At 46.0% G+C, this 57671-nt stretch carries 54 protein-coding genes and 2 pseudogenes (1 of these 56 running past the window's edge); 54 read left to right on the top strand and 2 right to left on the bottom strand.

Features of this window, described 5'->3' with window-relative positions; genetic code table 11:
* A protein-coding gene (gene leuS, locus DSOL_RS14820) for a leucine--tRNA ligase (RefSeq protein WP_075365603.1) crosses the window boundary here: on the top strand, positions 1-2212 show its 3' portion. Its footprint begins 257 nt before the window's first position; only the last 2212 of its 2469 coding nucleotides appear in the window; its start codon lies beyond the left edge, outside the window; the stop codon is at positions 2210-2212.
* Between the two features lie 64 nt (positions 2213-2276).
* Here leuS and DSOL_RS27985 read toward each other — a convergent pair whose 3' ends face one another.
* Positions 2277-2666, bottom strand: a complete 390-nt coding sequence (locus DSOL_RS27985) for a hypothetical protein (protein WP_170871518.1) — start codon at positions 2664-2666, stop codon at positions 2277-2279.
* Positions 2667-2873: 207 nt separating this feature from the next.
* On the opposite strand from DSOL_RS27985, the pseudogene DSOL_RS29745 reads away from it, so the two are divergent.
* From DSOL_RS29745 to holA, 4 genes and pseudogenes are all read left to right on the top strand, one after another.
* A pseudogene (locus tag DSOL_RS29745) lies at positions 2874-4200 on the top strand (PhoH family protein).
* Positions 4201-4985: 785 nt separating this feature from the next.
* A complete protein-coding gene (locus DSOL_RS14805) occupies positions 4986-5639 on the top strand; it encodes a ComEA family DNA-binding protein (RefSeq protein ID WP_075365601.1) in 654 nt (217 codons plus the stop codon).
* Complete coding sequence (locus DSOL_RS14800; RefSeq protein ID WP_075365600.1) at positions 5636-8173, top strand: DNA internalization-related competence protein ComEC/Rec2; 2538 nt, start codon at positions 5636-5638, stop codon at positions 8171-8173. The genes DSOL_RS14805 and DSOL_RS14800 overlap by 4 nt, the downstream gene beginning before the upstream one ends.
* A gap of 301 nt (positions 8174-8474) precedes the next feature.
* Positions 8475-9473, top strand: a complete 999-nt coding sequence (gene holA, locus DSOL_RS14795; RefSeq protein ID WP_075365599.1) for a DNA polymerase III subunit delta — start codon at positions 8475-8477, stop codon at positions 9471-9473.
* A 62-nt stretch (positions 9474-9535) separates the two neighbouring features.
* Here holA and rpsT read toward each other — a convergent pair whose 3' ends face one another.
* Positions 9536-9808: a 30S ribosomal protein S20 gene (gene rpsT / locus DSOL_RS14790; RefSeq protein ID WP_075365598.1), complete on the bottom strand. Its 273-nt coding sequence runs from the start codon at positions 9806-9808 to the stop codon at positions 9536-9538.
* A gap of 200 nt (positions 9809-10008) precedes the next feature.
* On the opposite strand from rpsT, the gene DSOL_RS14785 reads away from it, so the two are divergent.
* From DSOL_RS14785 to DSOL_RS14545, 49 genes and pseudogenes are all read left to right on the top strand, one after another.
* Positions 10009-10338 carry a phage holin family protein gene (locus tag DSOL_RS14785; RefSeq protein ID WP_075365597.1) on the top strand — a complete coding sequence of 110 codons (330 nt, stop codon included), beginning with the start codon at positions 10009-10011 and terminating at the stop codon, positions 10336-10338.
* Positions 10339-10475: 137 nt separating this feature from the next.
* The gene (spoIIP, locus tag DSOL_RS14780) at positions 10476-11564 is read left to right on the top strand and encodes a stage II sporulation protein P (RefSeq protein ID WP_075365596.1); all 1089 of its coding nucleotides are present in this window, start codon (positions 10476-10478) and stop codon (positions 11562-11564) included.
* A gap of 87 nt (positions 11565-11651) precedes the next feature.
* Positions 11652-13223 carry a murein biosynthesis integral membrane protein MurJ gene (gene murJ / locus DSOL_RS14775; protein ID WP_075365595.1) on the top strand — a complete coding sequence of 524 codons (1572 nt, stop codon included), beginning with the start codon at positions 11652-11654 and terminating at the stop codon, positions 13221-13223.
* Positions 13224-13586: 363 nt separating this feature from the next.
* Positions 13587-14030, top strand: a complete 444-nt coding sequence (locus DSOL_RS14770; protein ID WP_075365594.1) for a HutP family protein — start codon at positions 13587-13589, stop codon at positions 14028-14030.
* A 254-nt stretch (positions 14031-14284) separates the two neighbouring features.
* On the top strand, positions 14285-14512 hold the full coding sequence (locus DSOL_RS27355; RefSeq protein WP_139314486.1) for a hypothetical protein: 228 nt from the start codon (positions 14285-14287) through the stop codon (positions 14510-14512).
* Positions 14513-14578: 66 nt separating this feature from the next.
* The gene (locus tag DSOL_RS14765) at positions 14579-14896 is read left to right on the top strand and encodes a P-II family nitrogen regulator (RefSeq protein WP_075365593.1); all 318 of its coding nucleotides are present in this window, start codon (positions 14579-14581) and stop codon (positions 14894-14896) included.
* Positions 14897-14898: 2 nt separating this feature from the next.
* Positions 14899-15282 carry a P-II family nitrogen regulator gene (locus tag DSOL_RS14760; RefSeq protein ID WP_075365592.1) on the top strand — a complete coding sequence of 128 codons (384 nt, stop codon included), beginning with the start codon at positions 14899-14901 and terminating at the stop codon, positions 15280-15282.
* Positions 15283-15312: 30 nt separating this feature from the next.
* Positions 15313-16140 carry a nitrogenase iron protein gene (nifH, locus tag DSOL_RS14755; RefSeq protein WP_075365591.1) on the top strand — a complete coding sequence of 276 codons (828 nt, stop codon included), beginning with the start codon at positions 15313-15315 and terminating at the stop codon, positions 16138-16140.
* 38 nt (positions 16141-16178) lie between these two features.
* Positions 16179-17612 (top strand): nitrogenase molybdenum-iron protein alpha chain, encoded by a 1434-nt coding sequence (gene nifD, locus DSOL_RS14750; protein ID WP_083642616.1) that lies wholly within the window; start codon positions 16179-16181, stop codon positions 17610-17612.
* Between the two features lie 14 nt (positions 17613-17626).
* Positions 17627-19054, top strand: a complete 1428-nt coding sequence (gene nifK, locus DSOL_RS14745) for a nitrogenase molybdenum-iron protein subunit beta (protein ID WP_075365611.1) — start codon at positions 17627-17629, stop codon at positions 19052-19054.
* A gap of 17 nt (positions 19055-19071) precedes the next feature.
* The gene (gene nifE / locus DSOL_RS14740) at positions 19072-20439 is read left to right on the top strand and encodes a nitrogenase iron-molybdenum cofactor biosynthesis protein NifE (protein ID WP_075365589.1); all 1368 of its coding nucleotides are present in this window, start codon (positions 19072-19074) and stop codon (positions 20437-20439) included.
* Entirely contained in the window at positions 20432-21721 is a 1290-nt protein-coding gene (gene nifN, locus DSOL_RS14735; protein ID WP_075365588.1) for a nitrogenase iron-molybdenum cofactor biosynthesis protein NifN, read from the top strand. The genes nifE and nifN overlap by 8 nt, the downstream gene beginning before the upstream one ends.
* 12 nt (positions 21722-21733) lie before the next feature.
* Positions 21734-22121 (top strand): annotated as a pseudogene (locus DSOL_RS14730) (NifB/NifX family molybdenum-iron cluster-binding protein).
* Positions 22118-22387, top strand: a complete 270-nt coding sequence (locus tag DSOL_RS14725) for a 4Fe-4S binding protein (protein ID WP_075365586.1) — start codon at positions 22118-22120, stop codon at positions 22385-22387. The pseudogene DSOL_RS14730 and the gene DSOL_RS14725 overlap by 4 nt, the downstream one beginning before the upstream one ends.
* A gap of 80 nt (positions 22388-22467) precedes the next feature.
* Positions 22468-23304, top strand: coding sequence for a radical SAM protein (locus DSOL_RS14720; RefSeq protein ID WP_075365585.1), 837 nt, complete (start codon positions 22468-22470; stop codon positions 23302-23304).
* Between the two features lie 23 nt (positions 23305-23327).
* A complete protein-coding gene (locus tag DSOL_RS14715; RefSeq protein ID WP_075365584.1) occupies positions 23328-24446 on the top strand; it encodes a homocitrate synthase/isopropylmalate synthase family protein in 1119 nt (372 codons plus the stop codon).
* 125 nt (positions 24447-24571) lie between these two features.
* The gene (locus tag DSOL_RS14710; RefSeq protein WP_075365583.1) at positions 24572-25021 is read left to right on the top strand and encodes a GNAT family N-acetyltransferase; all 450 of its coding nucleotides are present in this window, start codon (positions 24572-24574) and stop codon (positions 25019-25021) included.
* A gap of 566 nt (positions 25022-25587) precedes the next feature.
* Positions 25588-27393 (top strand): translation elongation factor 4, encoded by a 1806-nt coding sequence (gene lepA, locus DSOL_RS14705; RefSeq protein WP_075365582.1) that lies wholly within the window; start codon positions 25588-25590, stop codon positions 27391-27393.
* An 82-nt stretch (positions 27394-27475) separates the two neighbouring features.
* Positions 27476-28633, top strand: a complete 1158-nt coding sequence (hemW, locus tag DSOL_RS14700) for a radical SAM family heme chaperone HemW (RefSeq protein ID WP_075365610.1) — start codon at positions 27476-27478, stop codon at positions 28631-28633.
* Between the two features lie 6 nt (positions 28634-28639).
* Positions 28640-28852 carry a hypothetical protein gene (locus DSOL_RS27345; protein WP_139314484.1) on the top strand — a complete coding sequence of 71 codons (213 nt, stop codon included), beginning with the start codon at positions 28640-28642 and terminating at the stop codon, positions 28850-28852.
* Between the two features lie 345 nt (positions 28853-29197).
* On the top strand, positions 29198-30229 hold the full coding sequence (gene hrcA, locus DSOL_RS14695; RefSeq protein WP_075365581.1) for a heat-inducible transcriptional repressor HrcA: 1032 nt from the start codon (positions 29198-29200) through the stop codon (positions 30227-30229).
* A gap of 127 nt (positions 30230-30356) precedes the next feature.
* Positions 30357-30962, top strand: a complete 606-nt coding sequence (gene grpE / locus DSOL_RS14690) for a nucleotide exchange factor GrpE (protein WP_075365580.1) — start codon at positions 30357-30359, stop codon at positions 30960-30962.
* A 26-nt stretch (positions 30963-30988) separates the two neighbouring features.
* Positions 30989-32824: a molecular chaperone DnaK gene (gene dnaK, locus DSOL_RS14685; protein WP_075365579.1), complete on the top strand. Its 1836-nt coding sequence runs from the start codon at positions 30989-30991 to the stop codon at positions 32822-32824.
* Positions 32825-33092: 268 nt separating this feature from the next.
* Positions 33093-34208 (top strand): molecular chaperone DnaJ, encoded by a 1116-nt coding sequence (gene dnaJ, locus DSOL_RS14680; protein ID WP_075365578.1) that lies wholly within the window; start codon positions 33093-33095, stop codon positions 34206-34208.
* 14 nt (positions 34209-34222) lie between these two features.
* Positions 34223-35164, top strand: a complete 942-nt coding sequence (prmA, locus tag DSOL_RS14675) for a 50S ribosomal protein L11 methyltransferase (RefSeq protein ID WP_075365577.1) — start codon at positions 34223-34225, stop codon at positions 35162-35164.
* A complete protein-coding gene (locus DSOL_RS14670; protein ID WP_075365576.1) occupies positions 35151-35888 on the top strand; it encodes a 16S rRNA (uracil(1498)-N(3))-methyltransferase in 738 nt (245 codons plus the stop codon). Before prmA ends, DSOL_RS14670 begins: the two co-directional genes overlap by 14 nt.
* Positions 35889-36363: 475 nt before the next feature.
* Positions 36364-36597, top strand: coding sequence for an AbrB/MazE/SpoVT family DNA-binding domain-containing protein (locus DSOL_RS14660; protein ID WP_075365574.1), 234 nt, complete (start codon positions 36364-36366; stop codon positions 36595-36597).
* Positions 36591-36932, top strand: coding sequence for an endoribonuclease MazF (gene mazF / locus DSOL_RS14655; protein WP_075365573.1), 342 nt, complete (start codon positions 36591-36593; stop codon positions 36930-36932). The genes DSOL_RS14660 and mazF overlap by 7 nt, the downstream gene beginning before the upstream one ends.
* Positions 36933-36968: 36 nt before the next feature.
* Positions 36969-38291 carry a tRNA (N(6)-L-threonylcarbamoyladenosine(37)-C(2))-methylthiotransferase MtaB gene (mtaB, locus tag DSOL_RS14650; protein ID WP_075365572.1) on the top strand — a complete coding sequence of 441 codons (1323 nt, stop codon included), beginning with the start codon at positions 36969-36971 and terminating at the stop codon, positions 38289-38291.
* An 82-nt stretch (positions 38292-38373) separates the two neighbouring features.
* Positions 38374-38724 (top strand): histidine triad nucleotide-binding protein, encoded by a 351-nt coding sequence (locus DSOL_RS14645; RefSeq protein WP_075365571.1) that lies wholly within the window; start codon positions 38374-38376, stop codon positions 38722-38724.
* Positions 38725-38836: 112 nt separating this feature from the next.
* Positions 38837-39013 carry a 30S ribosomal protein S21 gene (rpsU, locus tag DSOL_RS14640; protein ID WP_009620268.1) on the top strand — a complete coding sequence of 59 codons (177 nt, stop codon included), beginning with the start codon at positions 38837-38839 and terminating at the stop codon, positions 39011-39013.
* A 13-nt stretch (positions 39014-39026) separates the two neighbouring features.
* Positions 39027-39479: a GatB/YqeY domain-containing protein gene (locus tag DSOL_RS14635; protein ID WP_075365570.1), complete on the top strand. Its 453-nt coding sequence runs from the start codon at positions 39027-39029 to the stop codon at positions 39477-39479.
* A gap of 327 nt (positions 39480-39806) precedes the next feature.
* Entirely contained in the window at positions 39807-40088 is a 282-nt protein-coding gene (locus DSOL_RS14625; RefSeq protein WP_075365568.1) for a YabP/YqfC family sporulation protein, read from the top strand.
* A complete protein-coding gene (locus DSOL_RS14620) occupies positions 40088-41278 on the top strand; it encodes a sporulation protein YqfD (RefSeq protein WP_075365567.1) in 1191 nt (396 codons plus the stop codon). Before DSOL_RS14625 ends, DSOL_RS14620 begins: the two co-directional genes overlap by 1 nt.
* Positions 41279-41350: 72 nt before the next feature.
* A complete protein-coding gene (locus DSOL_RS14615; RefSeq protein WP_083642613.1) occupies positions 41351-43642 on the top strand; it encodes an HD family phosphohydrolase in 2292 nt (763 codons plus the stop codon).
* An 89-nt stretch (positions 43643-43731) separates the two neighbouring features.
* On the top strand, positions 43732-44202 hold the full coding sequence (gene ybeY, locus DSOL_RS14610) for an rRNA maturation RNase YbeY (protein ID WP_075365608.1): 471 nt from the start codon (positions 43732-43734) through the stop codon (positions 44200-44202).
* Positions 44203-44237: 35 nt separating this feature from the next.
* Positions 44238-44621, top strand: coding sequence for a diacylglycerol kinase family protein (locus tag DSOL_RS14605; RefSeq protein WP_075365566.1), 384 nt, complete (start codon positions 44238-44240; stop codon positions 44619-44621).
* Positions 44622-44714: 93 nt separating this feature from the next.
* Positions 44715-45170, top strand: coding sequence for a cytidine deaminase (locus DSOL_RS14600; RefSeq protein WP_083642610.1), 456 nt, complete (start codon positions 44715-44717; stop codon positions 45168-45170).
* 105 nt (positions 45171-45275) lie between these two features.
* The gene (gene era / locus DSOL_RS14595; RefSeq protein WP_075365565.1) at positions 45276-46187 is read left to right on the top strand and encodes a GTPase Era; all 912 of its coding nucleotides are present in this window, start codon (positions 45276-45278) and stop codon (positions 46185-46187) included.
* The gene (gene deoC, locus DSOL_RS14590) at positions 46184-46840 is read left to right on the top strand and encodes a deoxyribose-phosphate aldolase (RefSeq protein WP_170871516.1); all 657 of its coding nucleotides are present in this window, start codon (positions 46184-46186) and stop codon (positions 46838-46840) included. Before era ends, deoC begins: the two co-directional genes overlap by 4 nt.
* Positions 46841-46878: 38 nt before the next feature.
* The gene (gene recO, locus DSOL_RS14585; protein WP_075365563.1) at positions 46879-47664 is read left to right on the top strand and encodes a DNA repair protein RecO; all 786 of its coding nucleotides are present in this window, start codon (positions 46879-46881) and stop codon (positions 47662-47664) included.
* A complete protein-coding gene (locus DSOL_RS14580; RefSeq protein WP_075365562.1) occupies positions 47657-48118 on the top strand; it encodes a DUF4342 domain-containing protein in 462 nt (153 codons plus the stop codon). Before recO ends, DSOL_RS14580 begins: the two co-directional genes overlap by 8 nt.
* Before the next feature lie 418 nt (positions 48119-48536).
* Positions 48537-49427, top strand: a complete 891-nt coding sequence (gene glyQ / locus DSOL_RS14575) for a glycine--tRNA ligase subunit alpha (RefSeq protein WP_075365561.1) — start codon at positions 48537-48539, stop codon at positions 49425-49427.
* 1 nt (position 49428) lies between these two features.
* Positions 49429-51504 carry a glycine--tRNA ligase subunit beta gene (glyS, locus tag DSOL_RS14570; RefSeq protein WP_075365560.1) on the top strand — a complete coding sequence of 692 codons (2076 nt, stop codon included), beginning with the start codon at positions 49429-49431 and terminating at the stop codon, positions 51502-51504.
* A 186-nt stretch (positions 51505-51690) separates the two neighbouring features.
* Positions 51691-52332 (top strand): transcriptional regulator CcpN, encoded by a 642-nt coding sequence (gene ccpN, locus DSOL_RS14565; protein WP_075365559.1) that lies wholly within the window; start codon positions 51691-51693, stop codon positions 52330-52332.
* A gap of 94 nt (positions 52333-52426) precedes the next feature.
* Positions 52427-53248: a pyruvate, water dikinase regulatory protein gene (locus DSOL_RS14560; RefSeq protein ID WP_075365558.1), complete on the top strand. Its 822-nt coding sequence runs from the start codon at positions 52427-52429 to the stop codon at positions 53246-53248.
* Positions 53241-55883 carry a pyruvate, phosphate dikinase gene (gene ppdK / locus DSOL_RS14555; RefSeq protein WP_075365557.1) on the top strand — a complete coding sequence of 881 codons (2643 nt, stop codon included), beginning with the start codon at positions 53241-53243 and terminating at the stop codon, positions 55881-55883. Before DSOL_RS14560 ends, ppdK begins: the two co-directional genes overlap by 8 nt.
* 161 nt (positions 55884-56044) lie before the next feature.
* A complete protein-coding gene (locus DSOL_RS14550) occupies positions 56045-56857 on the top strand; it encodes an REP-associated tyrosine transposase (RefSeq protein ID WP_075365556.1) in 813 nt (270 codons plus the stop codon).
* Positions 56858-57335: 478 nt separating this feature from the next.
* On the top strand, positions 57336-57671 hold a 336-nt coding region (locus tag DSOL_RS14545), incomplete at its 3' end, for an HD domain-containing protein (RefSeq protein WP_139314482.1).

The following is a 57671-nucleotide window of genomic DNA, read 5'->3' as shown; positions in this document are numbered from 1 at the left end:
AGAAAATGCTGCGATTAAGCACCAAACTCCTCCGGCAGACTGGACTTGGAAAAATATTGCGAACATGCGGCGTCAGCTGCAGGAGATGGGGCTTTCCTATGATTGGGACCGGGAAATGGCGACATGTCACCCGGGATACTATAAATGGACGCAGTGGTTGTTTTTAGAGTTTTACAAACATGGTCTGGTATATAAGAAGAAAGCTGCTGTGAACTGGTGTCCGTCCTGTAGCACGGTACTTGCCAATGAACAAGTCGTGGATGGTGCGTGTGAACGTTGTGATACCCTAGTGACAAAGAAAAACTTAGAGCAGTGGTTTTTTAAAATCACAGATTATGCGGATGTTTTGCTTGAAGATTTAGATAAGTTGCCGGGATGGCCTGAAAAGGTAAAAACCATGCAACGTAATTGGATTGGCCGCTCTGAAGGGGTGGAAGTTCAATTTGCTCTGGAAGAACGCTCGGAGAAGATTTCAGTTTACACTACCCGAGTTGACACTCTTTTTGGGGTGAGCTATGTCGTTTTAGCCCCGGAGCATCCACTTGTCCTTGAACTGGTCGGTGGGACGGAGTATGAAGCAAATGTGATGGCATTTATCACAAAAATGAATGGCCTTAATGAAATTGCACGAACATCCACTGACGCTGAAAAGGAAGGGCTGTTCATCGGGGCGTATTGCCTCAATCCGCTCAGTGGGGAAAAAGTGCCGATTTGGATTGCCAACTACGTTCTTTTAGAATATGGAACGGGGGCTGTCATGGGTGTGCCCGCTCACGACGAACGGGATTTTGAATTTGCAACGAAGTACAACTTAGAAATTAAAACGGTTGTTATGCCTCTAGGAAGCCCCTCGGAAGCGAAAGATCAGCCCCTTAAGGCAGCTTACACGGGAGAAGGGGTTATGGTTCATTCCGGTTCGTTTGACGGTTTAAAGAATGATGAGGGCTGGGAGAGGATTGCCGATGAAGCGGAGCGCCTTGGCGTAGGTCAACGAAAAGTTAATTTTCGGTTGCGTGACTGGCTCATTTCACGTCAACGTTATTGGGGTGCACCCATTCCAATGGTTTATTGTGAATCCTGTGGAACCGTACCGGTTCCGGACGAACAGTTGCCCGTAATGCTCCCGGCGGATGTTGTCTTTAAAGCTGGAGAAAACCCGCTAGCCACCTCGCCGTCGTTTATTGAAACAACCTGCCCGCAGTGTGGTGGGGATGCTCGGCGAGAGACGGATACGATGGATACGTTTGCTTGTTCTTCGTGGTATTTTCTTCGCTATACTGATCCTCGTAACACGGAGCTACCCTTTTCCAAAGCTGCCGTGGATCAATGGATGAATGTGGATCAGTACGTCGGTGGGGTGGAACATGCGATCCTACACCTCCTGTATGCGCGGTTTTTTACCAAGGCTTTACGAGATTTTGGATACATAAAGGTGGATGAACCCTTCCAAAACTTGCTTACGCAAGGGATGGTTTGTATGGATGGATCCAAAATGTCTAAATCCAAAGGGAATATTGTCAGTCCAGAAGTGATCATTGGAAAATATGGAGCAGATACCGCACGATTATTTATCCTGTTCGCTGCCCCCCCAGAGAGAGATTTGGAGTGGAGTGATCAAGGGGTTGAAGGGTGTTATCGTTTCCTCAATCGTGTTTGGCGGTTAGTTGCTGGAATTGCGTCCATTCAACAAGCGGGAGGATGGGGTTACCTCGACACTCTTAGTAAGGAAATGCGCCGCCATACTCACCTAGCCATTCAGAGGGTGACGACAGATATCGGAACTCGCTTTAATTTTAACACGGCGATTAGCACCATCATGGAATGGGTCAATGCCTTGTATATCTACAAGGAACAGCCAACGGCGGATGCTGCAGTCAGCCGGGAGGCGTTGGAGGGAATTCTTATCCTCCTTGCTCCTTTCGCTCCGCACATTACGGAAGAACTTTGGCGGGAAATTGGGCATACAGAGAGCATTCACCAACAGCCTTGGCCTGAGGTTGACGAAACCGCCCTTGTTCAAGATGAAGTGACTGTAATTCTCCAGGTCAATGGGAGAGTTCGTGACCGAATTCAAGTGTCCGCTGAACTATCAGCTGCAGAGTTGGAACCTATGGTACTTTCCCTGCCCAAAGTTAGTGAATGGACGAAAGGGAAAACGATTGTTAAAGTCATTACGGTTCCAGGTAAACTCGTTAACGTGGTTGTAAAGTAAGGGACTTGTGTGACACAGCGCTCGGTGTTACGACGCAGAGCAAACTAGCCGTTCAAGCTCCCGGCTATGGGGTGCGGGGTTCCCGCCAAATGCGCCGTCCTTGGCGCAGTTGGCGGCAGTGCACATCCGCTGGCCAAGGATGGCCGAGTGTCCCTGTAGCCAAGGATGGCGAGAAGGGACCTTGTGCACTGCCCCGTGTCTGGGGTCGGTCGCTTTCACGGAGTTTGCTAATCTGCTTACGTAAATACGTCGCGCTCGTGTCACACTGCGTCCCGGTCTTGGGTCGGAGGACGGAGAGATGGAATGACGGGAGATGGACCGTTTGGGTGGACGGTACACTTCGTGTGCACTGTCTGTATCTTAAATCGGGGATAGTAGAAGAATGGTAGGGACGGTTGTTGACTTGGAACAAAGTCAACAACCGTCCCTTTTTGCGTTCATCGAGACGGCACATTTCGTGTGCGCCATCTTGTATAGGGGTCGTTTATATTTTTAAGGGCAGGGGATTTTTTTAGGGGGGTTCAGCGGGTTGAGAATGCTTAGTTCATTCTGGAATATAGTTTAAGAGAGAGTGGGATCAGTAACGGGCTGTCATGTTGAAGATAATTGGCATGATCTGGAATATAGTATTAGAGAGCGTTAAAGAAGGGGTGTATTATTGTTGCAAAAAGTATATGTACTTGATTCCAGTGTGTTACTGCACGACCCTAATGCACTGTTTCAATTCCGTGATAACGATGTCGTTATTCCCTATGTAGTTTTAGAAGAAATAGAAAGTAAGAAACGACTTTTAGAGAATGTTGGTCGAGCTGCCCGGGAGGCAATCCGTCATCTTGATCGTTTACGAGGCAAGGGTCAACTTTCTCAGGGTGTTCTCTTGCCGGACGGAGGTAAGGTTCGGATTGAGTTAAATCATTATTCTAATGAAATTTTGCCGATAAACTCGGACCTGGCTTTGGCAGACAATCGGATTCTGGCGGTCACATTAAACTTGGCGCGTGAAGAAAAACGCACTGTTATTTTGGTTACCAAAGACATTGCCATGCGCGTCAAAGCGGACGCTTTGGGAATTTTGACTGAAGATTACAGTAATGATAAAGTAGTTCTCCCCCCGATCTTAGATGAGATCGTAATATTGACGCTTGAGGATACGGAGGTTGCCGCACTCTACCAAAATGAATATATTCCCTTAGAGGTTCCCATGCCACCGAACCGCTGCATAAAAGCAGTTATTAGTGATAACAGTGTCCTTCCCCTTGTTTCTTCTAAGGATGGGACGAGATTAGTCTATCAGATGGGGGGGGAATTTCGCTTCCTGGGATATTAGACCTAAGAATCTAGAACAGTCCTGGGCCTTGGAAATGCTCAACAATCCGGAGATTAAGTTGGTCAATTTGATGGGGCCAGCAGGCACAGGAAAGACGTTGCTGGCTTTGGCGAGCGGCTTAGAACAAACAGTTCATGCTGAAACTTATATTAGGATGCTTTGCGCTCGTCCGATTGTCCCTTTTGGTAAGGACATTGGGTTTCTTCCGGGGGAAAAGGATCAGAAAGTTCGCCCATATATGCAACCAATTTATGATAATCTCGAGTATTTGCTTCGTCCACGCCGGGAAAAGGAACGTGAAAGGAGCGGTGATGCTTTGATTGACAGTGCCATTGATCTTTTAGTCAAGAAGAGGCAACTTGAAATTGAAGTGCTCACCTACATCCGGGGCAGAAGTATTCCTCACCAGTTTATGATTATTGATGAGGCTCAGAACCTTTCAGTGCACGAAATTAAGACGATTATTACCCGTGCTGGTGAGGGCACAAAGATTGTGCTTTGCGGAGATCTGGATCAAATTGATCATCCTTATCTGGACAAAGAAAGTAATGGGCTTGCGTATGTTGCTTCGCGCCTGAATGGACAATCTTTTTACGGCCAGGTCCGACTAATTCATGGGGAGCGAAGTGAACTTGCAACGCAGACCGCTCAGTTGTTGTAACTTGTGTGACACAGCGCTCAGTGTTACGACGCAGAGAAGGACTTGTGTAACACAGCGCTCGGTACTACGACGCAGAGCAAACTAACCGTTCAAGCTCCCGTCTTTGGGAGCGGGGTTCCCGCCAAATGCGCCGTCCTTGGCGCAGTTGGCGGCAGTGCACCTCCTTGTGCACTGCCCCGTGTCTGGGGTCGGTCGCTTTAACGGAAGTTTGCTAATCTGCTTACGTAAATACGTCGCGCTCGTGTCACACTGCGTCCTAGGCTTGGGTCGGGGAACGGAAGACGGGAGATGGAGCGTTTGGGGGGATGGCACACTTCGTGTGCACCGTCTACATGCAAATCGGGGACAGTCCTTGACTTGTATTCAACTTTAACTGCCCCGTATTTGGGGTCGGTCGTTTTCATGCAAGTAGGTGCAAGTCGGGGGTGCAAGTCGGGGACGGTTCTCGGACTTGCATCACATATGCTCGCATCCGAACATATGAATTAAATTTCTCACTATATTCAGGAGACAGTGGTCTGTACAATGGTCAGAGAATGTGACGAAGGGATTTGAAAAGAAAAGGAGGCCAAAGTTTGTTGAGTTAAGCAAGGATATTATGCAAGTCAGGAACCGTCCCCAATACTTGCATATCCAGTTACTTGAAACTACCAGATCCGACAGGATAAACAGGATTTCGCAGCAGGAAAAAGAAGGAATAGAGCGAAATCAGAACTAATCACTCTACGATAAGAGATGCAAGCCTGTTTGGATAAGCTTAATAAATAGAAAGGGAGTAACTGCGAATGGAACGTAAGCTGCGCTATGCTTGGTGGCTTGTGCTCGTGGGTCTCGTGATTTTTGCAATTTGGAAACTATTTTTGCCCCATGGAGCTAATGCCTATCTTCAAAAAACGGTTACAAGCCGAGAAATCGTTGTTTACGTTGCCGGAGCAGTAGAGAAACCAGGGCTTGTTCATTTAGCCCCGGATGCCCGCTTAGATGATGCTCTAAAGCAGGTTCATCCTTTACAGGAGGCTAACGTAGATAGTATGAATCCTGCCGAAAAACTTAAGGATGGACAAAAGGTTTCGGTTCCGTATAAGAGCCTCCCTCTTCCCGCGATCTCTACAGGAGTTGGAAGTTCATCAAGTGTCGTGAGTAGTACCGCAAATAATACTGGGTCAACGAAGGGGATCGGTACCGGAACGGTTAGCGTTGAATCGATAAACTCTGGAAGCACTAGTCCAGTAACGGCTGGTGGGAAAATTAATATTAATACCGCTGGAGAGGTGGAACTGGACAAGCTGTCTGGAGTTGGACCGGCATTAGCGGGACACATTATTCAATATCGGACGGAACATGGACCATTTGCACGCCCTGAAGACTTGCAAAATGTTTCCGGAATTGGAGCTAAAACTTATGAGAAGATGGCTTCTCAAGTGACGGTTACCCCATGAAAGATACCTGGATTCGACGATCGGCAGCCCTGTTGATAGGGGGAATGGTTGGCGCATATTTGCCAGAACCAACACGAATCTGGGGTTTAGCGTTTCTTGTTCTGATAGGGGTACGCCTTGTTTTATGGCGGCCCCGTGATTTTTTTGGTAGAGTGTTTCGGCCTGAGATTGTTTTACTGGGTGCAAGTCTCTTATTTGGCTTTGTGTACGGTGCTTTAGCGGACCGAACATTGCCAGAGCCCCTCATCTTGGATCATGTAGAGATTGTGGGTCTTTTACAAGACTGGAATATGTTAGAGGATAAGGCAGTTGGGACACTGCGCGTCGAGAAAGTGGAACCAGGCGCCGACACGCAGAAGAACCTCAGCAATACTCAGGCTGATCTTAGGCAAGAACTTAAGGGTCAGACTTATCGCCTGACTGTTTATGCTAATAAATTGGGGGAGATTCCTGGAGAGTGGAAACGGGTTCAATCCGGGGATCATGTGAGTTTTCAAGCGCGCTTGGAAAGACCAAAGCTGGTGGGTACTCCGGGTGCGTTTGACCTGCGCCTTTATTATGGGGTTAGAGGGTTAAGCGGCACTTTGAATGCGAAAGGGGATGCTGTGCTCACTTCTGTGGGGGAACCCAGTCTAACCTGGAAGATTCGCCAGCAAGTCCGAAGTCAGCTAGAGGGGTGGGATCCGAAGGAAACTGGAGTTTTAGAGGGGATCTTCTTCGGAGATTCTAGCCGTATTCCGGAGCAGGTCCAAGAGCGCTACAAGGTCACGGGCGTGCTACACGTCTTTGCGGCTTCGGGGTCAAATGTTGCCTTTGTACTTGCACTTTCCTGGATGCTTCTAAGTTTATTATCTCAGCGAATTCGAATTAGTGGAACGATTTTAGTATTGCTACTCTATGCTGCGCTTTGTGGAGGTAATGCCCCGATTATCAGAGCGACTGTTTTGGGAATTGCGGTTTTACTGGGGCGTTTGGGGCGGGGACAAGTGGCCACGTTGCGTTGGTTGTTTTTTGCTGCGGCAGGCCTATTTATCCAGAACCCTTTAATCATTCAGGATCTTGGTTTTCAACTTTCTTTTGCAGCCGCCTGGGGCATTGTTGTACTTACCCCCCGGATTCTCAAGAGAGCGTTGTTTGAACGCATCCCCACCCTATTTCGTTTCGCTGTTGCTGGCACTTTAGCGGCGCAAGTGGCTACACTTCCGCTTTTGATCTCTGCGTTTCATCGGTTGTCGTTGATTGGATTTTTTGCAAATGTCTTTATCCTTTTTATCTTGGGTAGTGTGCTCGAAGTGGGTCTTATCGGGGTAGTCCTTTCTTTTTCAGGGTTCCTGTCTGCTCCTTTGTTTCAGGTTAGCTTATGGCTTTTAGCTGGAACAAATGGGATGTTAAAGGTGTTGGCTGAATTACCTTACGCTGATGTTTGGGTTTTAAACCCAGGACCCCTCTTTTGGCTGATTTGGTACGGGGGTATAGGTACTGTTCTGTGGGGAAAAGAGCGCGTGCTTTTTATAGTCAAAGTGAGGATGCTCCATTTTGGTAGTGGGTCAAAAATAATGGCTGGGAAGATCGTTGAACAATGTCCTGCGGGAATTCGTCGCACTGCACAAGGGTTAATGGTGGAGATCTCCAGTAGTAGTTCAATGTTTAGACATGGATTATTGGCTCGCTTGGGTGGTGCTCTACTTATTTTTCTTTTGCTATGGAGTCCATGGAATTCCCAGAACGATCTGGAAGTAGTGATGATTGATGTGGGGCAAGGGGATGCAATTTTAATCCAAACGCCCAAGAAACATGCTATTTTACTAGATGCGGGTCCGCGCAGTGAACGTTTTGATGTTGGAGAGCGTATTGTTCTGCCTTACTTATTGGAAAGAGGAATTCGGCATTTGGATGCTCTGCTGATTACCCATGAGCATCAGGATCATATCGGGGGAGTCCGTGCGGTGCTCGCTAATATTCCCACAGATTGGGTTGGGGTCCCTGCTGTGGGAGCTCGACTGGAAAATGAAGAATGGAAGGACGGGCTTCCTTTTGAACTAACTCAGTATTCAGAGGGTTTGAGCATGCTTCAGGCAGGAGATCGGATCGATCTAGACTCAGGAGCCTGGCTGGAGGTGCTGGGGCCGCATCAGGTTCTTACTGGGACGCATTCGGACCAGAACAATAACTCTTTAGTTCTCAAGCTTCATTACCTAGGGCAAAGCGTCATGCTAACAGCGGATATGGAGCAAGAAGAAATGGAGGAGATCGCTGAGACGGGCGTAGATTTAGAAACTGACCTTTTTAAGGAACCCCACCATGGGAGTCGATTTTCACTGGATAGACCCTGGCTGGATGGGATACATCCCCAAGCAGTATGGATTTCAGTGGGGAAAAATACGTTTGGTCATCCTTCGCCGGAAGTATTGGGGTATTGGGAAGAACGTCACATCCCGGTTTTTAGGACGGACGAAAACGGAACACTGAATTTTTTGATCGGAGAACGCGGGATGGAAATCGTCACGGGTCGGCAATCTATTCCTCGTTATTAGAAATCACTATAATTATTACCATTAATTATTATCTGAATGTATAAAAAGGAAATATTGGGTAACAATAGCAAGGAACATCTCTTTTCTCCTCCTCTTTCTTTTGCCCCTTCACGATCCAAGGACCGTGGGGGGTCTTTTTATTTGTGGGATCTCTCATAATGAAAAGGGGGAATGTACGGGAAAGTATCATCTATGAATACGTATGAGGCAGTTACGGGGAAATCAGTAGTGTGATAGAATAAGAAATAGTGTCTTCTGTTCAGTTTTAGTTCATCGAACGAATACTAGGAGGTGGATTGAGATGCGTGAAATCGAACGAATTAAGGAAAGCGTAGCGAAGGGAAAAATTCCAGCCGTTTATTTGTGGTATGGGGAGGACCGCTTCTTAATTCAAGAGGCTTTGAAAGTCCTTAAGTCGTTCTATTTCATGACGGATCCTTCTGGAAGTGGAATAGAAGTGGTTTCCGCTAAGGAGTTGTCTCCCGCCACCATTGTAGAGCGAGCCAATACCATGTCTTTCTTCGCCAACCGCCTCGTGGTCGTTGAAGAGGTGACCTATTTTCAGGACGGGCAAACGGCAGATTTAGAACCGTTTCTTGACTACTTTTCCAACCCCAACCCCTCGACGTGTCTCCTATTTATGGCCGAAAGCGTACATAAGGGAAGAAAGTTTTATAAGATGCTCGCTAAAGGTGGGGAGATCTTAGAATTTTGTGCTCCGAAACGACCGCAGGAATGGATAGCTTGGGTTCAGTTGGAGTTAAAAGCTCGGGGAAAATCTATGGACACTCAGGCAGCCTACCAATTTATCGAATGGGTAGGACATCATACCGGTGTTTTAAGCCAAGAATTAGATAAACTCGTGATTTTCACAGAGGGGCGCCAAACGATAACAACTGATGACATTAAGACGATCTCCACCCGTACGATTGAGGCAAGCGTCTTTGATCTTTTGGATGCGGTGGCTAATCGATCCTCCGCAAAGGCCTTAGGAACTTTGCACGAGGTTTTGTTGGAAGAGCATCCCTTGAAGGTCTTGACGCTGCTCGTCCGTCAAGTCCGGCTTCTTCTGGGCTGTAATGCCCTGCGCAGGCGTGGTGGAAATGTGGTCGAGGCCCCGTCCTTGTTAGGAATCTCACCCTTTGAAGCGCAGAAAATCTGGCAACAATCTGTAAAGTTATCTACTGAACAATTATCTAAGGCGTTGTCTGAGTGCTTAAAGACTGATTTGGCATTAAAAACCAGTGGCGGGGATCCGGGACTCTTGTTGGAAATGATGATTATTAGGTTTTGTGGATGAATTGATAAAAAGGAACAAAAAAAAAGAAAGCGGAATTCGCTTTCTTTTTTTGTATTCATTTTTTACCCAACTTGGGCAAAATGCTTACTGAATCTTTTAGTAAGCCGGGACTTTTTGCGAGCTGCTAAGTTCTTATGAATCAAACCCTTGGAGGAGGCTTTATCCAAAGCACGAGTAGCCTTTTTCAAAGCGAGTGCTGCAGTCTCTGAATCCGTTGTGACTGATTCTTCAAAACGGCGAATCGTCGTTCGTAAGAAAGATTTCGCAGCAGCATTCTTAATCATGCGAGCTTTTCCCAACTCAACTCTTTTAATGGCGGATTTAATGTTTGGCACTAATAGTCACCTCCTTTGGTAATGGTATTCCTCGATTGTACACAAACTATATTTTAACATTAGGATTCGTAATTATCAAGGGAATTCAGAACGAAAATGATATATTAATAAATTTCGTTGATATTGTTTAAACTAAGACTGTAGTTTAAGGACGCTCTAGAAATAAAGTGATCCTCAATAAAATGATTGGAGGTCTTACAATGTTAGGAATGATCGTGCGGTTTATCGTTTCAGCTGTGGTTCTGCTTCTGGTTAGTTATATCGTTCCGGGACTTCGGGTGGCTGGTTTTACTGGAGCGTTGATCGCCGCCGTGGTGATCGCTTTACTTGGTTATGTTATAGAAAGGGCGTTTGGAAACAAAATTACTCGCATGGGACGGGGTTCGATCGGATTTATCACGGCCGCTGTCGTGATTTATTTAAGCCAGTTTATCGTTCCTGGTTCTATTTCAGTTTCCATTATTGGTGCTTTGTTGGCATCCCTGGTCATTGGAATTGTCGATAGTTTTGTTCCAACGACGCTTCGTTAGCCTATTAGATAAGAGCCAGAATTGATTAGGAGTCCTTAAGCTTCTAAAAATATTTTAGATTAAAAACGAATTTGTTAAGTTCTACCTTGGACTTGTCCCTCATACTTCTTCAATAAAGAGGAAGGGGGATAAGTCCTTTGCTACGGGAAGATTTTTATCAACGCCAAAAAAAACATTTGCGGATGTGGAGATTGAAAGAATCGTTTCGAGGATTTCTTCTTGGCCTAGTCAGTATTCTCATTGTCTTGGGCTTAGCTTACGCTCTCCAAAGCGGAAGTTCTCGTCAACTTGTGGGGCTTCTGGCTCAACAGTCGTTCCCATTTGAGTCCATTTTGATGGAAGGGGTTCCAGGATACTCTCAGCCAGAGCGTCCTCGCTTGGATTTAACAAGGAACCAAGGAGCGGCGGTTGGTATGTTTTTATTAACGGGTGTGAATGTTGCAGACCCTCGAACGTTCTTTCTAAGCTACTTTTCCCCTCCTCCACAAGGTCCGGTATGGTTAGGTTGGGCTTATAATCCCAATGATCCGGAGTTTGAAGGTCCAATTCTTGAGCCAATCGAAAGTGGCACGCCAAAACCTTCAGGGAATACGGTTGTGGCTCCTCCGTCGGTACCAGTTCCCGGGGCAAAAGGGATTCTAGTGGGAATTTATAATACGCATAATAGTGAGAGCTATGCAGGGGATGGAGGTCCTGAACGGCGACAGGGAGAAAATGGAGATGTCGTTACGGTCGGGGAAACATTAAAAAAAGCCCTTGAACAAAATGGCATCGGTGCAGTCCACTCGTTGCAAATACATGATGCTGTGGATTTCATGAAAGCGTATGGGTCTTCTGTAAATACAGCAACCCAAATGACCAAAGATTATCCCAATCTGAAGGTTTTAATAGATGTTCATAGAGATGGGTTTCCACCTGGGGTGCCAAAGTCGACGATTACGGTAAAGGGACAAAAGGTCAGCCAGGTGTTGGTGGTTATCGGCAAGAAGAATCCGCACTGGCAAAAGAACGAGGCTTTAGCCAAAGAACTTATGGCATTAGGGGAAAAGAAATATCCAGGGCTTTTTTCAACGAATATTAGTTATGCAGCCGATGCGCGGTATAACCAACACCTGTCTGATGGCGGGTTGTTGTTGGAGTTTGGTAGCCAAGTAAATACGCTCGCTGAGGCCAATGGCTCGGCAGAAGCTGTGGCAGAGATTTTGGCCGAATGGTTGAAACGATGAGTGAGGTTGCTCTAGCTTTTATCGTCTCGCAAAAAATGCTATAATGCGGAAGGTAGATTAGGACGATGGGGAGAAGGGATTAGCTCGATGTCATCAACCAACCGCACTCTTGTGAAAGCGGCCGGATTTTTAATGGCGGCCCAATTGGCATCACGTATATTAGGCTTTTTGCGAGAATCACTGATGGCTGGTTTCTTTGGTCAGGGTAGTACCACGGATGCCTATAATACAGCATTCGTTCTTCCAGATTTATTATATTGGTTACTCGTGGGTGGGGTTTTAAGCGCTGCTTTTATACCTGTCCTTTCCGAATATATTGCTAAAGGAAAAGAGGAGGAGGGTTGGCGTGTCGTCAGCTCGGTTGTAAATTTAATCTTCCTCACGCTTGGTTTGTTGATCTTTGTGGGACTGATTTTTACTCCCCAGTTTCTCCGTTTGATGGTTCCAGGGTTTGTTAAGACCGGAAATATAGGCCTCGCGACCAACTTGACTCGAATTCTTTTGATCCAACCGCTGTTTATGGCCTTAAGTGGTTTGACGATGGGTGTCCTGAATTCTTATAAGATTTTCTGGCCTTCTGCTTTAGGGACAGTGCTCTATAATGCGTCGGTTATCTTTTTTGGGACGATTTTAGCAAATCCGGCAAAACCTAATAGTATTTCTGGATTTGCTTTTGGGGTTGTTGTGGGAGCGTTTGTAAGCTTTGCAGTGCAAATCCCTTCTTTGAGGAAAGTGGGGGTGCGTTACTACCCGATTATTGACTGGCACAATCCCGGTGTTCGCCGGATCGGGGCTCTTGCTGTGCCCATTATCATCAGTTATTCCTTAAATCAAATTCAGGTCGTGGTCAATAATAACTTCGGGTCATCTTTGCTTCCGGGGAGCATCACTGCCGTATGGTATTCTTATCGACTTTTCCAATTGCCGGTGGGAATTTTCGCATTAGCTATTGCAGTAGCTACTTTTCCTACGATGACAGAACAAGCGGCTTTGAAGCACTGGGATAAACTTCGCCAAACGATATCACAGGCCGTTCGCATGGTAATTTTTATCACTCTGCCGATTTCGGTCGGTATGATCGTTTTGCGCTACCCTCTTATACGCGTCTTGTTTCAACATGGGCATTTTACCGCCCAAGATACCTTGACCACGGCGATACCTTTGTTTTATTTTGCTCTTGGGATTTCTTCGCAGTCCGTAATTCAAATTCTTCCTAGGGCTTTTTATGCACTTCAGGATACTTGGACTCCAGTTATTCTGGGGATTATTTCCATGGCCATCAATATTTTGGCTATGGTTTTATTAGTTCATCCTCTCGCTCACGGGGGATTGGCTTTTGCTACGACCATTGCTGCTTTCGCGAATATGCTGTTATTGTTTTACGTGTTGCGCGGGCGTTTAGGACGAATTGACGGCTGGGCCATGTTTTGGACAAGCGTAAAATCCTTAGTTGCGTCCCTTTTCATGGCGTTTGTGATTTGGGTGTGGAGTGGATGGTTGACCCCGTTGATTGGTATCCGCACGATGGCTTCGGTGATTATACTAGTTACTGGAACAGTAATTGGAGTTTTGGTATTTGCTGGGATGGCAAAACTTTTGAGAATGGAAGAGTTTACGCAGACGATGGGTTTGGTGCAACGAAAGATTGGAACGCGGTAGTGGTCCCGCCATGGATATTATTTAGTAGCTGAAATGTAATGGGCTTGATATCGAGCAAAATGATGTTCGATTTATATAAAGCGAAATAATACTGTATTATGATCGATAGGGGCGATTTTACATAGTGACAAATGACAAATTGTAAGGTACTATAGTCAATAATACTTAGTTGAACATTTGGGTGTCAAACATCGGGTGTTAAACATTCGGCAACGAAGCCGTCAAGATATCTTTTCGATATCTGGCGGCTTTTTCTGTACCAATCAGAAAGTATAAATTTCAGGTGGCATAAGTGCAACTAAGGCGACCGCCTTCGCGCTAGCCAAGTTTTCTTTATTTGTTATTTGAAAGGGAGGGGACGCTTTGCAAGATCCTAAAACGGTTAAAAAAGGGCGACCTTCCTTGGAACGGTCCGCAATACGTCTAGCCTTGACAGAGACAAGAGAAGATGAGGATAAGCTTAAGAGATTCCTTCTCGAAGCGTATGATATGCGTAGTGGTGTGACGGAACTCGGAGGAACTGAAACAAATCTTCAACATACCGGAAAATTAACGAATTCGGTCATTGCAACAGCCTTTAACACTGGTGTCATCCCAAAAGAGGCTCGGAAGATTCACGCATTGATACATGCGACCTTGGAAGCCAGCAACAGTATTTTTATTCATAACAATAGTAATGCCAGTTATGTTCTGAAGATTGGTTTAACGACAGACACAGAATGGATTGCTGTAGCAATTTATGGACGTTCTTCCCTTCATCCCCTATTAGAACATGCTCGGGTAGGATTGGGATTTATGCATCTTTGATTAGAGCAAGATTAAGAGTGTCAAAGTGATTAGTGTGGTTTAGTGTTTAGAGTGATAGAGTGCAAAGTGATATAGATTTCTTTGAGAAAAGTATAATTTCATAACCGGGCACCAAATCTATGGATGATTTGGAGCGGAAAAGTGTTTTAGAGAGCCCTTAATTAATCAAAATTAAGGGCTCTCTCTCTTTTTCTTTAATACCAGTCAGAAGTGTAACCTTAGCAAGGTTTTCCTTATAACGATTGAGGGAGGTGATGCGATGGCGTTTTATTCAAGCCCATGTGAAATTACTTTTTGGATCGTCCCTTCTCGCCATCACGGCGCCTTGCCATCCTTGGCGGCGCTCTAACCTCGAACGTCCTGTTCGAGTCATGGCTACAGGGACACTAGGCCATCACGACGCTTTGCCATCACGACACCTAGCCATCCATGGCGGTGTTCTAACCTCGAACATCCTTGTTCGAGTCTTGGCAGCGCTCTAATCTCAAACGTCCTGTTTGAGTCATGGCCAGCGTATATTGACCCAAAATTGAAGGAGGATGAACTATATGAAAATGATTAGAGCAATTGTAAGGCCAGATAAAACGGAGATCGTGGCTGAGGCCTTAGCACAAGCAGGAATGCCATCGCTGACAAAAATGCATGTCTTTGGTCGCGGTAGGACAAAGGGTATTCGGATCGGTGACGTAGTTTATGATGAGTTTCCTAAGACACTGCTTCTTTTGGTTATTGAAGATGAAAAGCTGGATGAAGCTATTTCGGTAATTCTCGAAAGTGCCAAAACTGGAACTATGGGCGATGGCAAGATCTTTGTGACCGAAGTCGAAGAAGCGTACACCGTGAGTAAAGGGACAAAGGGGTTGTAGAAATGAAGGAAATAATGACTTTTATTCGACGCCACAAAGTACCTGACACAAAGAAGGCTTTTGAGGACGCAGGTTATCCTGCTCTGACGATTCAAAGTGTTGAGGGTCGCGGGAAACAAGGCGGAATCGGAGGATGGGCCGCTGAAGTTGACCCGGAATTGAATGCCGTCATGAGTGTAGAACTAGCTGATGATACTAAATTTAATTGGATACCTAAACGGTTGTTAACGATTGTGGTGCAGGATGATCAAGTTGAAGAAGTGGTCGATGTGATTATTAAAGCTAATCAGACCGGGCACATGGGCGATGGTAAAATCTTTGTAATACCCTTAAAAGAGGTTGTTCGCGTTCGCACCGGGGAAACCGGAAAAGAAGCTGTTATTTAGATTTATTTGATATAGAGGAGATGTATTGACATGAGGCAAATCGCAATTTATGGCAAAGGCGGTATTGGAAAATCAACGACAACCCAAAATACGGTCGTAGCTCTGGCTGAAATGGGGAGAAAAGTTACTATTGTAGGCTGTGACCCTAAAGCAGACTCCACTCGCTTGATTCTGCACAGTAAGGCGCAAACGACCGTCATGGACTTGGCCCGCGAAAGAGGGACCGTTGAAGATTTAGAGCTGGATGAGGTTCTGGTCGAAGGGTATTTGAACGTTCGTTGTGCAGAGTCTGGGGGTCCAGAACCGGGGGTCGGGTGTGCTGGTAGAGGGGTTATTACAGCTATCAACTTTTTAGAAGAAAACGGGGCGTATACAGCAGATACGGATTATGTCTTCTACGATGTTTTAGGTGATGTGGTTTGCGGTGGGTTTGCAATGCCGATTCGTGAAAATAAAGCTAAGGAAATTTATATTGTAACTTCTGGTGAAATGATGGCTATGTATGCAGCCAACAATATTTCAAAAGGAATTTTAAAGTACGCGCAAACTGGGACTGTTCGTCTAGGGGGCTTGATCTGTAACAGTCGTCAAACAGATAAAGAAAACGAATTAATCGAGGCCTTGGCCAAATCCTTAAATACTCAAATGATTCACTTTATGCCTCGGGATAATGAGGTGCAACGCGCTGAAGTGCGTAAAATGACCGTTATTGAATATAACTCAACCCATAAACAGGCAGATGAGTATCGAGCCTTGGCCAAAAAAATTGAGAATAACACCATGATGACCATCCCGACTCCGCTTTCCATGGATGCCTTGGAAGATTTAATGATGGAATTCGGGATTCTGGATATGTAATGTCGATCAGCCATTGAGATATGAGGGAGGACAGCGTTATGAGCACAAAAGAGATAGTAGATTTCCGGAAACAAGTCGTGGAAGACGTTTTGGAGATTTATCCAGAAAAGGCCAAAAAGAATCGGAGACAACATATTGCGGTCAAAGATAGTGAGTGTGCAAGTTGCGCAGTTAAATCCAATGCGAAAACAGTCCCTGGTATCATGACCGCACGGGGATGTGCCTACGCAGGGGCTAAAGGGGTTGTTTGGGGTCCGGTCAAGGATGTCGTGCATATTTCCCATGGACCCGTCGGGTGTGGTTATTATTCTTGGGGTAATCGCCGGAATTTAGCAGAAGGCGAAATCGGCGTTGACAACTTTGTACCTTTTTTATTCACCTCGGACTTCCAGGAAAGCGATATCATTTACGGTGGGGACAAAAAGCTGGAGAAAATCATCCACGAGGTTGTTGATCTTTTCCCGAATGCCAAAGGAGTTTCTGTTCTTTCGGAGTGCCCTGTCGGACTGATTGGAGATGACATTGAAAGTGTCGCTCGCCGCATGAGTGAAAAACTTGAACTTCCAGTCATTCCGGTTCGATGTGAAGGGTTTAGGGGAATAAGCCAGTCCCTTGGCCATCATATTGCTAATGATGCTATTCGGGATCATCTTTTAGGTAAAGGTCCAGCTAGAGAAATTGGACCGTACGATATCGGAATTATCGGCGATTATAATATTGGCGGAGATGCTTGGGCCAGTAAAAAAATTCTGGAAGAAATGGGTTTAAAGGTTGTCAATATTTGGACGGGCGACTCCACGATGGAAATGTTGCAGAACGGACATCTTGTCAAGATTAATTTAATCCACTGTTTCAGAAGTATGAATTACATTGCTAAACATATGGAAGAAACTTATGGAACCCCCTGGATGGAATTCAACTTTTTCGGACCGACTAAAATTAAGGAGTCAATTCTTAAAATAGCAGCTCAATTTGATGAAAGCATCATGGAGAAAGCCTTAAAAGTGATCGAGAAATATGAACCACAGATGCAAAAAGTGATCGAGAAATATCGTCCACGTTTAGATGGAAAAACCGTTATGCTTTATGTAGGAGGCCTTCGCCCGAGGCATATTGTGGGAGCTTATGAAGATTTGGGCATGGAGGTTATCGGAACGGGTTACGAATTTGCTCACAATGAGGATTACGAGAAAACCATTCCTGCCTTAAAAGAGGGAACGTTGATTTATGACGATGTGACAGCTTTAGAGCTCGAAGAGTTCGTAAAGAAGCTAAAACCTGATTTAGTGGGATCGGGGATCAAAGAAAAGTATGTCTTTGAGAAAATGGGTCTTCCCTTCCGTCAAATGCATTCTTGGGACTATTCGGGCCCTTACCACGGATACGAAGGATTCCCGATTTTTGCTAAGGATATGGATATGGCCATTAACAGCCCGACTTGGAAATCAATCAAAGCCCCTTGGACAAAATAAATTGGGCAGAAAGGATGTCGCACATGGATACTTGTACTAAGGTAACAAAAGAGTGGCTAAATACTCAAGAATACCGAGATAAGAATTTTGCCCGTGAAAAGTTGGTCATCAATCCTGCCAAAGCTTGCCAACCCCTTGGCGCCTTGTTTTGTGCCTTAGGAATTGAAGGAAGCCTCCCGTTTGTTCATGGTTCTCAAGGATGCGCTGCCTATTTTCGCAGTACCTTATCCCGCCATTACAGGGAACCTGTCGCAGCAGTATCTGATTCTATGACTGAGGATTCTGCGGTATTCGGCGGACAGTCTAATCTTATTGAAGGTTTGAAGAATGCTAATGCACTTTATAGCCCCAAAGTGATCGCTATGTTCACGAGCTGTATGGCTGAAGTCATTGGGGACGATATCAAGGCTTATTTAGGTAATGCAAAAGAACAAGAGGCGATTCCCCAAGATCTTCCGGTTGCCTTGGCTAACACCCCGAGCTTTAAGGGGTCTCATATAACAGGGTATGACACTATGCTCAAAGGTCTCATCGAGTGTTTAGCCACGCCTAGACAGGCGGATAAAATCAACGACCGACTTTATGTTGTCCCGGGTTTTGACACTTATACCGCGAATCTTCGTGAATATAAACGACTTCTTAAAGTTATGGATACGCCTTATACCCTTTTACCTGACCAGAGTGATGTTCTGGATGCTCCTAATTTGGGCACCTACGAATTGTACCCTGGGGGGACACCCATTACAGAAATGAACGATGCTCTAAACGCTGCAAGTTTCTTATGCCTACAGACTTACTCGACTCCGACAACCCGTAAATATCTGGCCAGTAAGGAAGTTCCGGTCGAAGCGATTTCCATGCCCATCGGGATTGCGGGCACGGACAAATTCATAGAATCCGTTGCCAAATTCACGGGGAAAGAGGTACCAGAGGAAATTACCCTTGAACGGGGACGTTCCATCGATGCCATGACGGATGCCCATCAATATATTCATGGCAAGAAATTTGCACTGTTTGGTGACCCGGATGTTCTGATAGGAGTCGTCTCATTTCTGCTTGAAATGGGAGGAGAACCAGTTCATATCGTTTGCACAAATTCCACCCCGTTATTTAAGAAAGCCATGGAAAGTTTGCTGGCGTCAAATCCTTATGGTCAAGGAGCCACACTTTATGCCGGCAAAGACCTTTGGCACCTGAGATCCCTCTTGGTTACGGAACCAGTGGATATGTTAATCGGCGACTCCCATGGTAAGTGGGCTGCACGTGACGCCAACATTCCGCTTGTCAGAGTAGGGTTCCCCATCACGGATCGGGTGAATCTCCACCGTTATCCAATCATTGGCTATTCCGGTGTTATTAATTTAATCACCATGATCGTGAATACGTTTTTGGAGGAGAAAGATAGGACTTCCACAGACACATACTTTGAAATGATGCGTTAAAGAATGGAGGGGTCTTTGTGTTCACCAATCTTACAAAGCTGGATCTCAAAGATAAACAGTGCATGTCAGATGCCGGTTCGCCTAAATTATGCATGAAGGCCCTGCCCGGCGAAGGCGCAGAGCGAAGTTGCGCTTATGACGGGGCACGAGTTGTGCTCATGCCCATTACGGACGCTGCTCACCTTGTTCATGGACCGATTGCCTGTGCTGGAAACTCTTGGGATAACCGAGGAGCTCGCTCCTCCGGTTCCCAGCTGTTCCGACGGGGACTGACCACAGACATCATGGAAAATGATGTAATCTATGGCGGAGAGAACAAGCTGAAAGAGTCGATCATGGAAATTGCTGTCAGACATAATCCAAAAGCAATTTTTGTCTACGCAACCTGTGTCTCCTCACTTATAGGAGATGACGTCGACAAGGTTTGCAAAGAAGCGGAAGCAGAACTGACGATTCGGGTGATTCCCGTCAATTGCCCAGGATTTTTGGGGGACAAAAATATTGGCAATCGTATTGCAGGGGAAGTCTTATTTGAGCGGGTTATAGGTACCGGGGAGGGTTCTGACGAGAAAATTCCCCTAGCCATTAACCTAATCGGGGAGTATAACATCGCCGGAGATCTTTGGGGTGTTATACCAGACTTAAAAAACCTAGGGATCACACTTCAAACGGCCATTACCGGGGATGCCAAATTCGATGACTTGCGTTCAGCCCACAGGGCAAGCCTTAATGTGCTTATCTGTTCCAAAAGTCTAACCAATTTAGTCAGGAAAATGGAAATACGCTATGGGATACCTTTTATGGAGGGGTCGTTTTACGGGATTCATGACACCTCTGAAACGTTGATCAATATCGCCAAAGCACTGGGTGATCCTGATTTGTTGGAGAGAACCTTAGTCTATGTTCAAATGAAGGAAGACGAGACACGAAAAATCATTGCAGGATACAAAAAGTTACTTGAGAATAAACAGGCCATCTTGTTTACGGGCGGTGTTAAAACCTGGTCTATGGTGTCTACCTTGGCTGAATTAGGGATCAATATTTTAGCTGGAGGAACTCAAAACTCCACACCGGAGGATTTCCAGCGCATGAAAGAACTGATGGATCCTTCAGCCCAAATCATCGAAGACACAAGTTCCGCAGGCTTTCTCAAGATTATTGCGGAGAAAAAACCGGATCTTATCGTCGCCGGAGGAAAAACGAAATATCTAGCCCATAAAACAAGAACACCCTTTTTAGATATTAACCACGGTCGTAAACTACCTTATGCCGGTTATCAGGGGATGGTTACGTTTGCAGAGACTTTAACGCGTACGCTGCTTAGTCCTGTTTGGGGGCTTTTAAGACGGGAATTTCCCCCGAAGGAGGGTGAACAAGATGACTAAAACGAGACATTATGAGGGAAACCCGCAGAAAAATAGCCCTGCTCTAGGGGCGACTCTTGCCTACCTCGGCGTCAATGGACTTTTAGCCTTACTCCATGGTTCTCAGGGGTGTTCCTCGTTCATTCGGTTACAGCTTTCCAGGCACTATAAGGAACCAATTCCCCTTAATTCAACAGCGTTATTAGAAGACTCGGTCATTTTTGGCGGCTGGGAACATCTTAAAAAAGGAATTGCTGTGGCAGCTGATAAATATAAGCCGCAAATCATAGGAGTGATGAGTACAGGTTTAACCGAAACCTTTGGAGACGACATGGTGAGCGCACTGTCCAGCCTTCGCTCAGAAAGACCGGATTTAAACGATATGCCTGTTGTATTGGCAAGTACGCCGGACTATATCGGTTCAATGCAAGAAGGTTATCAGCGGACGGTAGAGGCTCTGCTTACGACGTTGGCCGGCCATTCAACCAATACATTTGAACAAGCTTATTCTGAGGAAGCCCCTTCTGTCGTGTTGCTGCCTGGTTGTCATTTAACCCCAGGCGATGTAGATGAGCTAAAAGAGATCGTTATGGAATTCGGATTTAGGCCTATTACAATTCCTGATCTTTCAATTTCTCTGGATGGGCATGCCGAGCTGGAAGCTGCCCCGGTAGTTCAGGGAGGAACGTTACTCGAAGATTTTCAGCGTTTGGCAAAATGCAGTGCTTGTTTATCGTTTGGACTAAGTATGGAAAAAGCGGGAGAAATACTCAAGCAAACGCATGAAATCCCTCATTTCAACTTTCCTTCCTTAACAGGGCTCGCAGCAACAGATACGTTCATTTTAACTCTGGCTAAGATATCGGGTAAGTCGATACCGGAGAAGCTGCTCCGGCAAAGAAGTCGATTGCTGGATACGCTAGCCGACTTTCACGACCAACTTGGCGGTCTAAAGATTGCCATAGCCTTGGAGATGGATCTGCTGTATAGTCTAGCCTCCTGCTTAGTTGAGGTGGGTGCTGAGCTTTCTGTAGCCTTGGCGGCATCCCAAGCTGGTATCCACAAACTGTCCCTACCTATCCCTATCGAAGTGGGTGATCTGGAAACACTTGAGGAACGAGCAGGTAAGAGTACGTTAATTATTGCCAATTCGAACGGTCGCCAAGCTGCAGGGTTGCTAAAACTCCCGCATTTAAGAGCAGGATTGCCAGTCTTTGACCGTGCAGGCTATCCACAAAAACACTGGATTGGCTATGAAGGTACTCAACAATTTTTCTTTGATACATTAAATTCAGTAGGTTAGGAGTGAACAGGTATGCTTGTAGCCTTTGCCAGTGGCGACGGAAAAACGATTGACTCACATTTTGCCTCCGCCCCTGCGTTTGAAATGTATAAGTTTACTGGGGATAAGCAAGGCATTATCCATACATCTCTTGCTGCGGAAGATATTGGTGAGTCCGTTGATAAAGTTGATGCCCGGATAAATTTGCTCAAAGAGTGCGCCATCGTCTATTGCACCCAGATTGGCGGTCCCGCGGCAGCACGTTTAGTTCAAAGTGGCATTCATCCTTTGAAAGTACCTGAAGGTACGCTTATCATCGATGAACTTAATAAACTGAACAAACTGCTGCTTTCCAAAAAAACTCCCGCCATGGTTAAAAAAGAAATTGGGTGACGTAGTGAGGAGGGAGGATGGAAAATGAGTGAAGGACTGATTTACAAAACATTTGGTGGATTACCTTGGACTCCTTTATTTGTTGAAGAGATTGACACTAGCAAGTGCCTTGGATGTGGGCGATGTGTGAAATTATGTGTGCAAAAGTGCTTAGGTCTGGAAAGTTTCGAGGATGATGAGGGGACAGAACGTCACATAGCAAAAATTGCCAATAAAGATCAATGTATCGGTTGCCAGTCTTGCGGCAGCATCTGCGTGCGTCACTGTTATACGTTTAAGGAAAAATCAGCATAAGGCGAGGTGCGAGGTGCGAAGTTCGAAACACGAGGTTCGAATGGATAAACGAATAAAATGAACGATTGGAGGGATTTAAGATGCATAAAGAATGTACGCAAGGAAATATGAATACTCCAAACCTGAATCTTGGCCATCCCTGTTTTTCGACAAAAGGGCATGGTAATACCGGACGGATACACTTGGCTGTAGCGCCCGGGTGTAACATTTCTTGTAATTATTGTGTGCGCAAATTCGATTGTGCCAATGAATCCCGTCCGGGAGTAACGAGTAAGGTGCAAACGGTAGAAGAGGCGCTTCAAACAGTGATGAAGGCTAAATCATCCTCAATTGGATCCAAACTAACCGTTGTAGGAATTGCGGGTCCTGGAGAACCTTTGGCAAACAGTGCAACGTTTGAAACCCTGAGAGGGGTAAAAAGGAACTTTCCAGAGATGATCCTTTGTTTAAGCAGCAATGGCCTACTGTTGCCAGAGAAAATGGATGAATTAGTGGATATTGGGGTCTCTCACGTTACAGTTACCCTTAATACCCTCGATGAGCAAGTTGGTGCCAAAATTTACAGTTACGTTCGCTGGGAAGGGAAAACTTTGATCGGTCCTGATGCGGCAAGGGTCTTGATTAACAATCAACTAGAGGGGATTGAGTTGGCTTCCAAGGCCGGAATGACGGTAAAGGTTAATACTGTGCTTATTCCTAATATCAACGACCAGCTTTTATATAGCTTGGGGTTAGAAATTAAAAAAAGGGGTGCACACATTCACAACATAATGCCTTTGATTCCCCAAGGAAAACTCGCTCATATCAAGGCTCCGACTAAAGAACTGCTAACAAATAGCCGTAGCAATATTGGCGGAATTCTTCCCCAAATGCAACACTGTCAACAATGCCGTGCAGATGCTATTGGCTTGGTCTAATGTTGGAAAAGGAGTTAGTTGAGATGGAGCAACGGGTTTTGTTATGTGATACAACCTTAAGAGATGGTGAGCAAGCTCCTGGTGTAGCATTTGGCTTACCAGAAAAGGAAATGATCGCTAGGGCTTTGGCGGAAGCAGGGATTGATGAGCTGGAAGTGGGAGTGCCTGCTATGGGTGAAGGAGAAATCAAAACAATTTCACAGTTGGCCGCTCTACATTTACCAGTTCGTCTCATTACTTGGAATCGCGCCGTTCTATCCGATCTCCAGGCTAGTTACCTAACAGGGATCGAGGGAGTTGCCATTTCTATTCCCACCTCGGACCAACAAATCAAGAACAAATTGAGAAAAGACCGTGCCTGGGTTCTTGATCAAATGGGACAATGTATCCTTAATGCTAAAAAAGAAGTTGGCTATATTGTTCTTGGTCTTGAAGATGCCAGTAGAGCAGATTCTACCTTTCTCGCAGAGGTATTAGCCGAGGCTCAGAAGTTAGGAGTTGACCGGATACGTTTTGCAGATACTCTGGGAATCCTTGAACCTCTTAAAGTTTTCTTTACTCTGCAAGACTTAGTGAAGATATCTGGTATCCCCTTGGAATTTCATGCCCATAATGATTTAGGAATGGCAACGGCTAATTCTCTCGCAGCGGTTCAAGCGGGCTTTAAAGCCTTAAGTGTAACGGTCGGAGGATTAGGCGAAAGGGCCGGTAATGCTCCGCTCGAAGAGGTAGCTGTTGCGCTCAAATATACTCTTAATCAGGAGGTGCGACTTGACTTGAAACGTTTAAATTCAATTGGCTTAATGGTAAGCTTGGCAACGAATCGTAAAATCCCTCGTGCAAAACCTATTATAGGTGGAGACGTTTTTACCCATACTTCCTCTATTCACATTGACGGAATTAAGAAAGATCTTGCGAACTATCAAACCTATCCACCCGAAAGTGTAGGAAGGAAGCATTCAACGTCCTTTGGCAAATACTCCGGTCGTAAGACGATTTTGCGGCTAATGAAAGCAAAAGGAATTGAATTTGATCAAGACAGGATCGATGAACTTATATTAAAAATATTACGTCAAACCCATCTGCTTAAAAGGCCCCTGGAGGAAGAAGATATCATGGGAATCGTGGTTAGCGCATGTTAGATCAAAAAAAGAAACGCCAAAAACCTTCTTTAAGCATTTGCTCTGCTTGTAAGAAGGTTTTTGGCGTTTAGGCTTGAAAATTATTTAGAACGTTCGTTACGGGTGGTAGGAGGGTGACAGGTCAGATGTTGAATTATTGTATTAGAAGGGCTAACTACCCTGACATTAGCTGTATGATTAGGCTGCTTAGAATTTTGTTTTCCATAGAAACTGATTTTGAAGTCGATGAGTCAACTCAACAAAGTGGTCTGGAAATGATGCTATGCAATTACACTGAACGGTGCATAATGGTAGCGGAGTTAAATCAGCAAATTGTAGGAATGTGCACGGCACAGATTTTGGTTTCCACTGCCGAGGGCGGAATGGTTGCATTAATCGAAGATTTGGTAGTCGAAGACGCCTATAGAGGGCAAGGCATAGGAAAAGCATTGTTATTATCCATTGAAAGTTGGGCGATTGCACGAGGCGTAAGGCGCTTACAATTATTAGCTGATCGGAACAACACACTGGCATTGGATTTCTACAAAAAGATGAATTGGAAGCATACCCAGCTAATATGTTTGCACAAAAAGTAGCTGGACTTGTGTGACACAGCGCTCGGTGTTACGACGCAGAGCAAACTAACCGTTCAAGCTCCCGGCTTTGGGGCGCGGGGTTCCCGCCAAATGCGCCCTCCTTGGCGCAGTTGGCAGCAGTGCACCTCCGCCGGCCATGGATGGCCAAGTGTCCCTGTAGCCAAGGATGGCGAGAAGGGACCTTGTGCACTGCCCCGTGTCTGGGGTCGGTCGCTTTAACGGAAGTTTGCTAAGCTGCTGACGGAAGCGAAGGGACGGTTCTCATGCTTCCCTGGTTTGGGTCGGAGAACGGGGACAAGGATCGTTTGGGGAGGACGGCACATTTCATGTGCACCGTCTGCGTGCAAGTGGGAGACGGTTCTTGACTTTAATACTGACTTGTGCGCGAGAAGAATCGTCCCTTCCTGCGTTCCAATATTTATATAAAAGGTAAACTATCAGGAAGCTAATTTCACGATTCTTGCGAAGTTCACTCTAAATCTGATATAATTACTGATTAGAATGTCATGTTTTCTAAGTTAACAGAATTAGTTATTCTTTGAATTACAGAAATGAGGGGGAAGACCTTGGCACAGGCTTCGCAACGTATCCGAAATTTTTCTATTATTGCGCATATCGATCACGGGAAATCAACATTAGCTGATCGACTGATCGAATATACCGGGGCCTTGAGCAAAAGAGAAATGGAAGAACAAGTGCTTGATTCCATGGATCTGGAGCGCGAGCGCGGGATTACCATTAAACTACAGGCTGTGCGATTAAGTTATAAGGCTAAAGACGGAGAAGTTTATGAACTGAACCTGATAGATACGCCGGGTCATGTGGACTTTACGTATGAAGTATCCCGTAGTTTAGCTGCTTGTGAAGGGGCATTGCTTGTTGTCGATGCGGTTCAAGGGATTGAGGCACAGACCTTGGCCAATGTTTATCTTGCATTGGAAAATAACCTTGAGATTATTCCAGTGATCAATAAAATAGATCTTCCCAGTGCGGAGCCAGAGCGTGTTCAGCAAGAAATTGAAGATGTGATTGGCTTGGATGCTAGTGAAGCTATTCTTGCTTCTGCTAAGTCGGGAATCGGAATTGAGGAGATTCTCGAAAGGATTGTGACGACGGTTCCGGCTCCAAAAGGAGAAGACCAAGCACCCTTAAAGGCGTTGATTTTCGACTCCAAATTTGATGCGTATAAAGGTGCCATTTCCTACGTCCGGATTGTAGAGGGAAGTGTTTCTAAAGGGACGAAGATGAAAATGATGTCCTCCGGAAAGGTCTTCGAAGTGACGGAAGTGGGCGTGTTTGCTCCGGCCATGAGTATTGTCGAGGAACTTAAAGCAGGTCAAGTTGGATTTATTGCTGCTAGTATTAAGAATGTTAAAGACACTCAGGTCGGGGATACGATCACGGATGCGGAAAGTCCTGCCGCTGAACCCCTCCCTGGGTACAGAAAGTCTACGCCGATGGTGTTTTGCGGACTTTACCCTGTCGAAGCTAGCGATTATAATCGGTTGCGCGATTCTTTAGAAAAACTCCACCTTAATGATGCAAGTTTAGTTTTTGAACCAGAAACCTCTGTTGCACTGGGGTTTGGTTATCGTTGCGGCTTCCTAGGATTACTCCACATGGAAATTATTCAGGAACGATTGGAACGGGAATATGACTTAAATTTGATTACCACAGCGCCGAGCGTAATTTATAAAGTTCACACTTTAAAGGGCGAAGTCAACGACATTGATAATCCTTCAAATCTTCCGCCCATTGATCAAATCGCTAGTATAGAAGAGCCGATGGTTAAGGCAACAATTCTGGTTCCTTCAGAGTATGTTGGGACGATTATGGAACTTAATCAGGAGAAGCGCGGAACATATTTTAACATGGACTATGTGTCTAAGAATCGGGTTAAATTGATCTATGAACTCCCCCTCAGTGAAATCGTCTTCGATTACTTCGATCAGTTGAAATCCCGGACTAAAGGGTATGCGTCTTTGGATTATGAACTTTCCGGTTATAAAGAAACGGATTTGGTCAAGATAGATGTGCTATTAAATGGAGAAATGGTGGATGCGCTTTCGTTCATCGTACATCGAGCTAAATCCTATAATCGGGGTAAAAAACTTGTGGAAAAACTTCAAGGAATTATTCCACGGCAAATGTTTGAGATCCCGATTCAGTCCGTGATTGGAAATAGAGTTATTGCCCGTGAGACCGTTCGGGCTATGCGGAAAGACGTTTTGTCCAAATGTTATGGGGGAGATATTTCCCGCAAACGCAAACTTCTCGAGAAGCAAAAAGCAGGGAAAAAGCGCATGAAGCAAGTAGGTAACGTGGAAATACCGCAGGATGCTTTTATGGCAGTATTGAAGATTGAGGATTAGGGGCACGATGATGGATAAAGGCATGATGTTGGACAGAGGCACAACGATGGACAGAGGCGCGATGCATCGTGCCCCCAAACGTATGCCTTCCTTATATATACACGTCCCCTTTTGTGTCAAGAAATGTGACTATTGTGCGTTTTATTCCCTACCCCTTATTAATTCACATCAGGATCCTATGGTCGGGTATTTTAAGGGCCTAGAACTTGAAATGGTGAAACGACAAAAAGATGCCCCTGAAGGGGTGTCTTCTCTTTTTATCGGGGGTGGAACACCGACGGCGTTAAGGGATAGTGACTTAGAATGCTTGTTGGAAATGATTCAGCGGTATTTTCGCTTGAACCCAGGGGCGGAGAACACAGTGGAAGGAAATCCCGGAACTCTGACAGCATCAAAATTGGATAGTTTGCGGCGCTACGGTATTAACCGTTTTTCTCTCGGGGTTCAGACCTTCGATGACAGGTTGTTAAGGGCTGTGGGACGAATGCATACCGCCAGTCAAGCCCGTGAAGCCATTGGGCGATTGAGAACGGCTGGATTTAATAATATAAATCTGGATTTGATGTTTGGACTTCCGGCACAAGATATGCGAGCCTGGCAGGCGTCCTTAGAGGAAGCCCTTTCTTACTCGCCTGAGCATTTGTCCCTCTATGGATTAATGCTCGAAGATGGCACCCCGCTCTATGCGCGGTATAGAGGTAAAGCTAAAGATAGGACGCAGGTTGATCTTCTACCAGATGACGATCTGCAAGCTGAGATGCATGATTGGGCTGTAGAGCGATTGAAACAAGCGGGGTATAGGCATTATGAAACTTCGAATTTTGCACGCCCAGGCTTTGAATGTCGGCATAATTTAGGGTATTGGCGGGGAGAGGATTATTTGGGGTTAGGACCGGGTGGGGTGTCTTGCTTAAACCGCGTGCGTTGGAAAAATTTCGAAGATGTGCGGGTATATCAAAACCGCCTGCAAAATTTGCAAGATCCTTTTGAGGAAGAGGGACTAGAGGTCTTGTCTCTACAGGAGTGTATGGCTGAGCGTATGATTTTGGGATTGCGCCTTGAGGAAGGCGTGAATCTTACCTCGTTTCGAAATGATTTTGGTCGGGATCTTAGGGATATTTATAGAGATGTTTTGGAACGCTATAACCATCGGGATGTATTTGTGATTCAGGGTGAATATCTTCGTTTGAATCCGACTTATTCGTTTATAGCAAACTCTATTTTACAAGAGTTTGTTTAGAGGGACTTGTGTGACACAGCGCTCGGTGTTACGACGCAGAGCAAACTAAGCGTTCAAGCTCCCGGCTATGGGGTGCGGGGTTCCCGCCAACTGCGCCCTTCTTGGCGCAGTTGGCGGCAGTGCACATCCGCTGGCCAAGGATGGCCGAATGTCCCTGTAGCCAAGGATGGCGAGAAGGGACCTTGTGCACTGCCCCGTGTCTGGGGTCGGTCGCTTTAACGGAAGTTTGCTAATCTGCTTCGTGTCACACTGCGTCCCGGTTTTGGGTCGGGGGACGGAGGGACGGAAGGACGGGAGATAGACGTTGGGGAGGACGGCAGATTTCATGTGCACCGTCTCAATGCAAGTTAAGTATAAGTCTGAGTTTTTTCAATAAAAACTCCTTAAATAATTTATCTGAAATGATTCTTGACAAAGCAAAAGTTGAGTGGTAATGTGAAGACATCAAATGTTAGCACTCATCGATAGAGAGTGCTAACAACAAGAAACCAAGGCTTAAAAGTAATTAAGGTTATCATTATCGCACAATGAAAATGAAGAAACATAGGAAAGGCGGTAAGCATAATGCAAATGGATGACCGCAAACGCAAAATACTTCGGGCGATTGTTCAGGATTATATTGCTACCGCTGAACCGATTGGTTCACGAACGATTGCCCGTAAATTTGATCTTGGCGTATCTTCTGCGACGATTCGCAATGAGATGGCTGATTTAGAGGATTTAGGGTTTATTGAGCAACCGTATACTTCCGCGGGGCGAATTCCTTCGGATGCAGGATATCGTTATTTTGTAGATTGTTTGATGGATCCTCAAGCTCTTAATGAAGAGGAAAAGGAAGCCATCGAACGAGAAAATACGAAAAGAATCCATGAAATTCAGGAAGTGATTTCTCATACGAGCAGATTATTGTCCGAACTTACGAACTTAACGAGTATTGTACTCGGTCCTCATAAAGGGAAAAGCACGTTTGGAAAAATGCATTTTCTGCCGTATCAACCGGGCCAAGTTATTATGGTGATTGTGAAGGAAAACGGTGCGGTGGAAAACCATATTATCGATGTTGGGGAGGATATCACGGCTGAAGAACTTCAACAGGTTGCTGGGGTATTTAACCAGAAAATGCGAGGGCATACTTTAGGTCAAGTCAAACGCAGCTTACTTCATGAAATCTATAGTGAACTTTCACGGCAGAGACATTTGATCGATAATACCTTGGATATGTTAAGCGCAATTTTGGACGACCATGAGGAAGAGGAACGCATCTATCTTGGCGGAACTCTCAATATGCTGAATCAACCTGAATTTCGGGATTTAAGTAAGGTTAAGACTTTGTTCAAAGTGTTTGAAGAAAATGACTCCATGAAAAAGCTACTCCATCCTCACCAAGAGGGGTTAAATGTCACGATCGGTGGAGAAAATACGTTGAAGGAATTTCAGGATTGTAGTGTGATTTCTGCGACCTACAAGGTCAACGGGCTAACGATCGGTGCTGTGGGAGTACTTGGCCCGACCCGTATGGATTATGCCAAAGCTATTGCGATTGTCGACTTTATGACCCGGAGTTTGACGGAAGTTTTGACGCGACGAAGGCGGTGACGTGGGGATAGTGTGATGTTGCTCTGCTCTCAACGGCGCTTAACGCTTGATTAAACGCGGTGACTGAGCCTTTTAGGTTCATTCAATATATATCATAAATTCATTGATGTACGAGAGGTGATTGTGAATGGCACGAATGGGAGAAGAAACTCTCAGAGGCCAAAAGCCAAGGATGGACAAGGATTACAGTAAGGTTCCAGAGAGTGACCCTGTAGAGTCGAACCTAGAAGAAGAAAGCTTGGATAATAAGGAAATGACACCAGAAGAAAAAAATTTGACTCTTGAAGCGGAGCTTGCTCAGGCCAAGGCAAAGGCAGAAGAGCATTACGATCATCTGCTACGCCTACAGGCTGAATTCGATAATTATCGAAAACGAACATTAAAGGAAAAAACAGAAATTATTAAATATGCGTCAGAACGCCTTGTGGGAGAGTTACTTCCCGTTTTGGACAATTTTGAACGAGCAGCTAGTGCAGCCCAAATCAATCCGGATTTTACATCCTTTTCCCAAGGAGTGGAGATGATTCTCCGACAACTGCAAACTGCACTTAGTAAGGAAGGTTTGAAGGCAATGGATGCTGTTGGGCAGCCTTTTGACCCCAACCTCCATGATGCGGTTTTGCGGGTAGATTCTGAAGAACATCCTGAGAATACAGTTGTTGAAGAACTGCAAAAAGGATATTTTCTGAAAGAGAAAGTTTTACGCCCTAGTATGGTTAAAGTATCGAACTAATTGTTATTTAAAGGAGGAAAATTATAATGGGTAAAATTATTGGTATTGACTTAGGTACAACAAATTCTTGCGTAGCAGTTATGGAAGGCGGGGAAGCGGTTGTAATCCCTAATGCAGAGGGAAACCGTACCACTCCATCAGTCGTTGGTTTTTCGAAAACTGGGGAGCGCCTAGTTGGACAGGTGGCCAAGCGTCAATCGGTTTCTAATCCGGATAAAACGGTGAGCTCCATTAAACGTCATATGGGTTCTGACTTCAAAGTGAAAATTGACGACAAGACTTATAGCCCGCAAGAAATCTCTGCTATGGTTCTTCAAAAACTTAAAACTGATGCTGAAGCTTATATCGGCCAAACGGTTACCCAAGCGGTTATTACAGTACCAGCCTATTTCACGGATGCCCAGCGTCAAGCCACGAAAGATGCTGGAGCTATTGCTGGTCTCGAAGTTTTGCGGATTATCAACGAGCCTACAGCCGCTGCGCTCGCTTACGGCCTTGACAAAGAAAAAGACCAAACTGTATTAGTCTTTGACTTAGGGGGCGGTACGTTCGACGTATCCGTTCTCGAACTAAGCCAAGGTATGGTAGAAGTGAAAGCCACGAGTGGGAATAATCACTTAGGCGGCGACGATTTTGACCAACGTCTCATCGACTATATGGTGGCGGAATACAAGAAAAGTCATGGCGCTGATCTCTCCAAAGACCGAGTTGCCCTCCAACGTTTGAAAGAAGCTGCTGAAAAAGCAAAGATCGAGCTTTCAGGGGTCACGAATTCAAATGTCAATCTCCCGTTCATCACTATGACGGAAGAAGGACCACAACATTTAGACATGAATATTTCTCGCGCCAAATTTGAAGAAGTTATTGGAGATCTCGTGGAATCGACACTTGGCCCCACACGTCAAGCAATTGAAGATGCGAAACTTTCTTGGAATCAAATTGATCAGGTCATTTTAGTGGGCGGATCTACCCGTATTCCATCTGTCGTAGAAGCTATTAAGAAATTAAGCGGAAAAGAACCCCACAAAGGGGTTAACCCGGATGAAGTGGTTGCCATGGGTGCAGCTATCCAAGGGGGTGTGCTCAGCGGAGAAGTAAAAGATATGATCTTGCTGGATGTTACCCCACTATCTTTAGGTATTGAAACCCTTGGTGGAGTGTTCACTCGAATTATTGAACGGAATTCAACGATTCCGACCACTAAATCACAAACCTTCTCAACGGCTGCGGATAACCAAACTTCTGTCGACATCCACGTGCTCCAAGGAGAACGTGAAATGGCAAGTTATAACAAGACCTTGGGACGATTCCAACTTACAGGTATTCCTCCAGCACCACGTGGAATTCCTCAAATCGAAGTGAAATTCGATATTGATGCTAACGGTATTGTCCACGTTTCAGCGAAAGATGTGGCTACTGGGAATGAACAAAAAGTGACGATTACTTCTTCTACAGGTCTTTCTAAAGATGACATTGAAAAAATGAAGCAAGACGCCGAAGCCCACGCCGAGGAAGACAAGAAACACCGAGAGCTGATTGATGCCAAAAACCAAGCGGATTCCTTGGCCTATCAAACGGAAAAGACCTTAAAGGACTTCGAAGGTAAGGGCGATGCTGCCGAAGTTGAGAGTGTCAAAAAAGCCATGGAAGATCTGAAGGCTGCGGCTACTACGGAAAATCTTGAGGATATTAATGCTAAGACCGAGGCTCTGAACAAGGTGCTTCATCCCTTTATCGAAAAAATGTATCAGCAACAAGCGGCTCAAGAACAGAACGCTGGGGCACAACCTGGTGCAGAAGGGGCCAAAAAGGACGACGATGTGGTGGATGCTGAGTTCACTGAGGTTGATAAGGACAAGTAAGAGATAGTGGTTTGAATGGTATGGTTTGGGTTAAGATAATTTGAGATAATAGTTTGGGGGTGCAAAGGTGGTAAAACCTTTGTGCCCGCATTTTTTGGGTTTTTCATACAGTAGTAAGCTACTGCCAGGAATTAGAATTCCTTTAATTTGGATATTCCCTTGTGCTTAATGGCGAAGGATCATATAATACTATAGAACTTTAGTCGTTATAACCGTCGGCTCGATTACGGACGGATACGGAAGGTCAGCAGGAGTGTGGAGGGAAAAAATGAAACGCGATTACTATGAGGTGCTCGGGGTTGAGCGGTCAACTGGTGAACAGGAGATAAAAAAGGCGTATCGGAAGTTGGCCCGTCAATACCACCCTGATGTAAACCCAGGGGATAAGGGAGCGGAAGAAAAGTTCAAGGAAGTTTCGGAAGCCTATGATGTTTTGAGCGATCCAGAGAAAAAGGCGCGTTATGACCAATTTGGACATGCAGGGGTAGATCCCAACCAAGGCGGTGGATTTGGTGATGCTGGGGGCTTCGGTGACATTTTTGATATGTTTTTTGGTGGAGGCGGCGGGCAACGGCGTGGTGGACCGCAACGGGGTTCTGATTTACGCTATGCTATGTCCTTAACCTTTGAAGAAGCAGTTTTTGGCGTTGAAAAAGAAATTCAGATTCCGCGAGACGAAACCTGTACGGATTGTCAGGGCTCTGGGGCAGCTCCTGGAACACACCCGACGACGTGTTCTCAATGTCAGGGCAGTGGGCAAGTTAAAGTGCTGCAACGCACACCTTTTGGACAAATTCAAACGGCTCGCACCTGTCCAACATGTCAAGGGGAAGGGCGCACGATCAGCAGTCCTTGCTCAACGTGCCATGGAAAAGGTAAAGTTCGCAAGGTCAAAACAATTAAGGTTAATATTCCCCAAGGTTCTGAGGATGGTTTAAACTTAAGGCTCAGTGGAGATGGCGAAGCTGGAGCTAAAGGGGGTCCTTCCGGAGACCTTTATATTGTGTTACAGGTCAAACGGCATAAGTTCTTTGAACGTGAGGGGAATGACGTTTATTGCGAGATTCCGATCACCTTCATCCAGGCAACCCTAGGTGCCGAAGTTGATGTTCCGACCTTAGATGGGGTGGTCAAGATGAAAGTTCCCGAAGGAACTCAAACGGCCACGATCTTTAGGCTTAAAGGGCACGGCGTACCGCATCGTCGAGGGAGTGGTCGAGGAGACCAGCATGTGCGGGTTATTTTGACAACGCCGACCAAACTAAACGAGAAACAGAAACAACTCTTGCGTGAATTTGGGGAAGCAACTCCTGACCATCAACAAATGGGTAAAAAATCACTGTTTGAAAAGTTCAAAGAAAATCTTCGCGATGCGATGGGGTAAAAGGAGTATAAACAATGGATTGGCGTGAAGTGGCGGTAACAGTTTCATCTGAAGGAGAAGAAACTGTTGCCGATCTTTTTTATCAGTTAGGCTGTCCTGGTGTCAGTGTGGAAGATCCAGCACTATTGCGCGACTACACGGAATCGGGGCAGTGGGATTACCATGATTTTGGGGAAGTGAAACTCACGGGAACGTCTGTAGTTAAGGGTTACTTTCCGGAAGATGATGAGTTGACCGACAAACTGGCGAAGCTTGAGTTGGAAATCCGTGACCTGCTCCAGCGTTTTCCGAATTGGATTGTTCAAACTAAAGGAGTTTCCTTGAAGGAAGAAGATTGGGCAACAGCGTGGAAGGCCTATTTTAAACCGATTCGTATTGGCCGACATTTTCTGATTAAGCCGACCTGGGAGCAGGCCGACCTTTTAGCTGAAGATATCCTCCTAGAACTCGACCCCGGCATGGCCTTTGGTACGGGAACCCATCCCACCACTACGCTGTGTTTAAGAACGCTTGAAGATATTATAAAACCCGGACAAACCGTGTTCGACTTGGGGACAGGCTCTGGTATTCTGGCAATTGCAGCTGCTAAACTTGGGGCGGAAGTGGAGGCGGTGGATCTTGATTCCGTCGCGGTAAGGGTGGCCCAAGAAAATGTTGACCTGAATCATGTGGGCGATCAGGTCCGGGTCTTGCGCGGGGATTTAGGGACAGTGCTCAAGGGACAGGCGGATGTCGTGATTGCCAATATTATTGCGGATGTTATTTTGATGCTCCTCCCTGATTTGAAGCGCATACTGCGCCCAGAGGGTGAATTCCTCGCCTCAGGAATTATTGAACATCGAGCGGAAGACGTAGAAGCAGGATTGAAGGAAGCTGGATTCGAAATTGTGGAACGGGTCTTAGATGAAGGTTGGATTTTATTTCGATCGAGGTGGGCTAAACGTGAATCGGTTTAAAATCACAGAGCTCGGCAAAGAAGTCTTTTGGTTACAGGATTCAGAACGTGATCACCTTGTCCGTGTGCTCCGCCTTTCGCCCGGAGATTTAATTGTCGGGTTTGATAATACCGGGCGGGAATACACGGGTGCCATCCTTAAGATCGAGGACAAAAGCGTAACTTGTCGAATACTGAGTACGGATCATCCGGACGTCGAAGCACATACTGTTGTGTATATAGTGGCGGGGCTCTCCAAAGGGGAAAAAATGGAATGGGTGATCCAGAAGGGGACGGAACTAGGCATGAGGGGCCTTATTCCGTTGCGAGCAAAACGGTCTGTGATGCAGCTTGAGGGCAGTAAAGCTCAGGAGCGGGTCGTCCGCTGGCAAAAAATCTCCGCAGAAGCTGCGAAACAATCCCATCGGGTCCAGGAACCCCAAATATTTGAGGTCTGCGCTTGGAAGGATCTTGCGAAGCAGTTGCCCCAAGATACTCAGTGGCTTATTCCCTATGAAGAAGAAAAGACGCAACGTTTAGCTACCGTACTTGATACGATGGAACCTGAACGCCCTATTGCCATGCTGATTGGCCCTGAGGGAGGCTTTGACCAGACTGAAGTGACATGGGCCCAAGAAAAGCTTGGGGCTCATAGTGTCTCGCTCGGACCCCGAATTCTTCGCACGGAAACCGCTGCTCTGGCCACGCTCACTATGGTCTTGGCCCATTATGGGGATTTAGGGTAGGGGGACTTGCGTGACACAGCGCTCGGTGTTACGAACTAACCGTTCAAGCTCCCGGCTATGGGGTGCACTGCCCCGTGTCTGGGGTCGGTCGCTTTAACGGAAGTTCGCTATTCTGCTTACGTAAATACGTCGCGTTCGTGTCACACTGCGTCCCGTGCTTGGGTCGGAGGACGGGAGGACGGGAAATGGACCGTTTGGGTGGACGGCACACTTCGTGTGCACCGTCTGCGTGCAAGTTGGGTTGGGAAGCGAAGGGACGGTTCTCTTGCTTCCCGGGCTCGGGTAGGAGAGACGGGAGGGCGGGAAATGGACCGTATGGCAGTGGACGGCACACTTCGTGTGCATCGTCTGAATGCTAGTTGGGGACGGTTTTTGACTTGCATCATTCAAAAACATTTAGGGAAAAGATTACAAAATTAATGGCTAAGAAATGCTTCTGGGTATATACTATGTATATACGAGAGGGGGTTTTCTGATGGTCTCGATTATAACGAAATGGGGAAATGGTTTAGGTCTTCATATTCCCCTATACGTGGCAAAGGAAATTGGCGTTAAAAACGGTACTCCAGTCGATATAACAATTGTTGATGGATCAATTGTAGTGAAACCCAGAACTTATTCTTTAAAAGAACTTTTAGCCCAGGTAACTCCGGAAAATCTCCATCGAGAGATTCACACAGGAGAGCGGACGGGGAATGAAGAGTGGTGAATAATTATTTCCCAGACAAGGGAGATGTTGTCTGGCTTCAATTCAATCCGCAGGCCGGGCATGAGCAAGCCGGAAAACGACCCGCATTAGTATTATCTCCAAAAGAATACAATCAAAAAACAGGATTGGCTTTATTCTGTCCGATAACAAGTAAAGTTAAGGGTTATCCATTCGAAGTAAAATTACCGAAAGAACTTCCTGTGGAGGGTGTCATTCTGGCAGATCAAATTAAAAATCTTGATTGGATAAGTCGGTCAGCACAATTTGCGTGTAAAATCCCAGTGGAAATAATGCAGGAAGTTACACTAAAAATTGAAACGCTATTTAAGGATTGACGCTGTTAGTTGTTTTGAAAAAGGGTGGAGTTTATAATGTCTTGCCAAGTTGAACAGGCCAAAGTACCTTCGACCGTTTGCTTTGTCACGCTGGGCTGTAAAGTGAATCAAACCGAAAGCGAAGCGATGGCTCAACTATTTCGAGAGGCGAAGTATCAGGTCGTTGGGTCCTCCGAAGAAGCGGATGTTGTTGTCGTAAATACTTGTACTGTGACGAATACGGGAGATAGCAAATCTCGCCAAGTTATTCGCCGGATGATCAAGGCACACTCGGAGAGTGTTGTCGTGGTCATGGGTTGTTATGCGCAAACGGCACCGGGAGAAGTCCTTGATATTGAAGGGGTTGATCTGGTACTGGGAACCCAAGATCGTATGAAGATCTTGGAGTGGATAGAGCGGGTCAAAACTGAGCGCAATCCTCAGAACGCAGTGCACGAGATTTGGGAAGCGGAGGAATTTGAAGAGCTTCCACAACTCCATGAAGAAGATAGGACGAGAGCGTTTCTGAAGATTCAGGAAGGATGCAACCAATTTTGCACTTACTGCATTATTCCGTATGCTCGGGGTCCTTTGCGAAGCCGTCTTCCGGAGAACGCTATGGCCGAGGCTCGTCGGTTGGTCGAAGCCGGATACCCTGAAATCGTTTTGACTGGAATTCATACCGGGTTTTATGGACAGGATTTAGGGCAAGAATGGAACTTGGCCCGTTTAGTGCGGGAATTGGTAAAATTGCCTGCGCTGCGCCGTCTGCGTCTGAGTTCGATTGAACCGATGGAATATACGCCTGAGTTGATCGAGAGCATCGTTTCTTCGGATAAGGTCTGTCCCCATTTACATATTCCGTTACAGAGCGGAAGCGATAAGGTCTTGGCCCGCATGAAACGTCCCTATAATTTGAAGGAATACCGAGAGCTGTTGGAAAGGCTATACCAGCGGATTCCAAATCTTGCAGTCACGACGGATGTCATTGCAGGTTTTCCGGGGGAAACGGAAGAAGATCATGCTTCAACTTTAGATTTTGTGAAGTTCTGCGGTTTTTCCGGAATTCATGTGTTTCCATATTCCAAACGAAATGGAACTCCTGCAGCTGGTTATTCTGATCAAGTTTTGCAGAAACTAAAGGAACAGCGAGTAAAAGATCTTTTGGAGGTAGCTCGCGTAAGCCAGGATGCTTTTGTGCGTCGATTTATAGGTAAACCCGTGGAAGTGCTTATCGAAAGGATAGATCCACAAGGGCGTGCTATTGGGCATACGCCAAATTATATTCAGGTTCAAATACCTTCCCATGAGGGGAAAAACTGGACTTCTCGGCAGCTAGAAACGGTTATTTTGGAAGAGACCCATATTAAGAGAACGTAAATGGTCGAGAACTGCAAAATTTGACGTCGATTGAGAAGCACAAATAGTCGGTTCGTTCAATAAGATAAGGGAGGAAATGAAAATGCATACGTCGGATTGTATCTTTTGCCAAATTGCCCAGCGGAAAATTCCTAGCGAAATTGCGTATGAAGATGATGAGGTCATCGCTTTTAAAGATAATCAACCGTTAGCTCCTGTACATTTACTCGTTATTCCGAAGCGCCATTTGCGCAGTCTCAATGATGTCACGTCGGAACAGGAACCCTTAATCGCGCATCTTTTCGGGGTAATTCGTCGCTTAGCGGGTGAGTTTGGAGTGGCGGAGTCGGGTTATAGGGTGGTCACAAATACTGGTACAGACGGGGGCCAAGTCGTCGGACATCTTCATTTTCATTTGCTTGGAGGACAGGCGCTTAACGCTACGATTGGATGATTTGCGTGAAACTAAGTCGAGCGATCAACAAAGTGAACTTGACGCCACCAACTTCATCCATTATAATAATAAAGTATATTTATGATGATCCAGTGGAGGGAGGGATAAGACAATGAGTGAAGTCAAAGTTGGTAAAAACGAATCCCTTGATGCCGCACTCCGCCGGTTCAAGCGTACTTGTCAAAAGGCAGGGGTTAGTGCAGAAGCTCGTAAGCACGAGGCATATGAGAAACCAAGTGTGAAGAGAAAGAAAAAGTCTGAAGCTGCACGTAAACGCAAGTTCAAGTAAGGAGTGTCTCGAATTGACCCTGAAAGATCGCCTCGTTGAGGATATGAAGGTTGCCATGAAGGCCAAAGAGGAGGGGAAGGTAAGACTTTCCGTCATCCGAATGGTCAGGGCTGCTATAAAAAATGCTGAGATTGATAAGAAAATTGAATTTAACGATGATCAAGTTATCGAAGTATTGGCACGCGAAATGAAACAGCGTCGGGATGCGCTTGAAGAGTTTAAAAAAGCGGATCGCCCCGAAACGGTAAAGGCTCTGGAAGGGGAAATGGTCATTCTAATGGATTACCTTCCTCAACAGCTTTCCGAAGGGGAAATTCGCCAACTCGTTCAAGAGATCATCGCCACAGTTGGGGCTCAGGGCCCTAAAGATCTCGGGAAAGTCATGGGGGCGTTATCCCCTAAGACAAAAGGCCGTGCAGATGGCAAACTTGTCAATCTGATTGTGCGGGAAATGCTCGGGGCATAAAGGAAACTTAATGGTATTAGTTAAAAGGACCCAGTTACTTATGTAACTGGGTCCTTTTGTAGGTGCGCCCGTTTCCACTTGGAAGCACAAGCTAACAGACAGGGCTTCGTCCGTGAGGAGGGCTCAAGCCAAGCAATCTTTATGTTTTGGTAAGCGGACTGTAAACTGGGTTCCTTTTCCAGACTCACATACCAAACCAACTTTACCATGAGAAGCAAACGGTAAAGAACTGGATTCAAGATGGCGCGAATAACAATTAGATAAAAGGCTTGGACTATTCTGGCTCTTCCCTTCATAAATATCAAACAGAAGGGAGGGGCTTTTATCATGTTTAAAAAGATTCAAACAAGTGTCGGCGATATTTTGGATTTTCCGCCAGATGTGGCTGGAGAAGGTCCCAAAATTACGATAACTGGACGGCTGCAAATTCTGGTCGAAAATTATGTGAGCATTGTTAATTTCTCAGATAAAGAAATTCGGTTGGAGACGGCTGAAGGGGACGTTTGTTTTGCAGGAAAGGGCCTTGTGCTCAAGGTTCTCTTACCCACGGAACTAAGAATTGAAGGAGAAATATCGTCCTTGTCTTTTGAAGGAGGGGAGATTAAGTAATGTTTGAATGGTTGCGGGTGTTTTGGCAGGGGCGGATTTTTTTCCTTGCTCGTGGAGATCAGTTGCCGCGCTTTCTTAATCAGGCCTTAAAGGACGGGGTAGTACTTTATCATACCCAAAAATCAGAACGTGGAATGCGGGCGCAGATTAAGCTTGCGGATTTTCGGTGTTTGCGAAGGGCGGCAAGGCAAACCCATACACGAGTCCATATTGTGGCCAAATATGGCTGGCCGTTTGTTGCAGCACGCTGGTGGCGTAGAAAAGGCCTTTTGACAGGGTTTGTCATAATTGCTATGGCCTTGACCGTATTATCCCAACTTGTCCTTTCAATTTCCGTATCCGGAAATCGTAACGTAATATCCTCTGACGTTTTGGAACGGGCAGAGAAACTAGGGCTTAAAACTTGGGCCTACTCCAAAAACTTGGATTTGAACCAGATTGCCAAAGCACTTCAGGAACAATTACCGGACGCGGCTTGGATTGGTATAGAACGTAATGGAACAGACATTAAGATTAAGATCTCAGAGAAAATCCGTCCGTCCATCCCTAAAGAAGCGGGTAATCTCGTCGCTAGTCATGCTGGACTCATCAAGGAGATTATGGTGATACAGGGAAACCCTCAGGTTCATGAAGGGGAAACTGTCCGGGCTGGGCAAGTGTTGATCACTCAAGCCTTGAACCCCAGTCTTCCAAGTAAAACTACTGCTCCGAATTCAGCTGTTAATAATGCTGTGGCTAGAGGATTTGTTCGTGGGCGTGTGTGGTATAGCGCAGAAAAACAAATCCTCTTGGTTGAAGATAAAGTTGAGGAAAGTGGAAGAGTTGCTACGGGATGGGGTATAAAATTTGGCTCCCGCGTCATAATGGTAACAACGCAGAATTCTCCGTTTGAGCAAACCAATAAAGAAGTAACAAGTCCATTTTTGCAACCCTGGAGGAATTGGAGTTTCCCTGTCGAAGTTATAAGAGTAAACTATAAAGAGCTTCATAATGTGCACCTCGAACGTTCAGTTGTCGAAGCACGTCAACTAGCTGAACAGGCGGCTCGGACTGAAGTTCAGAGTAAAATCACACCCATGGTTCAGATTGTGGAAGAAAACGTCAAGGTTCTTCCAAGTAATTCGGGTGCCGAGCGGGTTAGAGTTGAGGTGGAAACCTACGAGGATTTGGCAGTATACGCTAATCCTTAATTAAGCGAAGACGATGATTTTGACTGGTGAAGTGTGGGAATAGGTAGGGCACTGAAAAGTAAGGATGAAGGTATGAAGATCAGAAAAATTACTGAACTATGGTGGAGGCTATCCAGTCGCATGGATTGGCTCAGACATCACACCACTTGGCTGCGTGCCGTCGTTGGGGTGGTGTATTTTCTATTGTTTACAATTCTTTTATCATCAAGTCTGTTTGTTTCCAAATTACATCTGGAAGTAGGGGAACCTAGTCCCCAACTTATTACAGCGCCTTGGAATAAGGATATTGAGGATTCGGAGAAATATACTCAAGACCAGGATGCTGCGGCAAAAGCCGTTCAGCCGGTGTATAAACCGGATGACGAATATTTAAGTGTTCTAATCAAGGATCTAGGAAAAGCGTTCAGTGCCTTGCGAGAGGCTGCAGCGACCACGGGGGATGACAGTGCACGTGCCATGAAGTTGAAACAAACGCAGCCATTTACTGCGTTATCACAGGGAACGTTAACGTCACTACTCAAGACCTCTCCAGACGTTTTGAATGCGGAGGAAAAGATCGGTGGCGACATTATCTTAGCTAGAGCGCGTAATGTGGTTTCAGGGGCTCGGACTGACGCGGATGTGGCACCACTGCGCGAAAAAGAGAAAACAGATATTAATGAGTCGGTTCTGCATGATGATCTTAAGGCCTTCTACGTGGCTTTTGTGGACCAAGAAGTGACGCGGCCTACTCTGATTATTGACGAAGACACCACGGCAAAATTGCGTACTGCTGCACGCGCACTGGTGAAACGGGATATACTCCAATACAAGGCAAACCAGAAAATTGTGGGTGCCGGTGAGATTGTTGATGAAAAGGTTTACAGAGTTTTGGTTGCTTATGGGCTTATCAATAGCCGCAATACTTGGAAGGCGGTGTCCGGAATTGCCCTGATCGTCGTCATTGGTCTCGGGACGATCTTAGGGTATTTGTTTCAATATAAACGGGATATTTTACGCTTAACCAACCGGCTTGTTTTGATTGGGCTGACGATGATCTTGGTTCTAGTTATCGGACGTGGGGTGATTGCCTTAAATCTTGGTGGAATGGACTTTGACTCCTTGTCAGGCATGCTCATTCCGGTGGCTTGGGCCACTATGACGGTTGCGATTTTAGTTAATGTGGATGTTGCTTTACTCGTTTCAATGATTCTGGCAATTTTTGTATCTGTTATGGTGGACCCTACTCTTTCTACGTCTTTCGGCCTACAAACAGGCTTAGTAGCTCTTTTTGGTGGGGTCATCGGGGTGTACAGTGTGTCTCATTTAAGCCAGAGATCTGATTTGGCTCGTGCCGGGTTATTTGTTTCAGCAGTCAATGTCTTGATGATCAGTGCGATCGGCTTATCTACCGGTATGCGCTTAATGGTCTGGTTGGTTGGTTTGGTACTGGGAATAGTCAACGGAGTAGCATCTTCGTTCTTAACAGTAGGGGCCTTGCACTGGTTTGAGTCGGGATTTCGCATTACTTCTTCCGTTCGGCTTTTGGAACTGTCCAACCCCAATCGCCCGTTGCTGAAGCGTTTATTAATGGAGGCACCAGGTACTTACCACCATAGCATCTTGGTCGGTAATCTGGCAGAAGCCGCCGCAGAGGCCGTTCAGGCGGATGCAACCTTGGTTCGAGTTGCCGCTATGTATCATGATATTGGAAAATTAAAACGCCCCTACTTTTTTATTGAGAATCAGTTTACTCAAGATAACCCTCATGATAAGATTGCCCCGACTCTTAGCTCACTGATTATTACCTCTCACATCAAAGATGGTTTAGAACTGGCCAAGGAAAACAAACTTCCACAGCAGATCCAAGATATTATTATGCAGCATCATGGTGATGGCTTAGTCAGCTTTTTTTATCATAAGGCACGTGAGGAAAAAGATGAGGTCCCTGAAGAAGCCTTCCATTATGAAGGGCCAAGACCTCAGACCAAAGAGGCCGCACTTGTTACGTTGGCTGACAATGTGGAAGCAGCGGTTCGGTCCATGAAACAACCCACACCGGGACGTGTCGAAGGACTGGTTCGCAAAATCATCAAGGACAAGTTAAACGATGGGCAGTTAGATCAATGTGATCTGACATTTCAAGATTTAGATCGGATCGCGATGGCTTTTGTCCGTGTCCTGAGTGGGATTTTCCATTCGCGTGTTGAGTATCCGGAGATGCCGGTAATGCGTGAAACCGGAGATGGTATAACACCTAAGAAACCTTTAGGGGAGACCATTAAACAGGATAGCAATGAAAATATCATCGGAGCAGAAAACGAAAAGGACCCAGAGAACCATGTGGTAAAACATTTGGAGAACAACGATAAGGTTGAAACTTAACTCGCTATTTATGTTCGAGATTCTTAATTTGAAGGGAGGAAAGGGTGGCCCTATTCTGTTTAAACAAGAATGGGTTTACCCGCAAGTACGTGATCCTTGACGTTTCTTGGGAAGAAGATACTATTTTACTTGAACGGCGTGAGCCGCTCGCTGTTTTATTGGAGCAGGCAATTAAAGAGGCCATTCACCTGTCAGGTGGACCGGAAGAAGCAGAAGTGAGCCTGATGCTGGTTGATGACCAGCGCATTCATGAGTTAAATCGAGACTATCGAGGGGTGGATCACTCGACGGATGTTCTTTCGTTTGCTTTACAAGATGAAACGGATGAACCCGATTCGGAGTTTGAAGACGAAATGCTCGGAGATATCGTTATTTCCGTTGAAAGGGCAAGGGAGCAAGCAGGTGACTATGGACATTCCTTTGAACGGGAGATTGTTTACCTTGCTGTTCATGGGACGCTCCATTTATTAGGCTACGATCATGAAGAGGAAAGCGATAAACAAGAGATGCGCAGTAAAGAAGAAGAGGTGATGGCTATATTGGGGTTAGAGAGAATATAGCTTCGAACACTCTCGCGTAATTAACGGAGGAAAGCATGGGGAGATATCAGAAACCTGGGTTTTGGCGCAGTTTAACTCAAGCTTGGCGGGGGATGCTTTACACCTGGAAAACGCAGGGGCATTTACAGTTCCATGTTTTTGCTGGAATTATAGTGTTGTTCTTTGCCTGGTGGAGCGAGGTCTCGCGTTTTGAATGGTTGATTCTTATTTTGGCGATTGGAAGTGTTATAGGAGCGGAAGTTATGAATACCGCCCTCGAGATTGTAGTGGACATGGTGCAGCCGAATTTTCATCCTCTGGCGGGAATGGCTAAGGATGTAGCTGCAGGCGCTGTTTTGGTAACTGCAATTCAAGCTGTTGTTATAGGATTGGTTGTCTTTTTTCCACGGCTGTATCGTTTCGCTTACCAGATCTTCTAATCTTCTAGGCAGGAAAGCCCCAGGGCCTTACGTTTTCGCTATCCAAGTAGGCTAATTAGTCGATAGGAATAGCTTTACAAAGGAGTTTTGTGTTTGAAACAGGATGAAGCTCAGGCGTTAGAAATAATCGAGCCAGTACATGAGTCGGAAAACGAGGTGGAGGTCCAGCAAGAACTGATCCATCTGGCTAAGGCGGCATACCAACAGGCTTACGTTCCGTATTCCCATTACCCGGTTGGAGCTGCCGTGCTTTTTTCATCTGGAAAGATCTACAGCGGGTGTAACGTCGAGAATGCGAGTTATGGTTTGACGGTATGCGCCGAGAGAAATGCAATTTTTCAGGCTGTGGCTCAAGGGGAACGGAAACTGAAGGGAATTGCCATTGCAGTACCGACAGATGAGTTTCCTTCACCCTGTGGTGCATGTCGGCAAGTGATTCGTGAGTTTGCCGTGGACTGCCCTGTGATTTTAATTAATGGGCAGGGGGAAACTCGGGTGACCAATTTGAAAACGTTGTTACCGGATGCGTTTGGGCCCGAATATCTATAAACCGAATAGAGGAACAAGCGTTGAATAGACGCCATAAGTTAGGGTTATGGTAATGTTATGAAGATTAAAATACTAAAGTTTTAGGATAGGGAAGTGACTTCAGCGTTGGTTTCGAAAAAAACAAATGAATTTCGTTCAGGTTTTGTCTCTGTAATCGGAAGGCCGAATGCCGGAAAATCGACGTTGCTTAACCATTTATTAGGCCAAAAGGTACTTATTATGTCCGATAAGCCTCAGACGACCCGTAATCGCATTCAATGTATCTTGACGGAGGAACGGGGACAAATTATCTTCTTGGATACCCCTGGAATACATAAGCCTAAACATAAGTTAGGGGAATATATGGTTGGGGCTGCTAAGGAATCCATGCGCGAAGTTGACATGATCCTTTATATGGTGGATCTGTCCTCTGAATATGGCCCTGGCGAAGAGTTTATTATCGAGATGCTTAAACAGACCAAAACCCCGTGTGTGTTGGTCTTGAATAAGGTTGATCTTTTGAGTAAGGAACAGTTGATGCGTAAAATTCAGCAGTTTTCTTCTCTGGCCGATTTTAAAGCCATTGTCCCCATTTCTGCTAAAACTGGGGAGAATACGGATGAATTGTTAAACGTTATTTTTGGTCACCTCTCCAAGGGACCTATGTATTATCCTGAAGATGAAGTGACTGATCAACCAGAACGGTTTATTATGGCGGAACTGGTGCGCGAAAAGGTTCTCCAGTTGACGCGTGATGAGGTTCCGCATTCGATTGCTGTGGTGATTGAAGAGGTCGAAGAGAAAAAGACGTTGGTTAAAGTTCGGGCTCTGATCGTGGTTGAACGCGAATCTCAGAAAGGGATCATCATCGGTGCGGGTGGCAAGCAACTTAAGGAGATTGGCAGCTTGGCGCGGCAGGATATTGAAGCTTTGCTAGGTAGTCCTGTGTTTTTGGAACTTTGGGTTAAGGTTAAGAAGGACTGGCGAAACCGAGTAGATAGTTTACGTAATTACGGGTATGGAAAGGAAAAGGGGTGAGTGAGATGAATCTTGCAGGAATGACGGATCACACGTTACTAAAACCTCAAGCAACTGAAAAAGATATTGTGGCACTTTGTCATCAGGCTCAAGAGCATAAATTTGCAACTGTTTGCGTCAATCCAACTTATGTGCAAATGGCGGCTAAAATTTTGCACGGGACAGGAATTGGGGTTGCTGCTGTAGTGGGTTTTCCGTTAGGGGAGACGTTTACGGAAGCTAAGGTTATGGAAGTTTTCATGGTTAAGGCTCATGGCGGTAAAGAAGTAGATATGGTTATAAATATTGGATGGGCGAAATCAGGAGAATGGGATGCCGTTGAGCGAGATATTGTTCGCGTGGTTGAAGCAGCTCATGGGTGTGGGTTAATTATTAAGGTTATTATTGAGACCTGTTTGCTGACGGAATCCGAGAAGAAAACGGTGGCGGAGATTGTTAAACGCTCGGGAGCGGATTATATTAAAACCTCGACTGGCTTTGCTGGAGGCGGAGCTACTGTTGAGGATGTGCGCAATCTTAAAGCGTGGGTTGGAGAAAATGTTAAGGTTAAGGCTTCGGGCGGAATAAGGACTAGGGAGTTTGCTCTTGAGCTCGTTGAGGCCGGGGCGGAGAGACTGGGGACGAGTGCGGTCCTTTCTGACACAAATGTATAGCGAAATTATAGATTACATAGAATAGAAAGGGTGAGTGCGTGGCCGTTTACCATGCGGACGCGTTAGTGATCCGTAGCCGGGAATTTGGGGAGTCGGATCGTGTGCTCACTCTTTTTTCCAGTGAGATGGGGAAGCTTCAAGCTGTGGCAAAAGGGGTGCGCAAGCCCAAAAGCCGCCAAAGGGCTGGGGCTCAGTTGTTTACCTATGGGGATTTTCTTATTTATAAGGGAAAGACTTTGGATACGGTTAGTCAGTGCAGCGCTAAAGAAAGTTTTCCGCACTTATGGAACGATCTTGATCGATCGTTCGCCGCTACGGGTATTGTGGAACTTTTAGACATTTCGACGATTCCGGAACAGCCTAATCGGGAACTTTTTGCCCTTACTTTGACTTGTTTATTTCTTCTGGAACAGTTTCAAGCTTCACTTGTCCTCGTAACGTACGCTTTGCGTTTGATGACGCTGTTGGGATATCGACCGCGTTTAGGGGAATGTGCAGAGTGTGGAGTTAGTATAAGTGGAGATCGCTTATTTTTTAGTTCGGATGCTGGTGGTACACTTTGTGGGAATTGTCGGGAGACCTATTCCGGACGCTGGATTCGGGCTGGTAGTGTGGCATTCATGCGTCAACTGATTCGAGCTGATATTACTAAAATCGACCGTCTCCGTTGGAATGCTTGGATGAAAGAAGAGATTCTGGAGACTCTGCGGCTTTTCTTGGAACATAAATTTGAGCGACCGCTTAAATCTTGGAGAATGGGAAGTATAACTAGTGATGATGTTGGGCGACACATTGACGGAAAGGAAGGGAAAAAATTTGAGTGAAGCGCTGTGGACAGAACTTGAAAAGTTGGATGTATTACGCGAACGCATGGGTATAGGTTATGAAGAAGCCCGTACGGCCTTAAATTTGGCACATGGTGATGTCGTGAGAGCTTTGGACGATTTGGAAAAGGCTCAAGATGGGAAAGAGCAGTCTTGGGACTTTACTGAGCGAGGTCGGGGAATTTGGAACAATGTTAAAGCTGGCCTGGTAGACTTTAACCACACTAAGATAAGTCTTAAAAAGCATGACAATACGATTTTGAGTGTTTCAGCTCCTTTGGGATTGGCACTGGCGTATACGATATGGAGGAAGCCGGGTTTGCGGATGCTAGCTCTTGCTGGGGCTGTTGGGGCAGCCATCAATCATTTTGAGTTAGAAGTAGCTAATGAAGTGTCTCCGTATGATGACGATGCCTTTAATTTCGCTGCAGATGGACCCGAGAAAAATATTTAGGGAACGCGATGAATGGGACCTTTCGTTTGACACAACTTCTTCCTCAGCATATAATGAATTCAAATCAATACCTTTATAATGCAATGATGGGAAAGAAGTTCGTAAGCCCTCTCTTTTAGCGAGTTCGGATGGGTGGAAGCCGAATAGGAGAAGCGAATGGGGCAGCTCGGAGCATTAGAAACGAAGGGGACCTTAATGGGTCAAACAGGGTGGAACCGCGGGAACAAGCTCTCGTCCCTGTAGCTTAAATGCTACGGGGGTGAGCGCTTTTTTGTTTTCTTAAATCTTTTCCGTGTTAAGGACTGGAAAAGTTTTCTTTGATCAATGAAAATGTGTTTCCGGGCAGACGATATCCTTAAGTAAAAGGCATATGCGTTACTAAGAAAATGCTCAAGAATAAAAACATAGGAGGCTAACAATGAAGTTTCAAGACATAATCCTTACCCTCAACAAGTTTTGGGGAGAACAGGGGTGCATTATCGCCCAACCTTATGATGTGGAAAAAGGAGCCGGAACGATGAATCCCTCGACCTTTCTGCGCGCTCTTGGGCCGGAGCCGTGGAATGTAGCCTATGTTGAACCGTCGCGTCGACCGACGGATGGACGGTATGGGGAAAACCCCAATCGTTTACAGCACTATTTCCAATACCAAGTCATTCTCAAGCCCTCGCCAGACAATGTTCAGGAACTTTACCTGCAGAGTTTGGAACGTATGGGAATTAATCCGAAAGAGCATGATATTCGCTTCGTGGAAGACAACTGGGAATCGCCAACGATGGGTGCGTGGGGGCTGGGCTGGGAAGTGTGGTTAGACGGGATGGAAGTGACCCAGTTTACGTATTTTCAACAGTGCGGGGGGATTGACTGCAAACCCGTCTGTGCTGAGATTACCTATGGACTGGAGCGACTGGCCACTTATATTCAAACTAAAGATAGCGTGTATGACATTGAGTGGGTCGGCGATGTCACGTATGGGGATATTTATCTGCAAAATGAAATTGATTACTCGCATTATAACTTTGAAGTTGCTGATATTGAAGCGTTGCAAATCTGGTTCGACATGTATGAGCGTGAAGCGAAGCGGGTCGTGGAAAAGGGACTGGTACTCCCGGCCTATGATTACGTGCTGAAATGCTCTCATACGTTTAACCTTCTTGATGCTCGGGGAGCCATTAGTGTCACAGAACGTACAAGTTATATTGCCCGGGTGCGTGTGCTCGCCCGTCTTTGTGCCCAGGCTTTCGTGGAGCAGCGGGAGAGATTAGGCTTCCCCTTGTTAAAGAAAAATTCAGTGAAAGAGGTGGAGTAAGATGGCGAACGATTTTTTGCTTGAAATTGGTACTGAAGAAATCCCTGCTAAATTCTCCCCCGCGGCGATGGCCCAGTTGGAGGAACAAGCGCGCAAACGGTTTGCCGAACTGCGCTTAAACTTTACGGATTTAAGGATTTTCGCAACCCCTCGTCGTCTCGCACTTTTGGTGACGGGGCTTGAGGAAAAGCAACAAGATTTATTGATGGAAGTCAAAGGTCCGGCAGTGAAAGCAGCCTATGACGCGAACGGGGTCCCAACGAAAGCTGCCCAAGGTTTTGCCAAAGGGCAGGGAGTGGTAGTGGAATCCCTTTTTGTGCAAGAGGTCAACAGAGTGCCGTATGTGTTTGCTCGTATATCGGAAACTGGGGTAGAGACTCCGACTTTACTGCCCCAGTTCGCAACGGATCTCATCAATGCCTTGCATTTTCCTAAGCCTATGCGTTGGGGAGACTTAGACTTCCGTTTTGCTCGCCCGATTCGTTGGATTGTGGCGCTTTACGGAACAGAGGTCGTACCGTTTAAGTTCGTCGGGCTAGAGTCTGGACGGGCTTCACGTGGGCACCGCACACTGACGACAGAACCCGTTTTGTTTAGCCAACCGTCTGATTATCGCGAAGCCTTGCGTAAAGCTTACGTCATCGTTGATCCAGAGGAAAGAAAGGATGAAATCGAAGCTCAAATCAAAGTCCTTGCCGAGAAGGTCGGTGGAGAGGTACCTAAAGATGAGGAGCTCTTGGACGAAGTTATCCATATCGTGGAATATCCGACAGCATTATTGGGTGAAGTAGCCTCACAATATATGCACTTGCCAGAGGCGGTGATGACAACCCCGATGCGAGAGCACCAACGCTACTTTCCAGTTCGGACTAAAGACGGAAAACTGTTGCCCTATTTTATCACCGTGCGTAACGGAAATGCTTTTGCTCTAGACACAGTGAAAGCCGGAAACGAAAAAGTGTTAAAAGCTCGTTTAGAAGATGCAGCTTTTTATTATCGAGAGGATCAAAAAGTCCCTCTAGCAGAGTTGGTTTCCAAGTTAGGTAAAATTGTGTATCACGAGAAATTGGGTACGGTAGAACAGCGGGTCGAGCGCCTACGCACTCTGTCGCGATTTATTGCGGAGAGGCTGGGATTCGGAAGAGCTCAACAAGAAGAGATTGATCGAACCGCCTTTTTGGCGAAAGCGGATCTTGTAACCTTGATGGTCAGCGATTTTCCGGAACTGCAAGGAATTATGGGGGCGGACTACGCCAGAGCCAGTGGAGAGAAACCTGAGGTCTGTCAGGGGATACTCGAACACTATCAACCTCGCTTTGCAGGAGATGAGTTACCGGTATCCGTGTCAGGGCGTGTCGTCAGCATGGCTGATAAACTCGATGCGATTGTTGGAGCATTCAGTATTGGGATTCAGCCCACAGGGTCTCAGGATCCCTATGCACTCAGACGCCAAGCACAAGGGATCGTTGCCATTCTCTTAGATTCCGGCTGGGACCTTTCTTTAACAGAGCTTTTGCTGGAGTCCTATCGTAGTTTCAGCGAGCAGGGGACTTCACCTTTACCAACAGAGGACATCCTACCTCTGTTACAGGATTTCTTTCAACAGCGGGTGCGTTTTGTGCTTCAGGAACAAGGACTACGCTATGATACGGTGGAAGCGGTATTAGCGCAAGGTTGTGACCAATTCAATCGTGTCAAGAAAAGAGCCCAGGTACTTTCTGAAAAACGCCAAGAAGAATCGTTTATTCAATATGCCCAAGCCTATACCCGTTGTTTTAACCTGACTAAAAAAGAAACCCTTCAAGTTTTAGATCCATCTTTGTTGGCCGACTCAACGGAAATTGCTCTAGCGCAAGGGATATCCATGCGCTGCGAGCGTTTTGATCAAGCCGTAGAGATGGGAAACTATACTGAGGCCTATAAGCTTGCCGGGGAACTTGTACCACAGATCGAAGCCCTTTTCCAAGCCGTGATGATTATGGTGGACGATGAAAACTTGAAAAAGACCCGTTTGGCCTTACTTGGTCAATGTGTGATTATGCTGGGATGCTTGGGTGACTTGAGCGTTTTGGCTTAAAGTACAAAAACCTCAGGTGGAGTTTTGAGCTCCATCTGAGGTTTAACTATAATCAAATCAGACATTGAATAAAAATATAGGCTCACTATCTAGTAAATAATTAAGAGCATGTGATATAATAAACCGTATAAAACACAATTAGTATGTCACATTAAGACAGAGAGAAGCATTAAGAGGTGAAATCGGTTGGAATGGACGGATCGTCAACAGCGAATTGTGGAAATTGTGAAATCCACAGGTCCCATTACTGGTGAAAAGATTGCGGCAAAGCTGAATTTGACGCGGGCCACTCTCCGCCCGGATTTAACCATTTTGACGATGTCCGGGGTCCTAGAGGCCAGGCCACGAGTGGGGTATTCTTATCGAGAAAATCTCGGACCTTCCCCAATTATGGAGCGCATGCTTCAGCTCCGGGTCTGCGCGTTTAAGTCCATGCCCGTCAATGTCTTGGAAAGCGCGAGTATCTATGAAGCATCGGTTACGATGTTCACGCAAAATGTAGGGAGTCTGACGGTTGTAGGAACTGACCGCGTCCTGTTAGGAATGCTCTCGCGTAAAGATATTATGAAAGCATCTTTAGGAAAAACCGACCTTCAACAAGTTCCTGTCGGCGTAATAATGACGCGTATGCCGAATATCTATATGACGACCCCGGATGAACCTGTCTTTAGTGCGGCCAAGAAACTGGTGCAGCATCAGGTTGACAGTTTGCCGGTGGTGGAAGGGTATATTGATGAAAACGGGGACGAATGTTACGAGGTTGTGGGGCGGTTTACCAAGACGAACGTCACAAAGCTCTTTGTGGATATTGCGGAAACGAGGTTGTAATTCCAGAAGTCAGAGGGCTGAGGCCGGAGGTCAGAAAACGGGAGTTTAAGGTCAGTAGTTAGGATGGACTTTGTATGAATTCGGAGGTGACGATGTGACGACCCAAATGCCTGTACTTTATGTTATTTCAGATGCACTCGGAGAAACGGCTGAGTTTGTAGGCCGGGCGGCGGCGGCACAATTTTTTGGCGTAAAGACTCGGATTCGTCGGGTTCCCTACGTGCGTGATGAAGCACATCTGGAAGATATTATGGAAGAAGCTATGGCCGAAGAAGCCATTTTAGTTTATACCCTTGTACTTAAAGGTCTGCGAGACTATCTAGAGAAAAGGGCAGCCGAGAAGGGACTGAAAACCGTTGATATATTGGGTCCGCTGATTGGCGCACTTTCTAATCTAACCGGTATGGAACCTACCCACACGCCGAATATCATTCATCGTTTGGATGAACAGTATTTCCGTAAAGTGGAGGCGATTGAATTCGCCGTTAAATATGACGACGGAAAGGATTCTCGTGGAGTTCTTTATGCCGATGTTGTTCTAATTGGGGTCTCTCGAACTTCAAAAACTCCACTCAGCATGTACTTAGCTCATAAAGGACTCAAGGCCGCGAATATTCCGTTGGTTCCAGAAGTCGATCCCCCTGAGGAACTATTTCGTATTTCCCCGCGGAAAGTGATTGGGTTAACATTGCGACCGGAATTGCTTAACCAAATCCGAACAGAACGTTTAAAAACCCTTGGTTTGGGCGCAACTGCAGATTACGCTAACCTAGAGCGGATCATGCAAGAGTTGGAATATGCGCGTGGGATTATGAAACGAATTGGCTGTCCGATTATTGATGCTACTGGCAAGGCCGTTGAAGAGACCGCGAGTATCGCGTTAGAAATATTATTTAAGGGGGAGCGAAATGTCTAAGAAGTATGTTTACTTATTCTCTGAAGGAAAGGCTTCCATGCGTGACTTGTTAGGAGGTAAAGGGGCAAATTTAGCGGAAATGACCAATATTGGTTTACCTGTGCCTCCGGGATTTACCATTACCACGGAAGCTTGCAATGCGTATTACAGTAACGGTGAAAATGTCCCAGACGGGACTTGGGATCAAGTCTGGCCAGCCTTGGCTGAGGTTGAGGCAGCCACAGGTAAACTCTTTGGGGATAAGAAAAATCCACTTCTCGTTTCGGTAAGGTCCGGGGCGAAGTTTTCGATGCCTGGAATGATGGACACCGTTCTCAACTTAGGATTAAATGATGATACCGTGGAAGCCTTAGTAGTCAATACGCAAAACGAGCGATTTGCTTGGGACTGTTATCGTCGGTTTATTCAAATGTTTGGAGATGTCGTCTTAGAAGTCGAACATTACAACTTTGAACAGATTTTAGAGACTGCGAAAGAGAAGCAAGGGGTTCATTACGACTCTGAACTCTCTGCTGAGAGCCTTAAATGGATGGTTACTGAGTATAAGAAAAAAATTGAACGTAAGACCGGCAAACCATTTCCTATGGACCCCAAAGTCCAGTTAGAGTTAGCGGTTTTGGCTGTTTTCCGTTCTTGGAATAATGACCGTGCAAATGTTTACCGCAAAATCAACAATATTCCCCATGACATCGGAACCGCAGTGAACGTACAGTCCATGGTCTTTGGAAATATGGGTTCCGACTCAGGGACTGGCGTGGCCTTTACCCGTAATCCTTCGACCGGGGAAAAAGCTCTCTACGGTGAATATCTGATGAATGCTCAAGGAGAAGACGTGGTGGCTGGTATCCGGACACCACAACCGATCGCCACCTTGGCTCAGGAAAACCTGGAAATCTACAATCAATTTGTGGAGATTTCTAGTCGCCTGGAGTCCCATTATCGCGATATGCAAGATATAGAATTTACCATCGAACGCGGAAAACTCTATATGCTCCAGACTCGAAATGGCAAACGAACCGCTTCGGCTGCAATCCGTGTGGCTGTGGAACTTTTCCATGAGGGTATGATTAGTAAAGAAGAAGCCATCATGAGGATTGAGCCGGAGCAACTGGACCATTTATTACATCGCCGTATGGATACGGGTGCAAAGCTCCAAGTTCTGGCGAAAGGGCTCCCTGCTTCACCAGGCGCCGCATCCGGAAAGATTGTCTTTAGTGCGGAAGAAGCAGAACGGTTAGGGGAAGCCGGCGAGAAAGTCATTTTGGTTCGTACGGAAACCACACCAGATGATATTCGCGGTATCTTGGCGGCCCAGGGGATTTTAACAAGTCGTGGGGGTATGACAAGTCATGCGGCCGTCGTCTCCCGTCATATGGGCAAACCGGCTGTTTGTGGGTGCGATGCCTTAAAGATTGACTATGGGCAAGATTTAGTCGTCATCGAAGGGGTGGAGTATCCGGCTGGATCAATCTTCTCCATCGACGGATCAAGTGGACGAGTCATTAAGGGAGAAGTTGCCATGGTTGATCCGGAACTTAGTGAAAATTTTAAAGAGTACTTGGACTGGGCGGACGAGATTGCTAGACTTCGTGTCATGGCCAATGCTGATACACCGACAGAAGCGACGAACGCCCGGAATTTCGGAGCCGTCGGAATTGGATTGACTCGGACGGAGCACATGTTTATGGATCCTGAACGAATTCCGATCGTTCAAGAGATGATCCTTGCCCAAACTCTCGAAGAGCGCGAAGTTGCCTTAGCAAAACTCCTTCCAATGCAAGAAGGAGACTTCTATGGTATTTTGAAAGCGATGCAGGGGCTTTCGGTGACTATTCGGCTGTTGGATCCTCCGTTGCACGAGTTTCTGCCACACTCTGAGGAACTGATTGTGGAGATTACGAAACTCAAAATGACCCAAAATGACCCTGACACCTTACATGAAAAAGAGGCTTTACTACGTAAAGTTCGAGCACTTTCTGAGCTAAACCCAATGCTTGGGCACCGTGGTTGTCGTCTCGGTGTGTCCTTCCCCGAAATAACGGTCATGCAAGCTCGTGCAATTTTCCAAGCCAGTGCACGCTTGGTCAAAGAAGGGTATGACATTCATCCAGAAGTCATGATTCCACTTATCATGGGGAAAGAAGAATTTCTCATGATGCGTAAGCTTGTCGATGACACAGCAGCAGAGGTCATGAGGGAACAAAATGTCTCTCTCCACTATAAGGTTGGAACTATGATTGAGGTTCCAAGAGCTGCTCTTCTGGCGGATGAGGTCGGAAAAGTAGCAGACTTCTTCTCCTTCGGGACGAACGATCTTACCCAAATGACGATGGGCCTGTCCCGTGATGATGCTCAAGGTAAGTTCCTACCGGCCTATCTGGAAAACAAACTCATGTCAACTGACCCCTTTGTTGTGCTTGACCGCGCGGGGGTTGGCAAGCTCATCGACATGGCAGTGAAACTCGGGCGGGGTACAAATCCGAATCTCGGCTTAGGGATCTGTGGTGAGCACGGCGGGGAGCCTAACTCGGTAGAATTCTGTCACATGGTCGGCTTGGATTATGTCTCTTGTTCCCCATTCCGCGTACCCATCGCGCGCCTAGCCGCAGCACAAGCAGTCGTCAAAAATCGATAGAACCTATATCGGTAAGTTAAGGCAAGAACGAGCTCTTAAAAGCTTTGTTCTTGCCTTTTTTGTGCAAGTCATGCAAGTCGAGGGACGGTTCTTGCACTTGCATTTCACCAATACTAATGGTATAATTTTCCTTAAATCATGTAACTAAGAAGGGGATACATATGCCAAGAGTGCAAAGGATCAGAGGAGAATTTTCCACATATCACGTGGTCCAGCGGGGTAATGAGAAAAAGGATATATTTCGAAATGAGGAAGATAAATTCAGATTTCTAGAGACACTTTCGAAGGCCAGGGCGAAGCATGATTTTTTAGTCTATGCCTACTGTCTAATGGATAATCATGTCCATCTCCTGATCAACGATAATGGTAACGATATTTCCAAACTAATGAAGAGCATCAATGTGAGTTACGTCGCATATTTTAATCGCGTTCATCAGAGGAGCGGTCACCTTTTCCAAGATAGGTTTAGGAGCGAGCTCGTTAAAGACGACCGATATTTGTTAGAGGTTAGCCGATATATCCACAATAACCCGGTGAAGGCCAAGCTTGTTGAAAAACCGAGTGAGTTCAAGTGGAGTAGTAATAATATATACTCTGGAAAAGCAAACGATGATTTTGACTTATTAGATACGAGTATGATATTAGGCTTCTTTGCGGGTTCAATAGCGAAGTCCGAATACCAGAAATTTGTTGCCAAATATGGAGAGGTTAATGGCAATATATTAGATATAGAGGAACACCAGGATTATGGGCAAGAAAATCAAGGCCGTACACACACTTTTTCCGCTGCCAAAGCACGACTAGAGCAAATATTAGCTGATGAAAAAATAACCATGGAAGAATTATTAGGGAAGAAGTCCCGACGAAATGAGATGATTCGAACCCTTCGACAGAATTATTCCCTTAATCTTAAAGATCTCGGAGAGCTGTTCGGCGGGATAAGCGAGTCGCAAATAAGCCGGATTGTGGTTTGACCCCAAAAAATGCAAGTCAGAATGCAAGTCAAGAACCGTCCCCAACTTGCACCCCATCCAGACGGCGCACATGAAATGCGCCGTCCTTTATCTCTCCGTCCCCCCGTCGCTTCGTCCCCCGACCCAAGCCAGGACGCAGTGTGACACGAGCGCGACGTCTTTACGTAAGCAGAATAGCAAACTCCGTGAAAGCGACCGACCCCAAATACGGGGCAGTGCACAAGGTCCCCTCTCGCCATCCCGGCACCTTGCCATCCTTGGCGGTGCTCTAACCTCAAACGTCCTGTTTGAGTCATGGTCGTCGGATGGCGCTTTTGGCGGGGACCCCGCTCCCCAAAGACAGGAGCTTGAACAGCTAGTTTGCTCTGCGTCGTAAGCACCAAGCGCTGTGTCATACAAGTCCCCCCCACGGGTTTGTCTAACTCTTATGTTAAAATAAACGTACGACACAACCACGTCCAAACAAGGGGGTTTTAAGATGAGTGAGGTTCAGAACATTCGCGAGAGGACCGAAAAAGAAGAGGAAGAACGCCTTTCTCCATATGCTACTAAAAGTAGGGATAGCAGGCGGGAACAATTGGAAGAGGAGTGCCCGATTCGGACTAAATTTCAGCGAGATCGCGATCGGATATTACACAGTAAGCCGTTTCGCCGCCTTAAACATAAAACTCAGGTTTATATCGCTCCATCGGGAGATCATTATCGTACTCGAATGACGCATAGTCTGGAAGTCTCCCAAATATGTCGAACGATCGCTCGGGGGCTAAAACTGAATGAAGATCTTATCGAGGCGATCGCCTTAGGACATGATGTC

It is taken from the genome of Desulfosporosinus metallidurans (assembly GCF_001936615.1).
Taxonomy (GTDB): domain Bacteria; phylum Bacillota; class Desulfitobacteriia; order Desulfitobacteriales; family Desulfitobacteriaceae; genus Desulfosporosinus; species Desulfosporosinus metallidurans.
The sequence above is the reverse complement of the archived record's forward strand: the minus strand, read 5'-3'. Positions and strand labels throughout refer to the sequence as shown.

Bases quoted from the DNA above. Each gene is read 5' to 3' on its own strand.
- DSOL_RS27985 (WP_170871518.1), bottom strand. From the start codon at position 2,666: ATGTGCCGTCTCGATGAACGCAAAAAGGGACGGTTGTTGACTTTGTTC.
- DSOL_RS14805 (WP_075365601.1), top strand. From the start codon at position 4,986: ATGGAACGTAAGCTGCGCTATGCTTGGTGGCTTGTGCTCGTGGGTCTC.
- DSOL_RS14800 (WP_075365600.1), top strand. From the start codon at position 5,636: ATGAAAGATACCTGGATTCGACGATCGGCAGCCCTGTTGATAGGGGGA.
- holA (WP_075365599.1), top strand. From the start codon at position 8,475: ATGCGTGAAATCGAACGAATTAAGGAAAGCGTAGCGAAGGGAAAAATT.
- DSOL_RS14785 (WP_075365597.1), top strand. From the start codon at position 10,009: ATGTTAGGAATGATCGTGCGGTTTATCGTTTCAGCTGTGGTTCTGCTT.
- murJ (WP_075365595.1), top strand. From the start codon at position 11,652: ATGTCATCAACCAACCGCACTCTTGTGAAAGCGGCCGGATTTTTAATG.
- DSOL_RS27355 (WP_139314486.1), top strand. From the start codon at position 14,285: ATGCGATGGCGTTTTATTCAAGCCCATGTGAAATTACTTTTTGGATCG.
- DSOL_RS14765 (WP_075365593.1), top strand. From the start codon at position 14,579: ATGAAAATGATTAGAGCAATTGTAAGGCCAGATAAAACGGAGATCGTG.
- DSOL_RS14760 (WP_075365592.1), top strand. From the start codon at position 14,899: ATGAAGGAAATAATGACTTTTATTCGACGCCACAAAGTACCTGACACA.
- nifH (WP_075365591.1), top strand. From the start codon at position 15,313: ATGAGGCAAATCGCAATTTATGGCAAAGGCGGTATTGGAAAATCAACG.
- nifD (WP_083642616.1), top strand. From the start codon at position 16,179: ATGAGCACAAAAGAGATAGTAGATTTCCGGAAACAAGTCGTGGAAGAC.
- nifK (WP_075365611.1), top strand. From the start codon at position 17,627: ATGTCGCACATGGATACTTGTACTAAGGTAACAAAAGAGTGGCTAAAT.
- nifN (WP_075365588.1), top strand. From the start codon at position 20,432: ATGACTAAAACGAGACATTATGAGGGAAACCCGCAGAAAAATAGCCCT.
- DSOL_RS14725 (WP_075365586.1), top strand. From the start codon at position 22,118: ATGAGTGAAGGACTGATTTACAAAACATTTGGTGGATTACCTTGGACT.
- DSOL_RS14720 (WP_075365585.1), top strand. From the start codon at position 22,468: ATGCATAAAGAATGTACGCAAGGAAATATGAATACTCCAAACCTGAAT.
- DSOL_RS14715 (WP_075365584.1), top strand. From the start codon at position 23,328: ATGGAGCAACGGGTTTTGTTATGTGATACAACCTTAAGAGATGGTGAG.
- DSOL_RS14710 (WP_075365583.1), top strand. From the start codon at position 24,572: ATGTTGAATTATTGTATTAGAAGGGCTAACTACCCTGACATTAGCTGT.
- hemW (WP_075365610.1), top strand. From the start codon at position 27,476: ATGCCTTCCTTATATATACACGTCCCCTTTTGTGTCAAGAAATGTGAC.
- hrcA (WP_075365581.1), top strand. From the start codon at position 29,198: ATGCAAATGGATGACCGCAAACGCAAAATACTTCGGGCGATTGTTCAG.
- grpE (WP_075365580.1), top strand. From the start codon at position 30,357: ATGGCACGAATGGGAGAAGAAACTCTCAGAGGCCAAAAGCCAAGGATG.
- dnaK (WP_075365579.1), top strand. From the start codon at position 30,989: ATGGGTAAAATTATTGGTATTGACTTAGGTACAACAAATTCTTGCGTA.
- dnaJ (WP_075365578.1), top strand. From the start codon at position 33,093: ATGAAACGCGATTACTATGAGGTGCTCGGGGTTGAGCGGTCAACTGGT.
- prmA (WP_075365577.1), top strand. From the start codon at position 34,223: ATGGATTGGCGTGAAGTGGCGGTAACAGTTTCATCTGAAGGAGAAGAA.
- DSOL_RS14660 (WP_075365574.1), top strand. From the start codon at position 36,364: ATGGTCTCGATTATAACGAAATGGGGAAATGGTTTAGGTCTTCATATT.
- mtaB (WP_075365572.1), top strand. From the start codon at position 36,969: ATGTCTTGCCAAGTTGAACAGGCCAAAGTACCTTCGACCGTTTGCTTT.
- DSOL_RS14645 (WP_075365571.1), top strand. From the start codon at position 38,374: ATGCATACGTCGGATTGTATCTTTTGCCAAATTGCCCAGCGGAAAATT.
- rpsU (WP_009620268.1), top strand. From the start codon at position 38,837: ATGAGTGAAGTCAAAGTTGGTAAAAACGAATCCCTTGATGCCGCACTC.
- DSOL_RS14625 (WP_075365568.1), top strand. From the start codon at position 39,807: ATGTTTAAAAAGATTCAAACAAGTGTCGGCGATATTTTGGATTTTCCG.
- DSOL_RS14620 (WP_075365567.1), top strand. From the start codon at position 40,088: ATGTTTGAATGGTTGCGGGTGTTTTGGCAGGGGCGGATTTTTTTCCTT.
- DSOL_RS14615 (WP_083642613.1), top strand. From the start codon at position 41,351: ATGAAGATCAGAAAAATTACTGAACTATGGTGGAGGCTATCCAGTCGC.
- DSOL_RS14605 (WP_075365566.1), top strand. From the start codon at position 44,238: ATGGGGAGATATCAGAAACCTGGGTTTTGGCGCAGTTTAACTCAAGCT.
- glyQ (WP_075365561.1), top strand. From the start codon at position 48,537: ATGAAGTTTCAAGACATAATCCTTACCCTCAACAAGTTTTGGGGAGAA.
- glyS (WP_075365560.1), top strand. From the start codon at position 49,429: ATGGCGAACGATTTTTTGCTTGAAATTGGTACTGAAGAAATCCCTGCT.
- ppdK (WP_075365557.1), top strand. From the start codon at position 53,241: ATGTCTAAGAAGTATGTTTACTTATTCTCTGAAGGAAAGGCTTCCATG.
- DSOL_RS14550 (WP_075365556.1), top strand. From the start codon at position 56,045: ATGCCAAGAGTGCAAAGGATCAGAGGAGAATTTTCCACATATCACGTG.